The 55,174-nt window shown below is 71.0% G+C and carries 56 protein-coding genes (1 of these 56 running past the window's edge); 32 read left to right on the top strand and 24 right to left on the bottom strand.

Features of this window, described 5'->3' with window-relative positions; genetic code table 11:
* The first annotated feature begins 218 nt into the window (after window positions 1-218).
* Window positions 219-512 (top strand): hypothetical protein, encoded by a 294-nt coding sequence (locus MUB56_RS17960; RefSeq protein WP_244928378.1) that lies wholly within the window; start codon window positions 219-221, stop codon window positions 510-512.
* Here MUB56_RS17960 and MUB56_RS17955 read toward each other — a convergent pair.
* From MUB56_RS17955 to MUB56_RS17940, 4 genes are read right to left on the bottom strand one after another with little or no spacing between them, the layout of a single operon-like run.
* Window positions 509-1,576 (bottom strand): nitronate monooxygenase, encoded by a 1,068-nt coding sequence (locus MUB56_RS17955; protein WP_244928377.1) that lies wholly within the window; start codon window positions 1,574-1,576, stop codon window positions 509-511. The genes MUB56_RS17960 and MUB56_RS17955 overlap by 4 nt on opposite strands.
* Entirely contained in the window at window positions 1,573-2,352 is a 780-nt protein-coding gene (locus MUB56_RS17950) for a CoA-transferase (protein ID WP_244928376.1), read from the bottom strand. Before MUB56_RS17950 ends, MUB56_RS17955 begins: the two co-directional genes overlap by 4 nt.
* Window positions 2,349-3,236 carry a CoA-transferase gene (locus MUB56_RS17945; protein WP_244928375.1) on the bottom strand — a complete coding sequence of 296 codons (888 nt, stop codon included), beginning with the start codon at window positions 3,234-3,236 and terminating at the stop codon, window positions 2,349-2,351. The genes MUB56_RS17950 and MUB56_RS17945 overlap by 4 nt, the downstream gene beginning before the upstream one ends.
* The gene (locus MUB56_RS17940) at window positions 3,233-3,988 is read right to left on the bottom strand and encodes an enoyl-CoA hydratase family protein (RefSeq protein ID WP_244928374.1); all 756 of its coding nucleotides are present in this window, start codon (window positions 3,986-3,988) and stop codon (window positions 3,233-3,235) included. Before MUB56_RS17940 ends, MUB56_RS17945 begins: the two co-directional genes overlap by 4 nt.
* Window positions 3,989-4,165: 177 nt before the next feature.
* Here MUB56_RS17940 and MUB56_RS17935 point away from each other — a divergent pair, with 177 nt between their 5' ends.
* Entirely contained in the window at window positions 4,166-5,047 is an 882-nt protein-coding gene (locus MUB56_RS17935) for an SDR family oxidoreductase (RefSeq protein WP_244928373.1), read from the top strand.
* Window positions 5,048-5,150: 103 nt separating this feature from the next.
* Here the strand turns inward: MUB56_RS17935 and MUB56_RS17930 are convergent, their stop codons facing one another.
* Window positions 5,151-6,092 carry a type IV toxin-antitoxin system AbiEi family antitoxin domain-containing protein gene (locus tag MUB56_RS17930; RefSeq protein WP_244928372.1) on the bottom strand — a complete coding sequence of 314 codons (942 nt, stop codon included), beginning with the start codon at window positions 6,090-6,092 and terminating at the stop codon, window positions 5,151-5,153.
* A 189-nt stretch (window positions 6,093-6,281) separates the two neighbouring features.
* Window positions 6,282-7,445 (bottom strand): steroid 3-ketoacyl-CoA thiolase, encoded by a 1,164-nt coding sequence (locus MUB56_RS17925; RefSeq protein ID WP_244928371.1) that lies wholly within the window; start codon window positions 7,443-7,445, stop codon window positions 6,282-6,284.
* Window positions 7,446-7,557: 112 nt separating this feature from the next.
* On the opposite strand from MUB56_RS17925, the gene MUB56_RS17920 reads away from it, so the two are divergent.
* On the top strand, window positions 7,558-8,805 hold the full coding sequence (locus MUB56_RS17920; protein ID WP_280637305.1) for a cytochrome P450: 1,248 nt from the start codon (window positions 7,558-7,560) through the stop codon (window positions 8,803-8,805).
* A gap of 46 nt (window positions 8,806-8,851) precedes the next feature.
* Window positions 8,852-10,093: a cytochrome P450 gene (locus MUB56_RS17915; RefSeq protein WP_244928370.1), complete on the top strand. Its 1,242-nt coding sequence runs from the start codon at window positions 8,852-8,854 to the stop codon at window positions 10,091-10,093.
* 36 nt (window positions 10,094-10,129) lie between these two features.
* On the opposite strand, the gene map is transcribed toward MUB56_RS17915, so the two are convergent.
* Entirely contained in the window at window positions 10,130-10,897 is a 768-nt protein-coding gene (gene map / locus MUB56_RS17910) for a type I methionyl aminopeptidase (protein ID WP_244928369.1), read from the bottom strand.
* A gap of 91 nt (window positions 10,898-10,988) precedes the next feature.
* Here map and MUB56_RS17905 point away from each other — a divergent pair, with 91 nt between their 5' ends.
* Genes MUB56_RS17905 through MUB56_RS17895 form a run of 3 tightly spaced genes read left to right on the top strand, consistent with a single transcriptional unit; the run spans window position 10,989 to window position 12,993 of the window.
* Complete coding sequence (locus MUB56_RS17905; RefSeq protein ID WP_244928368.1) at window positions 10,989-11,591, top strand: ATP-dependent Clp protease proteolytic subunit; 603 nt, start codon at window positions 10,989-10,991, stop codon at window positions 11,589-11,591.
* Window positions 11,588-12,220, top strand: a complete 633-nt coding sequence (locus tag MUB56_RS17900) for an ATP-dependent Clp protease proteolytic subunit (protein ID WP_244928367.1) — start codon at window positions 11,588-11,590, stop codon at window positions 12,218-12,220. Before MUB56_RS17905 ends, MUB56_RS17900 begins: the two co-directional genes overlap by 4 nt.
* A complete protein-coding gene (locus MUB56_RS17895; RefSeq protein ID WP_244928366.1) occupies window positions 12,217-12,993 on the top strand; it encodes a maleylpyruvate isomerase family mycothiol-dependent enzyme in 777 nt (258 codons plus the stop codon). The genes MUB56_RS17900 and MUB56_RS17895 overlap by 4 nt, the downstream gene beginning before the upstream one ends.
* Window positions 12,994-13,066: 73 nt before the next feature.
* Here MUB56_RS17895 and MUB56_RS17890 read toward each other — a convergent pair whose 3' ends face one another.
* The 5 genes from MUB56_RS17890 to MUB56_RS17870 all read right to left on the bottom strand — a co-directional run bounded on the left by MUB56_RS17890 (window position 13,067) and on the right by MUB56_RS17870 (window position 16,999).
* On the bottom strand, window positions 13,067-13,402 hold the full coding sequence (locus MUB56_RS17890) for a helix-turn-helix transcriptional regulator (protein ID WP_244928365.1): 336 nt from the start codon (window positions 13,400-13,402) through the stop codon (window positions 13,067-13,069).
* Between the two features lie 36 nt (window positions 13,403-13,438).
* Complete coding sequence (locus MUB56_RS17885) at window positions 13,439-13,681, bottom strand: DUF2007 domain-containing protein (RefSeq protein WP_244928364.1); 243 nt, start codon at window positions 13,679-13,681, stop codon at window positions 13,439-13,441.
* Between the two features lie 116 nt (window positions 13,682-13,797).
* On the bottom strand, window positions 13,798-14,964 hold the full coding sequence (locus MUB56_RS17880) for a thiolase domain-containing protein (protein ID WP_244928363.1): 1,167 nt from the start codon (window positions 14,962-14,964) through the stop codon (window positions 13,798-13,800).
* Window position 14,965: 1 nt separating this feature from the next.
* Entirely contained in the window at window positions 14,966-16,027 is a 1,062-nt protein-coding gene (locus MUB56_RS17875) for a thiolase domain-containing protein (protein ID WP_244928362.1), read from the bottom strand.
* A 15-nt stretch (window positions 16,028-16,042) separates the two neighbouring features.
* Window positions 16,043-16,999 (bottom strand): OB-fold nucleic acid binding domain-containing protein, encoded by a 957-nt coding sequence (locus tag MUB56_RS17870; RefSeq protein ID WP_244928361.1) that lies wholly within the window; start codon window positions 16,997-16,999, stop codon window positions 16,043-16,045.
* Window positions 17,000-17,056: 57 nt separating this feature from the next.
* Here MUB56_RS17870 and MUB56_RS17865 point away from each other — a divergent pair, with 57 nt between their 5' ends.
* Window positions 17,057-18,100 (top strand): LLM class F420-dependent oxidoreductase, encoded by a 1,044-nt coding sequence (locus tag MUB56_RS17865; protein ID WP_244928360.1) that lies wholly within the window; start codon window positions 17,057-17,059, stop codon window positions 18,098-18,100.
* 76 nt (window positions 18,101-18,176) lie between these two features.
* On the opposite strand, the gene MUB56_RS17860 is transcribed toward MUB56_RS17865, so the two are convergent.
* Window positions 18,177-18,410, bottom strand: coding sequence for a hypothetical protein (locus tag MUB56_RS17860; RefSeq protein WP_244928359.1), 234 nt, complete (start codon window positions 18,408-18,410; stop codon window positions 18,177-18,179).
* 169 nt (window positions 18,411-18,579) lie between these two features.
* Here MUB56_RS17860 and MUB56_RS17855 point away from each other — a divergent pair, with 169 nt between their 5' ends.
* Window positions 18,580-19,233, top strand: a complete 654-nt coding sequence (locus MUB56_RS17855; protein WP_244928358.1) for a hypothetical protein — start codon at window positions 18,580-18,582, stop codon at window positions 19,231-19,233.
* 33 nt (window positions 19,234-19,266) lie between these two features.
* On the top strand, window positions 19,267-20,874 hold the full coding sequence (fadD8, locus tag MUB56_RS17850; RefSeq protein ID WP_244928357.1) for a fatty-acid--CoA ligase FadD8: 1,608 nt from the start codon (window positions 19,267-19,269) through the stop codon (window positions 20,872-20,874).
* 25 nt (window positions 20,875-20,899) lie between these two features.
* On the opposite strand, the gene MUB56_RS17845 is transcribed toward fadD8, so the two are convergent.
* Both MUB56_RS17845 and MUB56_RS17840 read right to left on the bottom strand, forming a co-directional pair.
* Window positions 20,900-21,784 (bottom strand): aldo/keto reductase, encoded by an 885-nt coding sequence (locus MUB56_RS17845; RefSeq protein WP_244928356.1) that lies wholly within the window; start codon window positions 21,782-21,784, stop codon window positions 20,900-20,902.
* Window positions 21,781-22,332 (bottom strand): GNAT family protein, encoded by a 552-nt coding sequence (locus MUB56_RS17840; protein WP_244928355.1) that lies wholly within the window; start codon window positions 22,330-22,332, stop codon window positions 21,781-21,783. Before MUB56_RS17840 ends, MUB56_RS17845 begins: the two co-directional genes overlap by 4 nt.
* A gap of 40 nt (window positions 22,333-22,372) precedes the next feature.
* On the opposite strand from MUB56_RS17840, the gene MUB56_RS17835 reads away from it, so the two are divergent.
* The 4 genes from MUB56_RS17835 to MUB56_RS17820 are packed head-to-tail and all read left to right on the top strand — an operon-like array spanning window position 22,373 to window position 25,311.
* Window positions 22,373-22,960, top strand: coding sequence for a TetR family transcriptional regulator C-terminal domain-containing protein (locus MUB56_RS17835; protein WP_244928354.1), 588 nt, complete (start codon window positions 22,373-22,375; stop codon window positions 22,958-22,960).
* On the top strand, window positions 22,957-23,508 hold the full coding sequence (locus MUB56_RS17830; protein ID WP_244928353.1) for a TetR family transcriptional regulator: 552 nt from the start codon (window positions 22,957-22,959) through the stop codon (window positions 23,506-23,508). The genes MUB56_RS17835 and MUB56_RS17830 overlap by 4 nt, the downstream gene beginning before the upstream one ends.
* A gap of 14 nt (window positions 23,509-23,522) precedes the next feature.
* Complete coding sequence (locus MUB56_RS17825; protein ID WP_244928352.1) at window positions 23,523-24,758, top strand: hypothetical protein; 1,236 nt, start codon at window positions 23,523-23,525, stop codon at window positions 24,756-24,758.
* Between the two features lie 16 nt (window positions 24,759-24,774).
* On the top strand, window positions 24,775-25,311 hold the full coding sequence (locus MUB56_RS17820) for a cytochrome b/b6 domain-containing protein (RefSeq protein WP_244928351.1): 537 nt from the start codon (window positions 24,775-24,777) through the stop codon (window positions 25,309-25,311).
* Here MUB56_RS17820 and MUB56_RS17815 read toward each other — a convergent pair.
* Window positions 25,308-26,387, bottom strand: coding sequence for a diacylglycerol kinase (locus MUB56_RS17815; protein ID WP_244928350.1), 1,080 nt, complete (start codon window positions 26,385-26,387; stop codon window positions 25,308-25,310). The two genes, MUB56_RS17820 and MUB56_RS17815, sit on opposite strands and share 4 nt — an antisense overlap.
* Window positions 26,388-26,445: 58 nt before the next feature.
* Between MUB56_RS17815 and MUB56_RS17810 the strand changes: the two genes are divergently transcribed.
* Both MUB56_RS17810 and MUB56_RS17805 read left to right on the top strand, forming a co-directional pair.
* Complete coding sequence (locus tag MUB56_RS17810) at window positions 26,446-27,198, top strand: SDR family oxidoreductase (protein WP_244928349.1); 753 nt, start codon at window positions 26,446-26,448, stop codon at window positions 27,196-27,198.
* Between the two features lie 17 nt (window positions 27,199-27,215).
* Entirely contained in the window at window positions 27,216-27,755 is a 540-nt protein-coding gene (locus MUB56_RS17805) for a hypothetical protein (RefSeq protein ID WP_244928348.1), read from the top strand.
* Here the strand turns inward: MUB56_RS17805 and MUB56_RS17800 are convergent.
* Complete coding sequence (locus MUB56_RS17800) at window positions 27,752-28,420, bottom strand: hypothetical protein (RefSeq protein ID WP_244928347.1); 669 nt, start codon at window positions 28,418-28,420, stop codon at window positions 27,752-27,754. The genes MUB56_RS17805 and MUB56_RS17800 overlap by 4 nt on opposite strands.
* Before the next feature lie 36 nt (window positions 28,421-28,456).
* On the opposite strand from MUB56_RS17800, the gene MUB56_RS17795 reads away from it, so the two are divergent.
* The gene (locus MUB56_RS17795; RefSeq protein ID WP_244928346.1) at window positions 28,457-28,891 is read left to right on the top strand and encodes a hypothetical protein; all 435 of its coding nucleotides are present in this window, start codon (window positions 28,457-28,459) and stop codon (window positions 28,889-28,891) included.
* A 25-nt stretch (window positions 28,892-28,916) separates the two neighbouring features.
* Here the strand turns inward: MUB56_RS17795 and MUB56_RS17790 are convergent, their stop codons facing one another.
* Window positions 28,917-29,705, bottom strand: a complete 789-nt coding sequence (locus tag MUB56_RS17790) for a crotonase/enoyl-CoA hydratase family protein (protein WP_244928345.1) — start codon at window positions 29,703-29,705, stop codon at window positions 28,917-28,919.
* 47 nt (window positions 29,706-29,752) lie between these two features.
* Here MUB56_RS17790 and MUB56_RS17785 point away from each other — a divergent pair, with 47 nt between their 5' ends.
* Both MUB56_RS17785 and MUB56_RS17780 read left to right on the top strand, forming a co-directional pair.
* The gene (locus MUB56_RS17785) at window positions 29,753-31,399 is read left to right on the top strand and encodes an acyl-CoA synthetase (protein WP_244928344.1); all 1,647 of its coding nucleotides are present in this window, start codon (window positions 29,753-29,755) and stop codon (window positions 31,397-31,399) included.
* A complete protein-coding gene (locus MUB56_RS17780; protein ID WP_244928343.1) occupies window positions 31,399-32,499 on the top strand; it encodes a nitronate monooxygenase family protein in 1,101 nt (366 codons plus the stop codon). The genes MUB56_RS17785 and MUB56_RS17780 overlap by 1 nt, the downstream gene beginning before the upstream one ends.
* Window positions 32,500-32,713: 214 nt before the next feature.
* Here MUB56_RS17780 and fadD1 read toward each other — a convergent pair whose 3' ends face one another.
* From fadD1 to MUB56_RS17765, 3 genes are all read right to left on the bottom strand, one after another.
* On the bottom strand, window positions 32,714-34,306 hold the full coding sequence (gene fadD1, locus MUB56_RS17775) for a fatty-acid--CoA ligase FadD1 (RefSeq protein ID WP_244928342.1): 1,593 nt from the start codon (window positions 34,304-34,306) through the stop codon (window positions 32,714-32,716).
* Between the two features lie 92 nt (window positions 34,307-34,398).
* Window positions 34,399-35,511 (bottom strand): acyl-CoA dehydrogenase family protein, encoded by a 1,113-nt coding sequence (locus MUB56_RS17770; protein ID WP_244928341.1) that lies wholly within the window; start codon window positions 35,509-35,511, stop codon window positions 34,399-34,401.
* Between the two features lie 72 nt (window positions 35,512-35,583).
* Entirely contained in the window at window positions 35,584-36,771 is a 1,188-nt protein-coding gene (locus MUB56_RS17765; RefSeq protein ID WP_244928340.1) for an acyl-CoA dehydrogenase family protein, read from the bottom strand.
* A gap of 146 nt (window positions 36,772-36,917) precedes the next feature.
* Between MUB56_RS17765 and MUB56_RS17760 the strand changes: the two genes are divergently transcribed.
* From MUB56_RS17760 to MUB56_RS17745, 4 genes are all read left to right on the top strand, one after another.
* Window positions 36,918-38,084 (top strand): Rieske 2Fe-2S domain-containing protein, encoded by a 1,167-nt coding sequence (locus MUB56_RS17760; protein WP_244928339.1) that lies wholly within the window; start codon window positions 36,918-36,920, stop codon window positions 38,082-38,084.
* A 1-nt stretch (window position 38,085) separates the two neighbouring features.
* Window positions 38,086-38,379, top strand: a complete 294-nt coding sequence (locus tag MUB56_RS17755; RefSeq protein WP_244928338.1) for a hypothetical protein — start codon at window positions 38,086-38,088, stop codon at window positions 38,377-38,379.
* Between the two features lie 5 nt (window positions 38,380-38,384).
* Window positions 38,385-39,473, top strand: coding sequence for a ferredoxin--NADP reductase (locus MUB56_RS17750; protein ID WP_244928337.1), 1,089 nt, complete (start codon window positions 38,385-38,387; stop codon window positions 39,471-39,473).
* A gap of 215 nt (window positions 39,474-39,688) precedes the next feature.
* The gene (locus MUB56_RS17745; protein WP_244928336.1) at window positions 39,689-40,318 is read left to right on the top strand and encodes a hypothetical protein; all 630 of its coding nucleotides are present in this window, start codon (window positions 39,689-39,691) and stop codon (window positions 40,316-40,318) included.
* An 88-nt stretch (window positions 40,319-40,406) separates the two neighbouring features.
* Here the strand turns inward: MUB56_RS17745 and MUB56_RS17740 are convergent, their stop codons facing one another.
* Both MUB56_RS17740 and MUB56_RS17735 read right to left on the bottom strand, forming a co-directional pair.
* Window positions 40,407-41,081: an MBL fold metallo-hydrolase gene (locus MUB56_RS17740; RefSeq protein ID WP_244928335.1), complete on the bottom strand. Its 675-nt coding sequence runs from the start codon at window positions 41,079-41,081 to the stop codon at window positions 40,407-40,409.
* Window positions 41,075-41,782 carry a maleylpyruvate isomerase family mycothiol-dependent enzyme gene (locus tag MUB56_RS17735; RefSeq protein ID WP_244928334.1) on the bottom strand — a complete coding sequence of 236 codons (708 nt, stop codon included), beginning with the start codon at window positions 41,780-41,782 and terminating at the stop codon, window positions 41,075-41,077. The genes MUB56_RS17740 and MUB56_RS17735 overlap by 7 nt, the downstream gene beginning before the upstream one ends.
* Before the next feature lie 146 nt (window positions 41,783-41,928).
* Here MUB56_RS17735 and uvrA point away from each other — a divergent pair, with 146 nt between their 5' ends.
* Together uvrA and MUB56_RS17725 are read left to right on the top strand one after the other, a co-directional pair.
* Window positions 41,929-44,898, top strand: a complete 2,970-nt coding sequence (gene uvrA / locus MUB56_RS17730) for an excinuclease ABC subunit UvrA (RefSeq protein ID WP_244928333.1) — start codon at window positions 41,929-41,931, stop codon at window positions 44,896-44,898.
* Between the two features lie 116 nt (window positions 44,899-45,014).
* Entirely contained in the window at window positions 45,015-45,545 is a 531-nt protein-coding gene (locus tag MUB56_RS17725) for a Rieske (2Fe-2S) protein (protein WP_244928332.1), read from the top strand.
* Here the strand turns inward: MUB56_RS17725 and MUB56_RS17720 are convergent.
* Window positions 45,489-46,811: a pyridine nucleotide-disulfide oxidoreductase gene (locus tag MUB56_RS17720; protein ID WP_244928331.1), complete on the bottom strand. Its 1,323-nt coding sequence runs from the start codon at window positions 46,809-46,811 to the stop codon at window positions 45,489-45,491. The genes MUB56_RS17725 and MUB56_RS17720 overlap by 57 nt on opposite strands.
* A gap of 106 nt (window positions 46,812-46,917) precedes the next feature.
* Here MUB56_RS17720 and uvrC point away from each other — a divergent pair, with 106 nt between their 5' ends.
* The 7 genes from uvrC to tpiA all read left to right on the top strand — a co-directional run.
* Complete coding sequence (gene uvrC, locus MUB56_RS17715) at window positions 46,918-48,915, top strand: excinuclease ABC subunit UvrC (RefSeq protein ID WP_244928330.1); 1,998 nt, start codon at window positions 46,918-46,920, stop codon at window positions 48,913-48,915.
* 3 nt (window positions 48,916-48,918) lie between these two features.
* Window positions 48,919-49,791, top strand: coding sequence for an RNase adapter RapZ (rapZ, locus tag MUB56_RS17710; protein ID WP_244928329.1), 873 nt, complete (start codon window positions 48,919-48,921; stop codon window positions 49,789-49,791).
* Window positions 49,788-50,759, top strand: coding sequence for a uridine diphosphate-N-acetylglucosamine-binding protein YvcK (gene yvcK / locus MUB56_RS17705; RefSeq protein ID WP_244928328.1), 972 nt, complete (start codon window positions 49,788-49,790; stop codon window positions 50,757-50,759). The genes rapZ and yvcK overlap by 4 nt, the downstream gene beginning before the upstream one ends.
* 72 nt (window positions 50,760-50,831) lie before the next feature.
* On the top strand, window positions 50,832-51,818 hold the full coding sequence (gene whiA / locus MUB56_RS17700) for a DNA-binding protein WhiA (protein WP_244928327.1): 987 nt from the start codon (window positions 50,832-50,834) through the stop codon (window positions 51,816-51,818).
* 281 nt (window positions 51,819-52,099) lie between these two features.
* The gene (gap, locus tag MUB56_RS17695) at window positions 52,100-53,095 is read left to right on the top strand and encodes a type I glyceraldehyde-3-phosphate dehydrogenase (protein WP_244928326.1); all 996 of its coding nucleotides are present in this window, start codon (window positions 52,100-52,102) and stop codon (window positions 53,093-53,095) included.
* 3 nt (window positions 53,096-53,098) lie between these two features.
* Window positions 53,099-54,313 (top strand): phosphoglycerate kinase, encoded by a 1,215-nt coding sequence (locus tag MUB56_RS17690; protein WP_244928325.1) that lies wholly within the window; start codon window positions 53,099-53,101, stop codon window positions 54,311-54,313.
* A gap of 78 nt (window positions 54,314-54,391) precedes the next feature.
* Window positions 54,392-55,174 carry the 5' portion of a triose-phosphate isomerase gene (tpiA, locus tag MUB56_RS17685; RefSeq protein ID WP_244928324.1) on the top strand. 9 nt of this gene lie beyond the right edge of the window, so the window shows 783 of its 792 coding nt (coding positions 1-783); the start codon lies at window positions 54,392-54,394; the stop codon falls past the right edge of the window.

Raw genomic sequence — 55,174 nt, 5'->3', positions numbered from 1 at the left:
GTACGACGACGCCCTCCCGCACGCCGCCGGCTACGAGCTGCTCAGGCTGGCCGGGGCCAGCCCGCCCGAGCTGCTCCCTGCGCTGGCGGTGCTGACGGCGGCGATCAACGACGCCCCGACCGACGACCTCGACATCGAGGACAGCGACTTCCCGCCCGAGCGGATCGGGGCGTACGCCGCCGCCCAGGCCGCGCGCGGCCACCGGCTGTACCGGGGTGGTGGCCCGGCACCGCGCCAGCGCCGAGCTCGCCGGTCAGTCCGTGGTCGCGGTCGACGGCGAGCGGCCGGCGCTGGCCGAACAGCACGACACCTCGGTGGTCGCCGCCCACCGAGGCCACCGGCTCGGGCTGCTGTTGAAGGCCGAGATGCTGCGCTGGCTGGCCGAGGCCGAGCCGCAGGTCGAGACCGTCGACACCTGGAACGCCGAGTCCAATGCCCGGATGATCGACGTCAACGAGCTGCTCGGCTACCGGGTGATGGGCCGGGAGCTCGTCTTCCAGGGCTCGATCTAGACCAGGTACGTCGCCCCGCGGCGCAGCTCCTCGACCGCCCGGGTGACGACCCTCTCGATGAGCTCCTCGCAGGACGGCAGGTCGTCGAGGACGCCGACGACCTGGCCGGAGGCGAGCACGCCCGCGTCGGTGTCGCCGTCGACCAGGCCCGACTTCAGCATCGTCGGGGTGTTGGCGGCCAGCGCCATCTGCGCCATCGAGCGGCCCTGGCTCTTCTTCATCTCCCGGCCGTCCTTGGCCAGCTCGAGCCAGGACAGACCGCTGCTCTGCTTGAACTCCAGGGTCCGGCGCAGGGTCGGGCCGAGCCGCTTGACCGCGCTGGTCTCCTCGATCTCCTCGACCAGCTTCGTGCGCAGCATCCGGTGCGGCATCCCGTCGACCTTGGCCGTGACCACGGTGCCGTCGAGGCCGTAGGAGAGGTAGAGCTCCTTGACGGCGTCGGGGACGGCGGAGTCGCGGGTCAGCAGGAAGCGGGTGCCCATGCCGATGCCGGCGGCGCCGTACGAGAGCGCGGCGGCGAGTCCACGGCCGTCGAAGAACCCGCCGGCCGCGATCACCGGGATGTCCACGGCATCGAGAACGGTCGGCAGCAGCAGGGTGGTCGGGACCGCGCCGGTGTGGCCGCCGCCCTCGCCGCCCTGGATCATCACCGCGTCCGCGCCCCAGGAGGCGACCTTGACCGCGTGCTTGGGCGCGCCGACCGACGGGATCACGACGATGTCGTGCTCCTTGAGCCGCGCGATGAGCTCGGGCTTCGGGGCCAGCGCGAACGACGCCACCTTCACGCCGTGCTCGATCAGGAGATCGCAGCGGGCGGGTGCGTCACCGGCGTCGGCACGCAGGTTGACCCCGAACGGCTGGTCGGTGCGGCCCTTGACCTCGACGATCGCCTTCTCGAGCTCGCCGATCGTCATCGTGGCGCTGGCCAGGATGCCGAGGCCGCCCGCGTTCGCCGTACCGCTCACTAGACGGGGGCCGGCGACCCAGCCCATGCCGGTCTGGACGACGGGGTGGCGGATCCCGACCAGCTCGGTCAGGGGGGTGCGGAGCAGCTGGTCGATCATGACGCGTTCTCTGGGGCCGGGACCTCCTTGAAGCGCAGACCCTTCGGGTCCAGCACCTCGCGGATGATGGTCAGCTCCTCGGTGGTCGGCTCACGCGTGATCGGCACGTCGGCCGGTACGTCGAACTCGAACCCGGTGGCCTCGCGGACCTCGTCGACCGTGACGCCGGGGTGCACGCTCAGCAGCCGCATCGTGTCGCCGGGACCGGTGACGTCGAAGACGGCGAGGTTGCTGACGATCCGGTGGATGTCGTTGAAGCGGGCCGCGCCGGGGCCGGCCTGCTTCGCCCGTGCGGGACCGACGCCGGAGACGATGTCGACCCGCTCGACGAAGACGCGCGGGGAGTGCTTCGGGACCCAGTACGACGTCCGGTTGTTCACCGTGTTGCCGGGGGCGCCGCGCGAGCCGAGCAGCTGCCGCTTGGGCCGGGCGAAGTCGCCGATGGCCGAGATGTTCTGGTTGCCGTGGCGGTCGACCTGGGTGGCGCCCATCATCACGTGCCGCTTGCCGTAGGCGACGACGTCGAAGACCTTGCGGAACGGGATCCAGCCCTCGACCACGTCGGACTTCGCGAACAGCGGCGGGACGCCGGCGAGGAACAGCGACTCGCCGTCGGAGATCACCAGGTCGGGGTTGCTGGTCAGCTTGGCCAGCCGCACCCCCAGCATCGGCAGCAGCCCCATCGGGCTGGCGAAGATCTCGCCGTCGTCGCGGAACGCGTCGGCGATGGCCGCCGCGCAGACGTCGGCCCGGGTCACGGCGGTCGAGGCACTCATGCCTGCTCCTTCTGGAAGTCGCGGACGGCGGCCTGGTAGGCCGCCTCGTCGCCGTCGAGGAAGCGGGCGCTGAACGCCGCCCAGTCCTCGTCGCTGCCGGACGCGGCCTTCGCGTAGGCCCGCTGGAACTTCTCGTCGCGCTCGTAGTCGGGCGTGCAGGTGGTGAAGTGCGCGCCGTTGGGGGTCTCGACGACCCCGTCGACCATCATCCGGCTCAGCAGCAGCCGCTGGACGGGGGTGTCGACGGTCAGCCCAGCGGTGTCGACGATCTGCTCGACACTGAGGTACGTCTTGTCGGCGGCCATCGCGAACAGGTCGTCGAAGTAGGGGTCGGGACCCAGGTACGTCGCGTTGCCGTGCCGGTCGGCCCGGTTCAGGTGCACCAGGGCGACGTCGAGCCGGAGCGCGGGGACCGCGACCAGCTCCTCGTGCCCGTGGCCCTCGTCGTACGGGCTGGTGACGGTCTTGATGTCGGGGTTGTTGACGAGTACGTCGGAGCCGAGACCGGCTCGCATCGGCAGGAACGGCAGCCGCTGGGCGGCCGCCTGGAGACCGGTCTGGAACATCCCCTCGTCGAGCTCGACGACCTCGGGGATGGTGCCCTCCTGGCGGGCCCTCTGGAAGTTCGGCTCCAGCGGCACCGTGTCGAGGGAGACGAAGGCGTAGACCAGCTTCTTCACCTTGCCCGCCCGGGTCAGCAGGCCGACGTCGGCGCCGCCCCAGCTCACCAGGGTCAGGTCGGTCAGGTCGCTGCGCAGGATGGCCCGGACCAGCGCCATCGGCTTGCGCCGCGGACCCCAGCCACCGATGCCGATGGTCATGCCGCTCTCGAGCGAGCCGACGATCTCGTCGATCGTCGTCTGCTTGTCGCGTGGTTCGGTCACTTCTTGCTCTTCTCCGTTCCTGCGAACTCGTCTCGCAGCTCGTCGCTCACGCCGGACAGGTTGAGCTCGAAGGTGAACCCCTGCTCGAAGCGGTAGCTCTTGTTCACGTCGATCGGGTCGATCCCGTTCAGCGCCTCCTTGGCGGCGCGGATCACCCGGGTGTCCTTGGCGGCGATCTCGCCGGCCACCTTCAGCGCGGCGTCGTCGAGCTCTCCGCGGGGGACGACCTCCAGGACGCTGCCGTGCTGCACCAGCTCGCTCGCCTTGATGGTGCGGGCGGTGAAGTAGAGGGTGCGCATCAGGTGCTGGGGGACCAGGCGGGCCATGTGGGTGGCCGCACCGAGCGCGCCCTGGTTGACCTCGGGTACGCCGAAGAATGCGTCGTCGCTGGCGATCACGCAGTCCGCGTTGCCGACCAGGCCGACCCCGCCGCCGAGGCAGAAGCCGTTGACGGCCGCGATCACGGGCACCGAGCACTCGTAGACCGCCTTGAAGGCCGCGAAGCAGCCCTTGTTGGCACCCATCAGGGCTTCGAAGCCGGTGGTCTGCTGCATCTCCTTGATGTCGACGCCGGCGTTGAAGCCGCGGCCCTCGGCCCGGAGCACGACCACCTTGGTGCTCATGTCCCGAGAGGCCTCGTCCATCGCCGCGGCGACGTCGAACCAGCCCTGGACGGTGAGTGCGTTGACCGGTGGGTGCTCCATGGTGACGACGCGGATGCCGTCGTCTCGCAGTTCGGAGGTGATCGCCATGAGCGCCAACCTAACATTTGCTTGGTACGATTGCAGCATGTCACGTGCCCCGAGTCCGACCGTTCGTGTCGCGCTCCTCACGCGGGCCGGCGGCCCTGCGTCGGGCGTGTCCGGCGCGGCCATCGCCTGTCCCGGCGGGCACGGACCCGTCATCCAGTTGGTTCAGAAGGGAATGTCATGAGCAAGCTTCTCGAGGGTCGCGTCGCGATCGTCACCGGCGCCGGTCGCGGGATCGGCCGGGCGCACGCGCTCGAGCTGGCCGCGCACGGGGCGGCCGTGGTCGTCAACGACTACGGCGTCTCGCTGGCCGGCGAGGACACGGGGGAGACCCCGGCCGAGTCCGTGGTCGGCGAGATCACCGCAGCGGGCGGCCGGGCCGTCGTGAACACCGCCGACGTCGCCGACTTCGAGCAGGCCGCCGCGATGGTGCAGCAGGCGATCGACACCTTCGGCGGGCTGGACATCCTGGTCAACAATGCCGGCTTCGTTCGCGACCGGATGCTCGTCAACACCTCCGAGGAGGAGTGGGACTCCGTCATCCGGGTGCACCTGAAGGGCCACTTCGCCCCGCTGCGGCACGCCGGCGCCTACTGGCGCTCCGAGTCGAAGGCCGGCCGCGAGCGCGCTGCGCGGGTCATCAACACCTCCTCCGGTGCGGGTCTGCAGGGCTCGGTCGGGCAGGCGACGTACTCCGCCGCCAAGGCCGGCATCGCCGGACTCACCCTGGTCGCCGCCCAGGAGCTGGGGCGGTACGGCGTCACCGTCAACGCGATCGCCCCCGTCGCCCGCACCCGGATGACCGAGGGCGCCTTCGACACCTCGGCCATGGCGCTCCCCGAGGACAACTCGCCCATCGTCGCCTGGCTCGCCTCCGTCGACGCCGGCGACGTCACTGGTCGGGTCATCGAGATCGAGGGCGGGAAGATCACCGTCGAGAACGGCTGGGCGCACGGCCCGGCCCGCGACCTCGGCTCCCGCTGGTCGGCCCCCGAGGTCGGGCCTGCGCTGCGTGAGCTGCTGGTGCAGGCGCCGGTGCCGGAGGCTGTTTACGGGGCGTGAGAGTTTCTCCGCCCAGGCGGAGAAACTCATGCTGATGTCACGAAGCTTCACGACATCAGCATGAGTTTCGTACCACCGTTGTTGCTCACGTGGCCGGAGTGATTCAGGCTGCACGGGCCAGGAGCCGGCGGATCCGAGCGGCTGTTCCGCGCGGATCCGCCAGGTCGGCCCAGGTCAGTCGGATGATTCGCCAGCCGGTGAGCTCGCAGATGAGCTCTTCGCGACGCTTCTCGCGAAGGATCGTTTCCTCGAGGGACTCGCCCTCGCGACGGTAGCGCGTGTACTTGATACGGCCGTCGAACTCCAGGAGAAGTCCGAACTCCGGCCAGGCGAAGTCGACGCGACCGGCGAGCTTCCCGTTCGGATGGAACACGTCGAACTGCGGTTCGGGTGCCGGAAGTCCCTGGCTCCAGAAGAGAAATCGGCATCGGCTCTCGCCGACCGACTCGAATCGCGCGTCGGCCAGGTGGTGTACGACGTTCATGCCGAGCGTGCGTGGCCACTTGTTCCGGGCCGGTTCGAGCGCGAGCAGCTCCTCGATGGTGGTGAGCCCACGGTGGAGGAAGTCGCTGGCGTTCACCAGAGTCGCCTCGGCGCCCGCCGTCATCGCGATGTCATGGACGGTGCGCGCTGGCGACGTGATCCAGTGGTCGTTCATGCGCGTGACGTCGCCAGCGCGGCACGACCCGTGGTGATGGATGACCCGTCCGCCGATGCGCCCGCCGCCTTCGAGATGGGTGACGTGGACGTTGCTGAGATCCAGCCCCCACCCGGGTGCGCCCTGCAGGAGGGCTGCCGAGGCGTGCGACAGGACGACGTGCGCGTCGTACTGCCGCATCACGGCGTCGACCACCATGAGGTGCTGGTCCTCGGGGCTTGCCTGCTTCCACACCGAAGCGATCGAGTACGCCCCTTGGCGGATCCGCACCAGCACCCCGGCGTGGACGTAGCGACTAAGAGCGTTGTCGTCGATCCCGGCGGCGACCGCGTCACGACGGAGCAGTACGGATGACTCGCTGGCGATGCTGAGGAGCAGGTCGATCATGTTCTGACCGTGCCCGAGAATCCTGGGGCGTGACACCGATCAGTTCGAGGCTGTGGAAAACGTCGCGATCGGGGAGGTGGTGGGCCGTCCCAGAAGTCACACCGACGGTGAGAAACTCGCTCTTTTGGCGTGAAGTTTCATGTCAGAGCGATGAGTTTCTCCGCCTGGGCGGAGAAACTCCCGCCACCCTCAGATCCGCTCGATGACCGTCCCGGTCGCCATCGCGCCACCGGCACACATGGAGATGAGGGCGGTGGAGGCGTCGCGGCGCTCGAGCTCGTGGAGGGCCGTGGTGATCAGCCGGGTGCCGGTGGAGCCGACGGGGTGGCCGAGGGCGATGGCGCCGCCGTTGACGTTGACGCGGTCCAGGTCGACGTGGTGCTGGCCGGCCCAGGAGAGGACGACGGAGGCGAAGGCCTCGTTGACCTCGAACAGGTCGAAGTCGGAGATGGCCATGCCGGTGCGCTCGAGCACGCGGGCGGTGGCGTCGATGGGGCCGTCGAGGTGGTAGTACGGGTCGGAGCCGACCAGGCAGTGGGTGACGATCCGGGCTCGCGGCTTGAGGCCGAGGGCGTCGGCCTTGTCGGAGTCCATGATGAGTACGGCGGAGGCGCCGTCGGAGATCTGGGACGACGTGCCGGCGGTGTGCAGGCCGTCGGGGAGCACCGTCCGGAGGCCGGCCAGGCCCTCGAGGGTCGTGTCGCGCAGGCCCTGGTCGCTGTCGACGATGCGGGTCGACCCGGTGGGCGCGCCCGACTCGTCGAGCACCGGCGCCTCGATCGGCGCGATCTCCCGCTTGAACCGGCCCTCGTCGACGGCGGTGCGCGCCTTCTGCTGCGAGGCGAGCCCGAAGGCCTCGAGGTCGGCGCGGGTCAGGCCGCGGTTCTTGGCGATCCGGTCGGCGGCCTCGAACTGGTTGGGCATGTCGATCGACCAGTCGTCGGGTCGCGGGTCGCCCATGCCGGCGGGCACGTTGGCGCCTAGGGGGATCCGCGACATCGACTCGACGCCGCACGCGATGCCGACGTCGATCGTCCCGGCCGCGACCATGTCGTGGATCAGGTGCGCCGAGACCTGTCCGGAGCCGCACTGGGCGTCGACGGCGGTCGCGCCGGTCCGCTGCGCCAGGCCGGCGTGCAGCCAGGCCCGGCGGACCATGTCGTTGGACTGCTCCCCGGCCTGGGTCACGCAGCCGCCGATCACCTGGTCGACCAGCTCGGAGTCCACCCCGGCCCGACGCAGCACCTCGGCCTGCGTGAACCCGAGGAGTACGGCGGGGTGTACGCCGGCGAGCCAGCCCTTGCGCTTGCCCAGGGGAGTGCGGACGGCGTCGACGATCACAGGAGTGCCCATGGTGAGAAAGTAGAACACGTTCTCGTTCGGCGACAAGGGTGCTTGGCATTACGTACCGAGAGTATGTAACCTGGGCCACTAGAACCTGTTCCAGAACAGAAGGGTTGTCCGGGTGTCCACGATTGCCTCCGCACCGAGCTCGGTGCCGATCGACTTCGATCCGACCGATCCCGACGTGATGCGCCAGCGCGTGCCCCACGAGGAGCTGCTCGCCCTGCGTCGTACCGCGCCGGTGTCCTGGATCGCCCAGGACGAGGTCGCGCGCGGGGGCTTCCCCGACCACGAGGGCTTCTGGGCGCTCAGCAAGCACAGCGAGGTCGCGGCGGTCTCCAAGGACCAGACGAACTTCTCCACCCAGGAGAACGGCGTCATCATCCGCTTCGCGCCGGAGATGACCAAGGAGGAGCGCGAGCAGACCGGCTTCCTGCTGATCAACCACGACGCTCCCGACCACACCAAGCTGCGCCAGATCGTCTCGCGCGCCTTCACGCCGCGGGCGATCAACGCCCTCCACGACGGTCTGGCGGAGCGGGCCCGGACGATCGTCGAGGAGGCGCTCGCCAAGGGCGAGGGCAACTTCGTCGAGGACGTCGCCGCCGAGCTGCCGCTGCAGGCGATCGCCGACCTGCTCGGGGTGCCGCAGGAGGACCGCGGGAAGCTCTTCGAGTGGTCGAACCAGATGATGTCGTACGACGACCCGGAGGTCGAGGGCGACCAGATGATCGCCTTCATGGAGATCCTGGCCTACTCCATGGCGCTCGCCGACGAGCGACGCAAGAACCCCGCTGACGACATCATCACCAAGCTGGTCACCGCCGACGTCGACGGTCGGGGGCTGACCGACGACGAGTTCGGGTTCTTCCTGATCCTGCTCGCGGTGGCCGGCAACGAGACCACCCGCAACGCGATCACCTGGGGGATGCACGCGTTCATGCACGACCCCGCGGCGTGGGACCTCTACTGCCGCGAGCGGCCCGACACGGCGGTCGACGAGATCATCCGCTGGGCCACGCCCGTGACGGTCTTCCAGCGCACCGCCCTCAACGACGTCGAGGTCGGCGGGGTCCAGGTGAAGAAGGGCGACCGGGTCGGGCTGCTCTACGCCAGCGCGAACTTCGACGAGGACGTCTTCGAGGACCCGCACACCTTCGACATCCTGCGCGACCCGAACCCCCACCAGGCCTTCGGCGGGCACGGCGCGCACTACTGCATCGGGGCGAACCTCGCGAAGCTCGAGGTCGACCTGATCTTCAAGGCGATCGCCGACCTTGCTCCCGACATCCGCCCGCTCGGCGACCCGGTGCGGCTGCGCAGCGGGTGGCTGAACGGCGTGAAGGAGCTCCGCGTCGCCTACCGGTGACGCGCGCACATCCGCTATCTCGGACAGGCAGCGAAAGGAAGCACACGTGACCACGACCGATGTCCTCCCCGAGGGGTTCGACTTCACCGACCCGGATGTGATCCAGAAGGCGATCCCGCACGAGGAGTTCCGGGCGGCGCGCCAGCAAGCGCCGATCATCTGGATCGAGCAGGACGAGATCTGGCGCAGCGGCTTCGCCAAGGAGTCCGGGACCGGCTACTACGCCGTGACCCGGCACGAGGACGTCGCCGCCATCTCCAAGGACAGCAAGAACTGGTCGACCGCCGAGAACGGCGCGATCATCCGCTTTCCCAATGAGATGTCCCGCGACCAGATCGAGCTCCAGCGCGTCATCCTGATCAACCAGGACCCGCCCGAGCACGCCACGACCCGGCAGATCGTCTCCCGCGGGTTCACCCCGCGCTCGATCAACGAGCTCGAGGAGACGATGGTGCAGCGGGCCAACTCCATCGTGAAGGAGGCCGTCGGGCGCGGTACCGGCAACTTCGTCGAGGAGATCGCGGCCGAGCTCCCGCTGCAGGCGATCGCCGACCTGATCGGCGTACCCCAGGAGGACCGGCACAAGCTCTTCGACTGGTCCAACCAGATGCTCGCCGGTGAGGACCCCGACTACGCCGGCAACCAGGACGTCGCCGCCGCCGAGATCCTCGGCTACGCGATGATGCTCGCCGCCGACCGGCAGGCCAACCCGCGCGACGACCTGATCACCAAGCTGATCAACGCGCACAAGGGCGAGCGCGGACTGACCGACGACGAGTTCGGCTACTTCGTGATCCTGCTGGCCGTCGCCGGCAACGAGACCACCCGCAACGCGATCACGCACGGGATGAACGCCTTCTTCGACAACCCCGACCAGTGGGAGCTCTGGAAGCGCGAGCGGCCCGCCACGATGATCGACGAGATCGTCCGATGGGCGACGCCCGTGACGGTCTTCCAGCGGACTGCGCTGAACGACGTCGAGCTCGGCGGCGTGCACTTCAAGAAGGGGCAGCGGGCCGCCCTGTTCTACGCCAGCGCCAACTTCGACGAGACGGTGTTCGAGGACCCGTTCAAGTTCGACATCCTGCGCGACCCCAACCCGCAGCTGGGCTTCGGCGGGAACGGCAACCACTACTGCCTGGGCGCGAACCTGGCCCGCCAGGAGATCCGGGTCCTCTTCGACGCCCTCGCCGACCACGCCCCGGACATCTCCCGGCTGGCGCCGGCCACGCGGCTGCGCCACTCCTGGGTCAACGGGATCAAGGAGCTGCAGGTCAAGTACGCGTGACCGGCGCGCCGGCGGACCGGGCGTAGTACCTCGCGCTCAACCCCGGGCGGTCAGCACCAGCGGGCCGTCCGGGGTGATCGCCACCGTGTGCTCCATGTGCGCGCCGCGCGAGCGGTCGGCGCTGCGCAGCGTCCAACCGTCGGCGTCGGTGTAGATCTCGTCGGTGGTGTGCAGGAACCACGGCTCGATCGCGATCACCAGGCCGGCCTTCAGCTTGTAGCCGCGGCCCGCGCGCCCGTCGTTCGGGATGTGCGGGTCGCCGTGCATGGTGCGGCCGACGCCGTGCCCGCCGAACTGGGTGTTGATCGCCAGGCCGGCTGCCCGGGCGACGCCCGCGATCGCGGCCGAGATGTCGCCGATCTTGTTGCCGACGGTCGAGGCGGCGATGCCGGCCTCGAGGGCGCGCCCGGTGGTCGCGATCAGGTCCAGGTCCTCCTGGCGGGGGGTGCCGACGACGACGCTGAGCGCGGAGTCGGCGACCCAGCCGTCGACGCTCGCCGCGAAGTCGACGCTGAGCAGGTCGCCGTCCTGCAGCACGTAGTCGTGCGGGAGGCCGTGCAGCACGGCGTCGTTGACCGACGTGCACAGCACCTTGCCGAAGGGGGACGCGCCGAAGGACGGGTGGTAGTCGATGTAGCAGGACTCCGCGCCGCGCTCGCGGATCATCTCGTGGGCGACGGCGTCCAGCTCGAGCAGGTTCATCCCGACGTCGGCCACCTCGGAGAGCCGGGTGATGACATCGGCCACGAAACGCCCGGCCGGACGCATCTGCTCGATCTGGGTGGGGGTGCGGAGCTCGATCACGGCCCGAGTTTAGGGGCCGGCTCCGCCCAGCGCAGAACTGCCGGGAGCAGAATCCCTGGGAACCCGTCGTACGCCGGACCAGGCTGGCCGGATGACCCAGACCAGCGCCGCCAGCACCCCCACCGCCGCCGACCGGCTGCTCGACCAGCGCATCATCGTGCTCGGCCAGGAGGTCGACGACCCGATCGCCAACCGACTCTGCGCCGAGCTGCTGCTCCTGTCCGCCGAGGACCCGCACCGCGACATCAGCCTCTACATCAACTCACCCGGCGGCTCGGTCTCGGCCGGGCTGGCCATCTACGACACGATGCGGCTGATCCCCAACGACGTCAGCACGCTGGCGATGGGCCTGGCGGCGAGCATGGGGCAGTTCCTGCTCTCGGCCGGTACGCCGGGCAAGCGCTACGCGCTCCCGCACAGCCGGGTGCTGCTGCACCAGGGCTCAGCCGGGATCGGGGGCAGCGCCGTCGACATCGAGATCCAGGCCCAGCATCTCGAGCACACCAAGAACGTGATGATGAGGCTGATCTCCGAGCACACCGGACAGCCGTTCGAGAAGGTCGAGCGCGACGCACTGCGCGACCGCTGGTTCACTGCGGAGCAGGCGCTCGAGTACGGCTTCGTCGACGCGATCCTCACCGATGTCTCCGACGTGACGCCCGCCCGGCCCGTCTCCCGGATGGGTCTGGCATGAGCTCCTACACGATCCCCAGCGTCATCGAGAAGACGGTCCGCGGCGAGCGCGCCGTCGATATCTACAGCCGACTGCTGAGCGACCGGATCGTCTACATCGGCACCGAGATCGACGACGGCGTCGCCAACGTGGTGATCGCCCAGCTGCTGCACCTGGAGTCCGAGAACCCCGATGCGCCGATCAACCTGTACCTCAACAGCCCGGGCGGCTCGGTGACCGCGATGCTCGCCGTCTACGACACGCTGCAGTTCGTCCGGCCGCCGATCGGCACCACCTGCATCGGCCAGGCGGGCTCGTCGGCCGCCGTACTGCTGGCGGCGGGGGAGGCGGGCCGGCGGCTGGTCCTCCCGCACTCCCGGGTGGTCCTGCACCAGCCGTCGGCGAGTGGCCAGGGCACGCTGCCGGATCTGGCGCTGCAGGCCAAGGAGATCGTCCGGCTGCGCGCGGAGCTGGAGCAGATCCTGGTCCGGCACACCGGGCAGGACCTGGACCGGCTCCGTGCGGACACCGATCGCGACCTGGTGCTGACCGCGCCGGAGGCCGTGGCGTACGGCGTCGCCGACGCTGTTCTGGACAGCCGCAAGCTGGCGGGAATCAATGGCGCCCGCGGTGTGCTGGGCAGCACATGACCCCTCCGCTGCTCGACCGCGCCATCACGTCGCTCCGTGCCCACCACGATGACCTGGCCACCCTGGTCCCGACGCTGACCGACGAGCAGCTCGTCGGCCCCAGCGGTGCGTCCGAGTGGACGCTCGCCCAGGTGCTGTCGCACCTCGGAAGCGGCGCGGAGATCAGCCGTAGGCCGATCGCCGTCGCCGCCGGGCTCGACGTGACGGCCGAGGACAACCAGGCGGTCTGGGCCCGCTGGGACGGCTCCACCCCGCAGGAGCAGGCGGCGGCGTACGTCGAGCACGACCGGGCGTACATCGAGACCGTCGAGTCCCTGACCGACGAGCAGAAGGCCGGCCTCAGCATCGACCTGGGCTTCCTGCCCGCCCCCGTCCCGCTCAGCGTCGCGATCGGTATGCGGCTCAACGAGGTCGCCAACCACGTCTGGGACGTGAAGGTCGCCGTCGACCCCGCCGCACGGATCGACGCCGAGGCGGCGGCGATCCTGGTGGAGCTGTTCGCGGGCGACCTCTCGTTCCTGCTCGGCTTCTCCGCCAAGGCCGACCAGCTCGACGGCTCGGTCACGGTCGCGTTCCCGGGCGGCGGCCTGGCGATCGCCGACTCGGTGACCGTCACGACCGGCCCGGTCGTTGCCGCAGCGACGTTCGACGGTCCGCAGGAGGCCGTGGTCCGGCTGCTCAGCGGCCGGCTGCGCCCGCCGTACGACGCCGGCGTCGGCGTGACCGGCGACGTGAGCCTGGACGACCTGCGGAAGGTCTTCCCGGGCTACTGAGTGATCGCCGAGTCAGCAGTAGTAGCGGTCAGCCCTGACCGCTACTACTGCTGACTCGGCGTGGGCGTCTCCGCTAGGCCGCGAGGCAGACGGGGCCGGACGGCCGGGCCAGGGTGCGGGTGACCCGGGCGGTCAGGTCGACCAGCCGCAGTCCGAGCGCGCCGGCGACCGCGCCGAGGATCTCCGAGCTGGGCTCCTTGCGGCCGCGCTCGACCTCGGAGAGGTACTGCATCGAGACGCCGGCCTGCTCGGCCACGTCGATGAGCGTGCGCCCCGTCCGGCGGCGCTCCTCGCGCAGCTCGTGGCCGACGGCCTCCCGCCACAGCGGCTCGGCGGTCGACGTTGTCGACCTGGCCCACGTTGTCGGGACGGACTCCTCGGGAGCCGGGAACGCGATCACCTCACCCATGGACCGACCTTAGGGGCGAACTCCGGGTGTGTCCCGTTAGTTCGCGCCGGGCGAACGCCCGCTGCGCAGCCACTGCCCCAGGTCGGCGTCGGTCAGCAGGTCGCGGGCCTCGGCCTCGCGCTCGTCGGGCACCAGGATGCGCATCTGGAGGAAGTTGAGCGTCCCCTCGAGGATGCTGGCGTGCCGGTCGGCGACGTGACAGGGGATCTCCGCCTCCTGCAGCAGCCCCTCGACCACCGAGATGAGGGCGACATCGTTGGTGCGCAGGAGCTCGCTCATGTCTCCTCCAACGTGCGATCCGGCTCGGTGGTGCCCCGACGGTGGACGATCCGCCCGGCGCGCCCTCCCAGTCGCGCCGGGCGGATCGTCCTGCCCTCGAAGTACCGAGGCTGTGCCTAGTTGGCCGGCTTGTCGGCGCCGACGACCCACATCGAGAAGAACTGGGAGCCGCCGCCGTAGGCGTGGCCCAGCGCCTTGCGGGCCCCGTCGACCTGGTGCTCCCCGGCTGCGCCCCGCACCTGCAGCGCCGCTTCGCCGAAGCGGAGCATCCCCGAGGCGCCGATCGGGTTGGAGGAGAGCACGCCGCCCGAGCAGTTGACCGGGATCCTGCCGTCCATGGCGGTCGCGCCCGACTCGGTGAGCCGCCAGCCGCCGCCGTTCGGGTCGGCGAAGCCGAGGCTCTCCAGCCACATCGGCTCGAACCACGAGAACGGCACGTAGATCTCGGCCGCGTCGATCTCGTCGATCGGGCTGGTGATGCCGGCCTGCTTCCACAGGGCCGCCGCAGCGTCGCGGGAGGCCTGCGGGTTGACCTGGTCGCGCTCGGCGGCCGAGGTGGCCTCCGAGCGCATCACCGTGCCGTGGATCCACGCCGGGTTGGGCGAGGCCTTCGCGGTGTCCTCGTCCACGATGACCAGCGCGCAGGCGCCGTCGGAGGACGGGCAGGTCTCGTCGTACCGGATCGGGTCCCAGAGCATCTGCGAGGCCAGCACCGACTCGACCGTGGTGCCCTCGTTGTGCAGGTGGGCGTAGGGGTTCTTCAGCGCGTTGGTGCGGTCCTTGGCGGCCACGATGGCGCCGATGTGGTTCGGCGCGCCCGAGCGGCGGATGTAGGAGCGCACGTGCGGGGCGAAGTAGCCGCCGGCGCCGGCGTGGACCGGCATGTTGAACGGGACGGGCACCGAGAGCGCCCACATGGCGTTGGACTCCGACTGCTTCTCGTACGACACGGTCAGCACCCGCCGGTGGACGCCCGCCTGGACCAACGACGCGGCGACGATCGCGGTCGAGCCGCCGACCGAGCCGGCGGTGTGCACACGGAGCAGCGGCTTGCCGGCCGCGCCCAGCGACTCGGCCAGGAACAGCTCGGGCATCATCACGCCCTCGAAGAGGTCGGGCGCCTTGCCGACGACGATCGCGTCGATGTCGTCCAGCGTCATCCCGGCATCGGTGAGAGCTCGGTCGATGGCCTCGCGGCACAGGCCCGCCATCGAGACGTCCTCGCGCTTCGCGCGGTGGTGGGTCTGGCCGATGCCGACGACGGCTGCGGGTTGCTTCGCCATGTCAGGCCCCCTTCTGGTCGGCGTCGAGGACGCACACGAGGTTCTGCTGCAACGCGGGGCCGCTGGTGGCGTGGCCGAGGGTTCTCGACGCCTCACCCGACCAGATCTTCTTCGCGGCCTCGCCGATCCGGATGCCGCCCGCGGAGAACATCGGGTTGCCGGCGAGGGCTCCGCCCGAGGGGTTGACCGCGACGTCGTCGCCGAGCCCCAGCTCGCGGCGCAGGATCAGCTCCTGGTGGCTGAACGGCGCGTGCAGCTCGGCCACCTCCACGCCGTCGGTGCCGGCGGCGGCCGCGGCGCGAGCGGCCGAGGGGGAGCGGGTCAGGTCACGGGTGCCCATGCTCATCGCGTCGATGTAGTGCGACAGGCCCGTGATCCAGGCCGGCTTGTCGCAGACGTCGCGAGCCCGGTCACCGGCGGCGAGCACGATCGCGGCCGCACCGTCGGTCACTGGTGCGCAGTCGTGCTTGCGCAGCGGGTCGGCGTACATCGGCCGGGCCAGCAGCTCCTCGACCGACGAGCCGCCCTTGCGGACGGCGTACTCGTTCTTCTCCGCGTCGGCCAGCGAGCGGTTGACCACCTCGGCCATCGCGCGCTCGTCCCACAGTCCGGCGTCCAGGCCGACCCGGGCCTGCAGGCCCGCGAGGCTGACGGTGTCGGGCCACAGCGGCGTCATCGTGTACGGCTCCAGCTGGAGCGCGAGGGTACGACGCAGCACGCCGGCCGAGCTCTTCCCGAACGCGTAGACCAGCGCGGTGTCGACCTCGCCGGTCTGGATCTTCAGCCAGCCCTCGTAGAGCGCCCAGGCCAGGTCCATCTCGACGTGGGACTCGTTCACGGGCGGGATGACGCCGATCGCGTCCACCGCCTGCACGAACGAGAACGACCGGCCAGCCAGGTAGTCCGAGGACCCCGAGCACCAGAACCCGACGTCCTTGCGGGTCCACCCGGTCTGCTCGTAGCACTCCTGGAAGAGCGGCACGAGCAGCTCCACGCAGGTCGGCGACCCGTCGAACTCCTCCATCTGTCGTTGGGCGAAGCCAACGACGGCAACGTCACGCATGTCTGTCTCGCCCCTTCAGAGGTGGTGCTTGTAGGTGTCGTAGTCCGCGTCCGGCTCACCGGTCGGACTGAAGTGACTGATGTTCTCGATCGTCGTGCCCCACTCCTCGCGCGGCTTCCAGACGGCCTTGACCCGCATCCCCATCCGGACCTCGTCGGCCGGGATGTCGAGGATCAGGTGCAGGAACGCGATGTCGGCGCCGTCGAGCAGGACGTACGCCGAGACGTACGGCGGCTTGATCTTCTGGCCCATGAACGGCACGTTCACGACGCAGAACGTCGTGACGGTGCCGACCTCGGACAGCTCGACCTCGTCCGTGGTGGCCACACCGTCGGCCGGGCAGGCGCTGCGCGGGGGCACGTAGACCTTGTGGCAGGCCGGGCAGCGCTGGCCGAGGATCCGGCCCTCGGCCAGTCCGCGGTAGAAGGCCGACTCCTCGGGCGAGGCGGCGTACTGGTAGTCGAGTGCGACCGGGGTGATCACGCGGGTGACGGGGTCGGGGTTTCGAGACGGTTGCTGCGCAACCTCCTCGACCACCGAAGCGGGCTCGAAACACTCGATGTCGGTGACCGCGCCGGTCCGCTCGCCGCGCCACCGCGCCTGCACCCGCATGCCGGTGCTGATCTCGGCGGGGGAGGCGACGTCCACCGCGTGCAGGAACGGCGTGTCCGCCCCGTCGAGGGTGACCAGCGCGAACGCGAACGGCCGGTCGAGCGGCTGCGCGGCGACCGGCTCGGGGACCCAGGTCCAGGAGGTGACGGTGCCGGTGGCACCGACCTCGACGAAGTCGGTGAGCGCCTCGTGGGTGACCGGGTCGAACTCCGGCGGCGGTACGACGACCCGCCCGTCCGACGTGCGTCCGGCGACGACCACCCCGTCCCGGAGGCCGGTGAGGAACCGGCCCACGACGGGGCCGGTCGAGCGTGTGTAATCGAAGGCGACCGTGACTGGTGCCGAGAGGGTGCGAACCATGATCGCAAACTAGAACACGTTCTACCAAACGCACAAGGTGTCTGACATGGTGTCGGCATGAAACTGGGACTGCAATTAGGCTACTGGGGCGCACAGCCGCCGACCGGGGTGGGCGAGCTCGTGGCCGCAGCAGAGGAAGCCGGGTTCGACGCGATCTTCACCGCTGAGGCGTGGGGGTCGGACGCGTTCACCCCGCTCGCGTGGTGGGGTCGAGAGACGTCGCGGCTGCGGCTCGGCACGTCGATCGTCCAGATGTCCGGACGGGCCCCGACCTCGATCGCGATGCACGCGCTCACCCTCGACCACCTCACCGGCGGCCGGGTCGTGCTCGGGATGGGCGTGAGTGGGCCGCAGGTCGTCGAGGGCTGGTACGGCCAGCCGTTCGCCAAGCCGCTGGCCCGCACCCGCGAGGTCGTCGACATCATTCGCCAGGTGCTGGCCCGGGAGGCGCCGGTCTCCAACGCCGGCCCGCACTACCCGCTGCCGTACGCCGGCGAGGGCGCGGTCGGGCTCGGCAAGCCGCTGAAGCCGATCGTGCACCCCCTGCGCTCCGACATCCCGATCTGGCTCGGGGCCGAGGGGCCGAAGAACGTCGCCCAGACCGCCGAGATCGCCGACGGCTGGATCCCGATCTTCTACACGCCGAGGTCGGCGGGCATGTACCAGCCGTGGCTCGACGAGGGCTTCGGGCGACCCGGCGCGCGTCGTACCCGTGCGGACTTCGAGATCGCCGCCACCTGTCACCTCCAGGTCGTCTCGGGACCCGAGGAGAAGCAGCTGGTCCTCGATGCGCTGAAGCCCACGGTCTCGCTCTACATGGGCGGGATGGGCGCGAAGGAGGCCAACTTCCACAAGCAGGTCTTCGAGCGGATGGGGTACGCCGACCTCGCCGACGAGGTGCAGCGGCTCTACCTCAGCGGCGAGAAGGACAGGGCCACCGCGCTGATCCCCGACGAGCTCGTCGACGACATGCACATCGTCGGCACCGAGGGTCAGGTGCGGGAGCGGGTCGCGCAGTGGGAGGAGACCGGCGTGACCACGCTGATGCTCAGCCTGCGCTCGCCCGCGGAGGTCCGCCAGATCGCGGCGCTGCTGCGCTGAGTGGGCCGACGGACTTCGCGGGCAATGCCTGACGTTCTGGGCCGGAACTTCGCCTGGGAACGTCCAGGTTCCCCGGTTAACTGGGCAATCTGCCGCCCGGCGAGGCTGCCGCTGGGATCGTCAGGTCGACCGTCCCGGCCCACGAGACGTCGGGCTCGCCGCCGGCGGCGTACGCCACGAACGCCGCGGCTGCGGAGGTGTTCCCGGCCGGGGTCGGGCCGGCTGAGTCCTGCGTCGACCGGACCGTCGGGCTGCCACACGCGGTCGCGAGCAGGGCGACGAGCGCGGTGGTGTGTCGGAGTCTGGTCATGACCGTGGGACGCGCCTGCGCCCGGTGTGGTTGTCGCCGGCCTGACTTCTGAGGCGCTGCCAGACCTTCTCTGCCGGAACTTTGCCTGGGAACGTCCAGCTTCCCCGATTCACCGGGGAAGTTCCCGCCCGGCTCGCTGCCCCCAGCACCAGGCTGACAGGCTGGACCCATGACCGCGGAGCACGACCCGGACGACGAGCAGACCCGCGAGCTCGGGGAGCGACTGGCGACCTGGCTGGAGGGGCTCGGCCTGGCGTCGTACCTGCCTGCGGCGGGGCTGCCGGTCCTGGACCGCGACCCGGACGGGCGGGCGGTGTGGACGGATCCCGGGACCCGGCGGCCGATGACCGGCGCGCAGCTCGCCGAGGTGGAGCGGCTGCTGCGCCAGGACGGCTCGGAGCCGGAGCACGCCGTACCCATCTCGCTCGTGCAGCTGGCCCGGCGGGCGAAGGTGCGCGAGCAGCTGCTGGCCAGTGCGTGGTTCGGCTACGAGACGCTGGCCGAGGTGCGCGGCGCGAGCGTCGAGGCGACCCGGTTCGCCGTCCACAAGGCGGCCTCGTCACACCGGCTGCTGGTCGTCGCCGCCAACGAGCGCACCCTGGTGCCGGGCTTCCAGCTCACGATGGCGGGGGAGGTGCGCCCGGAGCTGGTGCCGGTCCTCGAGCCGCTGCTCGCCTCCCGGATGGACCCCTGGCAGGTCTGGGGCTGGCTGACCCAGCCGGCCGCACTGCTGGGCGGGCTGGTGCCGGAGCGCGCGGTCCTCGACCCCGAGGAGGCAGCCGTCGTGCTGCACGCCGCCGTGAGACTGGCCGAGCGGAAGTAGCGTCGATTTGGAACGCGTTCTAGTCTCAGCGCCATGACGGACGCTGCGCTTGACCAGGACCTGCGGGTCGGGACCCACAACGGCCACCTGATGGTCGCCGCGCTGAAGCGGCACCACGACAAGCCGGTGATGTTCCTGGGCGACACGACGCTCACCGGTGGCGAGACGGCCGCCCGGATCAGCCAGTACATCCAGGCCTTCGAGGCGCTCGGCGCCGGACGGGGTACGGCGGGGGCACTGCTCGCCCTCAACCGCCCCGAGGTGCTGTTCATCATCGGCGCGGGCCAGACCCAGGGCTACCGGCGCACCTCGCTGCACCCGCTGGGTTCGCTGGACGACCACGCCTACGTCATCAACGACGCCGAGATCACCACCCTGACCATCGACCCGGTGCCGATGTTCGTGGAGCGCGCGCTCGGGCTGCTGGAGAAGTGCCCCAAGCTGGAGAAGGTGCTCACGATCGGCCCGGTGCCCGACGAGCTGAGCCACGTCGGGCACGACCTGAACGCCGCGGCCGCGTCGTACGACCCGGAGCCGCTGGCGGCCGTGACCCTCGAGCCCGATCACATCGTGTCGATCACCTACACCGGCGGCACCACCGGCAAGCCCAAGGGCGTGATCGGCACGTCGCGGCAGATGCACATGATGACCCAGATCCAGATGGCCGAGTGGGAGTGGCCCGAGTCGCCGCGCTTCTTGATGTGTACGCCGCTCTCGCACGCGGGCGCGGCGTTCTTCGTCCCGACCGTGCTCAAGGGCGGCTGCCTCTACGTGCTGGCGAAGTTCGACCCGGCGGAGGTGCTGCGCACCATCGAGGAGCAGAAGATCACCGCCACGATGCTGGTGCCCTCGATGCTCTACGCGCTGATGGACCACCCCGACTCGCACACCCGCGACCTGTCGTCGCTGGAGACCGTCTACTACGGCGCGTCGGCGATCAACCCGGTGCGGCTGAAGGAGGCGATCGAGCGGTTCGGGCCGATCTTCGCGCAGTACTACGGCCAGTCCGAGGCGCCGATGGCGATCAGCTACCTGGCCAAGGCCGACCACGTGTCCGGCGACGACGGGCGACTCGCCTCCTGCGGCCGGCCGTCGGCGTTCGTGCGGGCCGCGCTGCTCGGCGAGGACGGCACGCCCGTCCCCGTCGGCGAGCCCGGGGAGATCTGTGTCGCCGGGCCGCTGCTCGCCGGTGGCTACTGGAACCTGCCCGAGGCCACGGTCGAGACCTTCCGCGACGGCTGGATGCACACGGGTGACGTGGCGCGCGAGGACGAGGACGGCTTCTGGTACATCGTCGACCGCACCAAGGACATGATCGTCACCGGCGGCTTCAACGTGTTCCCGCGCGAGGTCGAGGACGTCGTCGCCGAGCACCCGGCCGTCGCCCAGGTGGGCGTGATCGGCACGCCGCACGAGAAGTTCGGCGAGGCGGTCACCGCCATCGTCGTACTCCGCGACGGGCACGAGCTCACCGACGACGTGATCGCGGAGATCCAGGAGCTGGTCAAGGAGCGCAAGGGCTCCGTGCAGGCGCCCAAGCAGGTCGTCGCGGTCGACGCGCTGCCGCTGACCGGACTGGGCAAGCCGGACAAGAAGGCGCTGCGGGCGCGGTACTGGACCGGGGATCGCGCGGTCGGCTGACCCGACGAGGCGGTCGAGCCGGTCGTCAGGACGCGTCGAGCCGCGCCAGCTCGTCGGGGGAGAGGTCCAGGTCGGCGGCGGCCGCTGAGTCACGGACCGACTGCGGCCTCTTGGCGCCCGGGATGGGGATCACCCGTGGTGACTGGGCGAGCTCCCAGGCCAGCGCCACCTGCTGCGGGCTGACGCCGCGGTCGGCGGCCAGGTCGGCGAACGCGGGGTGCTTGTCGGCGAGCGCCTTCGCGTCGCCGAGTCCGCCGAGCGGGCTCCACGGCAGGAACGCGAGGCCGAGCTCGTCGCAGACGTCGATCTCGGGGGCACTGGTGCGGAACGCGGGGGAGAACTGGTTCTGCACGCTGACCAGCGAGTCGCCGAGCACCGTGTGCGCGAGCCGGATCTGGGCGGCGTTGGCATTGGAGAGGCCGACCATCCGGACCTTGCCGGACTCGGCGACCTCCCGCAGGGACCCGACGACCTCCTCGTACGGCACCTCCGGGTCCGGCCGGTGGTGCTGCCACAGATCGATCCGCTCGACCCCGAGCCGCTCCAGGCTGGCGTCGACGGCCTGTCGGAGGTGGTCGGGCGAGGAGTCCAGCGCCCAGGCGCCACCGGCGGCACGCACGTGCCCGGCCTTGGTCGCCAGGAACACCTGGTCGCGCACCCCGAGCTCGTCGAGCAGCGACGCGATCAGCCGCTCGTTGGCGCCCTGCGCGCCGTCACCGAGCTCGTCGCCCGGACCGTAGGCGTCGGCGGTGTCGAAGAGGGTGACCCCGGCGTCGAGCGCGGCGCGGACCGTGTCGAGCAGCTGCTCGCGGGGCTGGGAGCCGGACTGGTCGAACGTCATCAGGCCGAGGCCGATCGCGCCCACCTCTACGGTGCCGACGGTGTCGTTGCCCAGGGTGCGTGTCCTCATGGGTGCATCGTTACCCATTCGTCGGCCAGCACCGCCCACGCCTCGGTGTCCCAGCGGCGACCGGCGTGCTCGAAGGCCTGGCGCCGGGTGCCCTCGTGCGTCATGCCCAAGCGTACGGCGACCGCGCGGCTGCGGGTGTTCTCGGGGACGCACTGCCACTCGATCCGGTGGATGCCGCGCTCGCGCACGGCCCAGTCGACCATGGCGGTCACGGCGCGGGTGACCAGGCCGCGCCCCTGGACCCCGGGGGCCAGCCACACCCCGACCTCGGCGAGCGAGGCGGCGCTGTCGAAGACCCGGAAGACGGTGCCGCCGACCAGGTCACCGTCGACCCGCAGCCCGTAGATCCGCCGGCCGTCTGCCGCCGTGTCGTCGGCGTACGGCTGCAGGAAGGTGCGGGCGCCGTCGGTGTCGGTGATCGACACGGCCCAGGGCAGCCAGGCGGCGAGATGGGCGCGATGGCGCTCGATGTACGCCGCGAACTCGGCCGCCTGCCAGGGCTCCAGGGGACGGAGCTCGGCGCCCTCGCCGAGGGAGTGGGACAGCACGGGACCTCCTGCGTAACGGTTGTTATGTACCTTAGGGGACATGCCTGCGCCGGTCGACCACGAAGCCCGCCGCGCGGACGTCGCCGAGGCGGTCTGGCGCGTGCTCGCCCGGACCGGCTTCGACGGGCTGAGCCTGCGGGCGGTGGCGACCGAGCTGGGGGCGACGACCGGGCTCGTCACGCACTACTTCCCGCACCGCGAGGTGCTGGTGCGACACGCGCTCGACCTGCTCCACGAGCGCAGCGACGCCCGGCTGGCACCGCTCGCGGCCGGACTGTCCGGGCTGGAGGCGCTTCGGGCCCGGCTGGTCGGACTGGTCTCGGACGACGACGAGACGATGGTGCTGAGTCGCATCTGGGTCAGCTTCTGGGGGCCGGCCCTGGCCGATCCCGACCTCCGGGACCGCGAGGCCGTGCGCTACGTCCGGTGGCGCTCGGTCCTGGGCCCCCTGGTCGTCGAGGCGCTCGACCGCGGCGAGCTCGCCCCGGCCGACCCGCAGGCGGTCGTCGACGTGCTCACCTCCTGCACCCACGGGCTGGTCGTCCAGGTGCTCGTCGATCCCGCGGCGTTCCCGCTCGCGCGCCGCGAGGCCGCACTGGACCTGGTCCTCGCTAGCCTCGCCCCGTGACCGAGCGGACGACGAAGGGCCTGATCGCGACGGAGGCGCGCCGGCAGTTCATGGCGGCCGGGTACGCCGCCACCTCCGTCCGCGGGGTGGCGGGCGCGGCCGGGATCGACCCCGCGCTGGTGATCCGGCACTTCGGGTCCAAGGAGCAGCTGTTCCTCGAGACCATCGACGTCGAGGGCCCGTTCGCGCCGGCGCTCGAGGGCCCGCTGAGCGGGATGGGCGAGCGACTGGTCGCGCTGGTCCTCGACGAGCGTCTCTCGAACGTCCTGCGCACGCCGTACCGCGCGATGATCCGGGCCACCGACAGCGCTGCAGTGCGCGAGCAGCTGGTCGCCGCGATGGAGGAGACTCTGGCGCGGCCGCTCGCGGCGCGCCTCGACGGCCCGGACGCCGCTCTGCGCGCGCACCTGGTCGCCGCCCAGGTCGGCGGCCTCCTCGAGGCGCTGGTGATCCTGGAGGACCCCGCCGTCGTCGGCGCCGACCCGGACGCCATCGCGCGCTACTACGGCGCCGCGGTGTCAACACTGTTGACACCGCCGTCCGACTGACCCACCATCGACCCATGCCGAGCCGCTACGCCGACCTGTCCCGCGAGGAGCTCGCCGTCCTCGTCCCCGAGCTGCTGCTGATCGGCCAGCTCATCGACCGCTCCGGGATGGCCTGGTGCATCTCGGCGTTCGGGCGCGAGGAGATGGCCCAGATCGCGATCGAGGAGTGGGCCGGGTCGAGCCCGATCTACACCCGACGGATGCAGCAGGCGCTGGGGTACGCCGGCCCTCCCGGCAACGGCGACATCATCACGATCTTCAAGGGCCTGCAGCTCGACATCGGCGCGCCCCCGCAGTTCATGGACTTCCGCTACGCCGTCCACGACCGCTGGCGCGGGGAGTTCCACCTCGACCACTGCGGCGCGCTGATGGACGTCGAGCCGATGGGGCCCGAGTACGTCCGCTCCATGTGCCACGACATCGAGGACCCGACCTTCGACGCGACCGCGGTCGCGACCAACCCCCGGGCCCAGGTGCGGCCGATCCACCGGCCGCCGCGGACGCCGGCAGGCCGGAACCCGCACTGCGCGTGGACGGTGATCATCGACGAGTCGTACCCGCCCGTCGAGCCACTGGCGCCGTACTACGTCATCGAGCGCACCCGCGCCGCCGCGGTCGAGCTGGACCCGATCGACCCCGCCGACGACGGTCAGGCGGACTACGCCGGGCCGCTGGTCGGTGACCTCGACTTCCACGCGTTCTCGAAGTCGGCGCTGGTCCGGATCGCTGACGAGGTGTGCCTGCAGATGCACCTGCTGAACCTCTCGTTCGTGGTCGCCGTCGAGCAGCGGGCCGTCGACCAGGAGCAGCTGCTGGAGATCTGCCGTAAGCAGCTGACCGGCATCGCCGGCATCGCGGCCGAGCGCATCCACCGAGCACTCGACCTGCCGGCCGGCGTCGCCGGCGCGCTGCGCGTGCTGGAGCTGCATCCCCTGCTGAACCCCGCGGCGTACGTCGACGCCTCGTCCATCGACGGCGTCCTGCGGGTCGCCGCATCCCCAGCCCACGAGGACGGTGCCTGGGTCGCGCTCTGCGGTCCCGACGCCACGGCCCCGCTGCAGGCGCTCGTCCGGGCGGTCGACCCGCGGCTCGACGTCGACGTCTCCGGGTCCCCCCGGGACTGGACGCTGCGGATCGTCGAGGGCGCCGAGCCCGCACCCGAGGCGGGCGAGGTCGCCGTGACCCGGTTCAGCACCGGAGCGTCGTTCGCGTTCGAGCCGCGGCTTTCGCTGCCGATCACCCCCGTCTGACGGGTACCGGCGGCTCGTGCCCCTGCGCAACGGACCGCACGGCTACGGCGCCGTCACCAAGACGCTGCACTGGCTGACCGTGCTCGCCCTGGTCGGCCAGGTCGTCGTCGGCTACACGATGGACGCGGACGACTCCGGGCGCGGCCGCGGACGGGGCCGGTCGGGGGAGAGCGGTCGTGGCCGCGGGCGCGGGGGTGACGACGACGGCCTGGGCGTCCTCGACGGCGGCTTCGACCTGGTCGACCTGCACGTGCTGCTCGGGATCGCCGTCATCGCGCTGGCCCTCGCCCGGATCCTCTGGCGGCGCTCGACCCCGCTGCCGCCGTGGGCCGAGCGCCTCAGTGGCGCTGAACGGCGACTGGTCACCGCCACCGAGCGCGTCCTGCTGGCCCTGCTCGTGGTGGTGCCCGCGACCGGCATCGCCCTGGTGCTCGGCGACGACGACCTGCTGCCTCTGCACATCGCCGGTCACGTCCTGCTCTACGCGGCCGTGGCGCTGCACCTCGCGGTCGTCGTACGCCGGCGACTGGTCGGGCGGATGCTGCCGAGCTAGACCGGACCCGTGTAGGTGCCCCGGCCGGTCGGCAGTGGCAGGTCGAGCGTCGTACGGATGCCGGGCGCGGCCGCGCGGACGTCCGGGATGGCGTTCACGATCCGCCCGCACGCGGCCACGATCGCGGCGTGGTTGTGGTCGCCGTGCTCGCTGCTCGGCACCACGTCGACGACGTAGCTCGGCTCGCCGACGATCTCCACCCGGTAGGAGCCGCCGCCCGCGGCCGGCCGGGCCCAGTCGGGGCGGAGGTCGTCGCGGGTGCGGGTGACGTGCTCGACGACGATCGCGGGGTGCCCGGCGACCAGGCCGCTGATCGAGAACTTCAGGGCGGCGATGGTGCCCTTCTCGATCCGGCCGGCCGCGATGTCGTACGACTCCGGCGCGGGCTCGGCCTCCCAGTGCTCGACGATCTCGTCCACCTCGATGCCGAGGCCGGTGGCCATCATCCGGATAGCGGTGCCCCAGGCCAGGGCCAGGACGCCGGGCAGGAAGAGCAGCGGGGTCTCGTCGACGGGCCGGCCGAAGCCCATCAGGTCGAACATCACCTCGGCGCCGTCGTACGTCGCGTAGTCGGCGAGCTCGTAGCACCGGATCTGCTCGATCCGCTGGCAGGTGCTGGCCAGCGCCAGCGGCAGCAGGTCGCTGGCGAAGCCGGGGTCCACGCCGGTGACGTAGATGCTCGAGCCGCCCGCCCGGGCCGACGCCTCGACCTTGTCGATCACCTTCTGCGGCATCGTGCCCCAGGGGAACTGCAGCGTGCCCGGTGCCGAGCCCACCACGTCGATGCCCGCCTCGAGGAGCTTGCGGACGTCGTTGGTGGCCTCGACCGGCCGGGTGTCGCCCATCGCGCAGTAGACGACGCACTCGGGACGGGTCGCGATCAGTGCGTCCAGGTCGCCGACCGCGGCGACCCCCGTGACGGTGTCCACGCCGGCGAGCTCGCCGGCGTCCCTGCCGACCTTGTCCGGGCTGGAGGTGGAGACCGCCACCAGCTCGAACCGGTCGTCGGCGATGAGCTGGCGCAGGGTGAGCCGGCCGGCGTTGCCGGTGCTGACCTGGGCGACGCGGAACGTCATGGAGCCTCCTGAACTGGAACCTGTTCTACCTGACGGAAAACGATGTTATCGTCCGAGCATGGGACGTGTGGAGGGAAAGGTCGCGCTGATCAGCGGGGGCGCTCGCAACATCGGCGGCGCCAGCGCGCGGATGCTGGTCGCCGAGGGTGCCCGGGTCGTCATCGGTGACCTGCTCGACGACGAGGGCGCGGCGCTGGCCGAGGAGCTGTGCCAGGAGTTCGGGCAGGGTGTGGCGCGCTACGTCCACCTCGACGTGACCCAGGACGAGGACTGGCGCCGGGCGGTCGAGCTCACGCTGGCCGAGTTCGGCCGGCTCGACGTGCTCTTCAACAACGCGGGCATCTTCAACGGCGGCAAGCTCCAGCGCTACCAGGCCGAGCAGTGGCAGCAGATGCTCGACGTCAACCTGACCGGGGCGTTCCTCGGCATCCGGGCCGCCGCCGACGCGATGATCGCCGCCGGGGGCGGCTCGATCATCAATACCTCCTCGATCGAGGGCCTGCGCGGCACTCCGTGGGCGCACGGGTACGTCGCCTCCAAGTGGGGCCTGCGCGGCCTGACCAAGTCCGTCGCCCTCGAGCTCGCGCCGCACGGCATCCGGGTCAACTCGCTGCACCCCGGGCGGATCAGCACCCCGGCCACCGACGCGATGCCCGTGGACCTGATCCCGATCCCGCTCGGCCGTCCGGGGCAGCCCGAGGAGGTCGCGTCGTTCGTGGTCTTCCTGGCCAGCGACGAGTCGTCGTTCGCGACCGGGTCGGAGTTCGTGATGGACGGCGGCACCGTCACCGCCATCCCGACCAAGGTCTGAGCCGGCCCGGACCGTCGATGTCCCGACCGTCCCTCACTGCCGAGCAGATCTACGACGAGGCCCTGGCCATCCTCGACGAGGAGGGCGTGCCGGGGCTCAACGCCCGCCGCCTCACCGCTCGGCTCTCCTGCTCGACCAAGACGCTCTACCAGCTCGTCGGCAACCGGGACGCGATGGTGCGCGGCATCGTCGCGCACGCGTTCGCCGGGATGGACCTGGAGTTCCGTCCCGCTCCGGACTGGCAGTCCAGCATCAAGAGCTGGTCGGGGACCCTGCACTCCGCGCTGCTGGCCCGGCCCTACCTCGGCACCCTGATGACCCTGGAGGACCGGGACGCCACCGTGGCCTACGTGATGCGGCTGGTGGCGGTCCTGGTCGGACACGGCTTCCGCACCCGGACCGCGATCGAGGTCGCGGGCAACGTCGGCCACTGGACGATCAGCTCCACCCTGCTCGACCTCCGCGCGCCGGGGGAGTGGGACCAACCGGAGCGCTTCGAGGAGACGCTGGACTGGCTGGTGCTCGGCATCGGGCAGAGCGTGGCGCCCGACTCCTAGACATCGCCGCGGACCTGGGCCCAGGCGGCGTCGGGGATAGCGAGGATCACCGCCTGGAGCGCCTGCAGGGTCGGCTCGATCTCCTCGGCGCCGTGATGGCCGGTGCGGATCGCGAGCAGGCTCTCGCCCTCGATCCGCCAGGTCAGGTCGGGGCGCCGGAGCAGCGCCGCCCGCACCTCCGGCGTCAGCACGGTCGCGGCGTACGACGGGTCGCCCGCGCCGACCCGGAACGCGTCGTCGAAGACGGGGTCGCCGGTCACCAGGTCGGCGCCGAAGAAGCCGCTGAAGATCCGACTGAGGAAACCCTCCGGGGCCACCGACAGCGAGGGGAAGGTCGCACCGAGCGGCACGGCCACCACGGAGTGCTCGTGGCGGCTGGTCGTGCGGTCGCTCCCGGACCCGGTCGAGGTCTCGTAGGTGTGGTCGAAGGCCAGCAGCTCGCGGCCGTCGTACCGGCCCCGGACGACGTTGGTCACCTCGGGGTCGTGCCCCTGGTCGAAGGGGGGACCCGGGTAGCGGTGGACCAGGGACGGGTCCTCGTCGAGGTAGGTCCACTCCCGGTCGGTCGCATGCGCGACGATCGCCGCTCGCCGCCGCTGCTCGGCGACGTAGCCCACGATGCCGACGGCGGCCACGACGAGGAAGAAGACAAGGGGCAGGGTCACGTCCGAACCCTAGGTGCTGCTGAGAGGGTGGGGCGCGTGACCGACGACTACCAGTGGGCGACGCACGCCGATCCCGACCTCCTCGTCGTGCAGCTGCCCGCGGTCTCGGTGGTGCGTGGACCAGGCGCCCACGACGCGATGAAGGCGCTCTTCGCCCGGCGCGGCTTCCGTCCGGTCGCGGAGACGGACCAGCTCGACCTCCGGGCGGCCAACGGGTGCTCGCTCACCCGCACCGGCCCCGGCAGTGCCGAGCTGCTGGTCGTGATCGGTGACCAGGTCGGCGCCAGCCTGATGCCGCTCGCGGGACTCGATCCGGCGTGGTTGGAGCGCGCGGTCGAGCTCGGCCACACCGCCGTCCTGGTCGCCGACGCCGCGATCGCCGACGACGGGACCACGTCGCGCGAGCTGCTGCGCCGCGATGCCGCCGCCGGCGGCGTCCTGGCCGCGCTCGTCCCGACCCGGGACGCCTGACGTCCCGGGCGCGCCCCCGGATGTCTCAGGTGCCGGTGAAGCTCGGCGCCCGCTTCTCGGAGAACGCCCGCGGGCCCTCCTTGGCGTCGTTCGACGCGAAGACCGCGGCGCCCACCTTGGCGTCGGCCTGCCAGGCCTCGTCCTCGTGGACGCCCTCGGAGTCGCGCATGGTCTTCAGGATGGCCTGGACGGCGAGCGGACCGTTCGCGGCGATGGCATCGGCGATCTCGTGTGCCTTCGCCAGGGCCTGACCGTCGGGTACGACGTGCCCGATCAGTCCGATCTCCTTGGCCTCCGGCGCCTTGATGTGGCGGCCGGTCAGCAGCAGCTCGGCGGCGATCGTGTACGGGATCTGGCGCACCAGCCGGACAGCCGAGCCGCCCATCGGGTAGAGCGACCACCGGGCCTCGGAGATGCCGAACTTCGCCGACTCGCCGGCGACCCGGATGTCGGTGCCCTGCAGGATCTCGGTGCCGCCGGCGATCGCGGGACCCTCGACCGCGGCGATCAGCGGCTTGGTCAGCCGGAAGCCCTTGAGCAGCGCCTTGATGATCGACGGGTCGTACTCGCCCGACTCGAAGCTCTCCGACGGAGGTCGCTTCGACATCGACTTCAGGTCGGCGCCGGCGCAGAAGTAGCCGCCCGCGCCGGTCAGGATGCAGACCCGGATCTCGTCGTCGGTGTTGACCCGGTCCCAGGCCTCCTCCATGATCGCGAGCATCTCCCCGGAGAGGGCGTTGCGGGACTCGGGACGGTTCATGGTGACGACGAGCTTGTGCCCGTCCTGCTCCACCAGGCAGTGCGCTTCGGTCATGTCGGAGGATGCTAGCCAAAAACAAGAACGTGTTCTAGTCTCGCGCCGTGGCTCTCAACATCGCTGACCTCTTCGAACACGCCGTCGATGCAGCCCCCGACAGGCCCGCTGTGCAGGTGGGAGAGCGGGTCGTCACGTTCGCCGACCTCGAGCGGGACTCGAACCGGCTGGCTCACTTCCTCCAGGGCCGGGGGGTGCAACCCGGGGACCACGTCGGCATCTACGCGAAGAACAGCGTCGAGCACGTCGTCGCCCTGCTCGCGGTGCTGAAGGTCCGCGCCGTCGGCATCAACGTCAACTACCGCTACGTCGAGGGCGAGCTCAACTACCTCTTCGACAATTCCGACATGGTCGCGCTGCTGCACGAGCGCCCGTACGCCTCGCTCGTCGCCTCCTGCTACCCCCAGCACGACAAGCTGCAGACGGTCGTCGTGATGCCCGACGCGATCGACACCGACGACGAATCCGACGTCTCGTCGTACGACGGCGTCCTGTGGGAGGACGCGCTGGCCGGCCAGAGCGAGGCCCGCGACTTCGGGGAGCGCAGTGCCGACGACGTGCACATCATCTACACCGGAGGCACGACCGGCTTCCCCAAGGGCGTGATGTGGCGCCACGAGGACTTCTGGCGCACCCTCGGCGGCGGCATCGACTTCTACACCGGCGACCTGCTCTCGGAGTACGACCAGTCCGAGCAGGCCAAGCTGGACGGCCGGATGGTCACCTTCCCGCTCAGCCCGCTCATGCACGGCGGCGCCCAGGCCGGGCTGCTGATGCACCTGTTCGCGGGCCACCTGACGATCATGGAGCCGAAGTTCGACGCCAAGCGGACCTGGGAGGTCATCGACCGGGAGAAGGTCCAGCTGATCTTCATGACCGGCGACGCGATGGCCCGACCGCTGATCGAGGAGTTCGAGCGTCAGGCCGCCACCGGCACGCCGTACGACGGCTCGAGCCTGTTCGCGATCTCCAGCAGTGCCGCGATCTTCAGTCCGCCGGTCAAGGAGCGCTGGATCAAGGCGTTCCCGAACGCCGTGTTCACCGACTCGGTCGGCGCCTCGGAGACCGGTTTCCAGGGCATGGGCATGCAGGACAAGGGGCAGATCAGCAGCGACGGACCCGTGGTCGGGCTCGGTCCCAGCAGCGTCGTCGTCGACGACGACAACCGGATCCTCGACCTGGCGACCAACGTCGGCAAGGTCGGCCGGCTGGGGCGTGGCGGCTCGGTGCCGGTCGGCTACTACAAGGACCCGGAGAAGTCCGCGAAGACCTTCCTGGTGATCGACGGGGAGCGCTACTCCGTGCCCGGCGACAACGCCCGGATCGAGGAGGGCAACCGGGTGACCCTGCTCGGCCGCGGCTCCAACTGCGTGAACACCGGCGGCGAGAAGGTCTACCCCGAAGAGGTGGAGATGGCGATCAAGCGCCACCCCGCCGTCTACGACGTGCTGGTGGTCGGCGTCCCCGACGCGACGTACGGCCAGGCCGTGGCCGCGGTCATCGAGCTGCGCGAGGGTGAGACGCTCGAGCTGGAGGACCTGCGCGACTTCCTGCGCGCCCACCTGTCCGGCTACAAGCTGCCCCGCGCGCTCACGCTCGTCGACGAGGTGCCGCGCAACGCGACCGGAAAGGCGCAGTATCCCCGCGCCAAGGAACTGGCCCTTGGGGCCCAGAACGCTGGAGTGACGTCCTGATGAGAACCCCTATCTGCGACGAGTTCGGGATCGAGTACCCGATCTTCGCCTTCACGCCGTCCGAGCACGTCGCCGCGGCGGTGTCGCGGGCCGGCGGGCTGGGCGTGCTCGGTTGCGTGCGGTTCAACGACACCGCCGAGCTCGAGAAGACGCTGAGCTGGCTCGACGAGAACACCGACGGCAAGCCGTACGGCGTCGACATCGTGATGCCGATGAAGGTCCCGACCGAGGGCACCTCGCTCGACCTGGGCGCGATGATCCCGGAGGAGCACAAGAGGTTCGTCGACCAGACGCTGCTCAAGCTCGGCGTACCGCCGCTGCCCGAGGGTGAGGGCCGCGAGGGCGTGCTCGGTTGGCTGCACTCGGTGGCCCGCAGCCACCTCGACGTGGCGCTCCAGCACCGGCCGGTGCTGATCGCCAACGCGCTCGGCTCGCCGCCGGTCGACGTCATCGAGAAGTGCCACGCGCACGGCGTCAAGGTCGCCGCTCTCGCGGGAGCCGCCAAGCACGCGCTCGCCCACGTCCGCAACGGCGTCGACATCATCGTCGCGCAGGGCTATGAGGCCGGCGGCCACACCGGCGAGGTCGCCTCGATGGTGCTGCAGCCCGACATCGTCGACGCGGTCGGCCCCGACGTACCCGTGCTCGGTGCCGGCGGCATCGGCTCCGGCCGCCAGGTCGCCGCGTCGCTGGCGCTCGGTGCACAGGGCGTGTGGACCGGCTCGATCTGGCTCGGCACCGAGGAGTACCGCAACCTCTCCGCCAACCACTCCGCCTGGGAGACCGCGTTCACGCGTGCCACCTCCTCCGACACCGTCCGCACCCGGATCTACACCGGCAAGCCGGCCCGGCTGCTGAAGACGAAGTGGGTCGAGGCCTGGGCCGAGGAGGGCGCACCCGAGCCCCTGCCGATGCCGCTGCAGAACCTGCTGGTCGCCGAGGCGCACAACCGGATCACCGCCGCCAACGACCCCGACGTCATCTCGATGCCGATCGGGCAGATCGTGGGCCGGATGAACGACGTCAAGCCGGTCGCCGAGGTGATGGCCGAGCTGGTCTCCGGGTTCGAGGACTCGGTCGCGCGTCTGAACAAGCTCTGAGGCTCGCGCGTCGGCACGTTTCGTCGGTTGGCCGATGAACCTCGCGTGGGGGAGTTTCATCGGTCAACCGATGAAGCCCATGCCTGGACGATGAAGCTTTGTCGTCCCAGCATGAGGTTCGTCGGCTAACCGATGAAACTCATCCCGGCCGAGCGCGCCCAGTTCGTACGACGCCCCGCCGGCCCCTGTCGTCCGCCGGCCCTCGTCGCGCCCGTCAGACGGTCGCCGGCTGCCCGCCGACCACGTACGACGTCCCGCGGGCCTCGCGGACCCAGAGGACGCCGTCGCCGGCGATCGGACCCTGGGCGGCCAGCTCCCGCTTGATCACCTTGTTGGTGGCGGTGCTGGGCAGGTCGTCGGCGATCCGGACGTAGCGCGGCCAGGCCTTGGGGGACAGGTCGGGCTGGGCGGCGAGGAACGCCTCGAGGTCGTCGGGCGAGAGGGTGACTCCGTCGCGGAGCACCAGCGCGGCCATCACCTGATCGCCGACGCGCTCGTCGGGGACGGCGTACACCGCGACCCGGCTGACCACGTCCAGGCGCATCAGGATCCGCTCGATCGGGGCGGCGGCGAGATTCTCGCCGTCGACCCGCATCCAGTCCGAGGTGCGGCCGGCGAGGTAGACCCAGCCGTCGGCGTCGCGGTAGGCGAGGTCGCCGGACCAGTACATGCCGTGCCGCATCCGCTCCGCGTTGGCGGATGCGTCGTTGTAGTAGCCCTGGAAGTAGCCGGCGCCCTGGGTGTTCACCAGCTCGCCGACGGCCTCGTCGGCGTTCAGCAGCGCCCCGTGCTCGTCGAAGACGGCCCGCGGGCACTCCTGCACCGTCTCGGAGTTGTAGACCGCGACCCCCTCGAACGGCTGGCCGATCGATCCGGGCGGCGTCCCCTCCTCGCGGGTGACGATGACGGCGCTCTCGGTCGAGCCGAAACCGTCCCAGACGGTGCAGCCGAAGCGCCGGCCGAACTCCTCGATGTCGCGGTCGCTCGCCTCGTTGCCGAACGCCACGCGCAACGGGTTGTCGGCGTCGTCGGGCTGCTCGGGCGTGGCGAGGACGTAGGCGAGCGGCTTGCCGACGTAGTTCATGTAGGTCGCGTCGTAGCGGCGGATGTCGTCGAGGAAGTGCGAGGCGGAGAACCTCGCCGGCGCCATCGCCGCGCCGCTGCACACCGACACGGTCCACCCCGCCAGCACGGCGTTGGAGTGGAACAGCGGCATCGACAGGTAGCACACGTCGTCGCGGGTGATGGAGTACTTGCCGACCAGGGTCAGCCCCGCGAACAGCACCATCAGGTGCGCCACCTGCACGGCCTTCGGCTCGCCGCTGGTGCCGGAGGTGAAGATCATCATGAAGGTGTCCATCGCCTCGACCTCGCGGTGCGGGACCAGGGGACCCGCGCCGGCCACGAGGGCGTCGTACGACGGCGTGTCGACCTCGACCACCTGCACGCCGGCCAGGTCGAGCCCGTCCAGCAGCGGCCGGTGCTCGGCGTCGACGAGCAGCACCTGGCACTCCGCCCGGTGGACGTCGGCCGCCAGTGCGGGTCCGCGGCGGGTGTCGTTGACGCCGACCAGGACGTAACCGCCCAGGGCGGCCGCAGCCATCGCGCGCAGCATCGCGGGGGTGTTACCGAGCAGCGCCCCGACGTGCACGGGTCGGTCCCGGTCCACGGTGGCGATCAGCGCGGAGGCCTCCGCGGAGGCCTCCGTCAGGTGCTCGCGCCACGACCAGGTCCGGTCGTCGTACCGCACCGCGGGGCCGTCGTCCTCGAGCCACTCCCGGAGCTGCTGCTGCACTGTCTCTGCCACGGTGTCCCTTTTCTCGCGCAAAACTTGACGCGCGTCAAAATATGACGGCGCTCACATCGGGTCAAGGGTGTCCCGGTGGGTGGCGTCGGCGCTCAGGCGGGCTCGGCCGCCAGGGTCCGACCGACCAGCAGCGCCTGCTCCGTGGCGCCGCCGTACAGGAACTCGAAGCGCTTGGCGCCGGTGAAGTAGCGGTGCACCGGACCGTCCAGGTCGATGCCGACGCCGCCATGGACGTGCACGGCGGTGTGCGCCAGCCGGTGGCCGGCGTCGGCGGCCCACAGCTTGGCCATCGCGACGTCGGTGTCGGCGGGGAGCTCCTGGTCCAGGCGCCAGGCCGCACGCCAGAGCATCAGCCGCTGGCCGAGGGTGTCGATGTAGCCGTCGGCCAGCCGCTGGCTGACCGCCTGGAAGGTCGCGATCGGCCGCCCGAACTGCTCGCGGGTCTTGGCGTACGCCGCCGTCAGCGACAGTGCGCCCTCGGTGAGCCCGAGCTGCTCGGCCGAGGCCGCCAGCACCAGCAGGTTGCGCAGTCGGTGGTCGACGCTGCCGTCGGCGGGCCCGAGCAGCCGCTCCGGTCCGAGCTCCGCGCCGTCGAGGTCGAGGCGGGCGACGGCCTCGCCGTCGGAGAACGTCTGCGGCACCACGGTGACGCCGGCGTCGCCGGGCGTGACCAGGAAGACCCCGACGCCGGTCGGGGTCTCGGCCGGGACCAGGAAGAGGTCGGCGTACCCCCCGGCGGGCACGATCGCCTTGCTCCCCGTCAGGCGGTACGACGCCCCGTCGGCCACCGCCGTCGTCGTCGGCCGGACCGGGGCGAAGGCCCGCTCCTCCGACACGGCCGCGGTCAGCACGACCGCCCCGGAGGCCGCGCCGGGCAGCCACCGGCCCCGCTGGGCGTCGCTGCCGTGCTCGGCGAGCACCCGGGCGGCCGGCCCGTGCGCCGCGAGCGGGACCGGAGCGACCGTGCGGCCGACCTCGACCAGCACCCGGCACAGCTCGATGATCCCGAGCCCGGCGCCGTCGTACTCCTCGGGGAGGGCGAGGCCCAGGAGGCCCGCGGAGCCCAGCTCGGCCCACAGGTCGCGGTCGAAGCGGCTGCCGGCCTGCTCGACCTCGCGCATCCGCACGTTGGTGGCCCGGTCGCCGAGGATCCGTGCCGCCAGCTCGGCGGCCTCGTCCTGCTCGGGGGTGAAGGAGAAGTCCATGTTCTGTCCTCGGGAGTCCGTAGGTCGATATCGGTGGTCGAGTGCCGCGACGAAGGAGCGGTGTATCGAGACCTACCTCTTCGCTGCCGGCAGGCCCAGGCCCACGTAGCCGATGATGTCGCGCTGGATCTCGTTGGTGCCGCCGCCGAACGTCATGACCAGCGAGGAGCGGTACATCCGCTCCAGACGCCCGTTCAGCAGCGCCCCCTCGGAGGCGCCGGTGAGGCCGGCGTTCGGGCCGACGACCTCCATCAGGGAGCGGTAGACCTCGGTGGCCAGCTCGGAGCCGTAGATCTTGGTGGCCGACGCCTCGGCGGGGGAGAGGTCGACGCCGTGGTCGGCGTCCGAGGCGAGCTTCCAGTTCAGCTGGGTCAGCATCTCGACCCGGGCGTGCGCGCGGCCGAGGGCGATCTGGACCCACTCGGAGTCGAACACCCGCTGGCCGTCGGGGTTCTTGGTCTCCTGGGCCCAGGCCCGGACCAGCTTCAGCGACTGGGTGAGCGGCGCCGACGAGGTCAGCGCGACCCGCTCGTGGTTGAGCTGGTTGGTCATCAGCGACCAGCCCCCGTTGAGGTCGCCGACCAGGTTGGTGACCGGCACCCGGACGTCCTCGTAGTACGTCGCACTGGTGCCGACCCCGGCCACCGTGTGGACCGGGGTGTAGGAGAAGCCGGGGGCGTCGGCCGGCACCAGGATCATCGACAGCCCCTTGTGGCGGGGCAGGTCCGGATCGGTGCGGCACGCCAGCCAGAGCCAGTCGGCGTACTGGATGAGCGAGGTCCACATCTTCTGCCCGTTGATGACGAACTCGTCGCCCTCGCGGACCGCCTTGGTCTTCAGCGAGGCCAGGTCGGTGCCCGAGCCGGGCTCGGAGTAGCCGATCGAGAAGTGTAGGTCGCCGGCGAGGATCTTCGGGAGGAAGTACTCCTTCTGCTCGTCCGTGCCGTAACGCATGATCGTCGGCCCGACCGTGTTGAGCGTCAGGTAGGGGATCGGCACGCCGTGGTCGGCGGCGACGTCGGTGAAGATCAGCTGCTCGACCATCGAGCGGTTCTGGCCGCCGTACTCCGTGGGCCAGCCGATGCCCAGCCAGCCGTCGGTGCCGAGCTGTCGAATCACCTGCTTGTAGACGCCCGCCTCGCCGAACTCGCCGGTCGCGGACGCCAGCCCGGCCCGGATCTCGGGGGTCACCAGGGCGGTGAAGTAGTCGTGGAGCTCCTCGCGCAGGGCGAGGTGCTCGGGGTCGAGAGCCAGATGCATGGGGTCTCCCTGTTAGGGGCGCCGCGAGAGGATGGCTGCGCGTGGATAGCGGGGTGCGCTGGCACCGCCGCCGCAAAAACTATAACCTGTTCTTGTTTTGGTCCACAGGCACCAGCGCCCGACCGGGCCGGCCACAGGAGGCACGCATGAGCGACACCAGGTTCCTCGACCGGGGCACCGCGCCCGCCCGCTTCGCGCGCGGCTGGCACTGCCTCGGTCTGGCCGAGACCTTCCGCGACGGCAAGCCGCACGGCATCGAGGCGTTCGGCGGCAAGCTGGTCGTCTGGGCCGACACCCAGGGGGAGATCCAGGTCCTCGACGGCTACTGCCGGCACATGGGCGGTGACCTGACCCAGGGCGAGGTCAAGGGCGACGAGGTCGCCTGCCCGTTCCACGACTGGCGCTGGGGCGGCGACGGCAAGTGCCAGCAGATCCCCTACGCCCGCCGTGTCCCGCTGCGCGCCCGCACCCAGAAGTACCCCGTGGCGATCCGCAACGACCAGGTGCTGATCTGGCACGACGTCGAGGGCTCGGCGGCCGACTTCGACCTGCTGCCGCCCGAGCTGCCGGGGCTCGCCGAGGGCGCGTACACCGACTGGGTCTGGGTCTCGGAGGAGATCGAGGGCTCGAACTGCCGCGAGCTGATCGACAACGTCGTGGACATGGCGCACTTCTACTACGTGCACTTCGCGTTCCCGACGAGCTTCCGCAACGTCTTCGAGGGCCACGTCGCGACCCAGTTCATGGAGTCCAAGGGCCGCCCAGACAAGCACGGCGGGTACGGCGACGCCGAGATGTTCCTGGAGTCCGAGGCGACCTACTACGGGCCGTCGTACATGATCAACTGGCTCGACACCGACTACAACGGCTTCTCGACCGAGGTCGTGCTGGTCAACTGCCACGTCCCCACCGGGCCGGACTCCTTCCGGCTGCAGTACGGCATCGTCGTCAAGAAGCCCGAGGGGCTCGACGAGAAGACCGTCGACTACATCGCCAAGAAATACGCCGACATGTTCGGCAGCGGCTTCCTCCAGGACGTGCACATCTGGAAGAACAAGGTGCCGGTCCAGAACCCCCTGCTGTGCGAGGAGGACGGGCCGGTCTACCAGCTGCGGCGCTGGTACGAGCAGTTCTACGTCGACGCCGCGGACATCGCCCCGGAGATGGTCGACCGCTTCGAGTTCGAGGTCGACACCACCAAGGCCAACGAGTTCTGGCAGGACGAGGTCGCCGAGAACCTCCGCAAGAAGGCCGAGTCGGACGCCGCGTCGAGCGAGAACGCCGAGAACCCGCAGATCATGACCGGGACGTGAGGTGGCCTCCTTCGTCCCCACCGACGCCGGCACCCTCGAGGACCAGCGGCTCTACACCCAGGCGCGGCTGACCGAGGTCGCCTGCCTGGACTGCCTGGCCCGGGTCCGGGTCAAGAAGAACAGCGAGCACCACACGTCGGTCCAGTGGAACGCCGAGGCGCGGGCGCACTGCCCCGACCTCACCCGGCGCGTCGGTGGCCGCGACGTACATCCCGCCTGCCCGCGGATGCTGGCCAGCATCGAGGCTGCCGCACGCGACGGGCAGATCCACATCGGAGCCGAGGACGGTTACTGACCCCCATGGACACCCAGTCCTTCGAGCTGAAGGTCATCGACGTCGTCGAGGAGACCCCCGACGCGCACTCGATCACCTTCGAGGTCCCGTCCGCCGACGCCGAGCACTTCGGCTACCGGCCCGGCCAGTTCCTGACCGTGGCGGTGCCGAGCGACCAGACCGGCGTGGCCGCGCGCTGCTACTCGCTGTCCAGCAGCCCGGTCGGCGGCGGCCCGCTCACGATCACGGTCAAGCGCACCGCCGAGGGCTACGCCTCGAACTGGATCTGCGACCACGTCCGCGAGGGCGACACGCTGCGGGTGCTGCCGCCCAGCGGCATCTTCAGCCCCGCCTCGCTCAGCGCCGACCTGCTGCTTTTCGCGGGCGGGTCCGGCATCACGCCGGTCATCTCGATCACCCGGACCGCCCTGCAGCAGGGCACCGGCCGGATCGTGTTGTTCTACGCCAACCGCGACGAGTCGTCGGTGATCTTCGCCGGTGAGCTGGCCCGGCTCGCGGCCGAGCACCCGGACCGGCTGCTGGTGGTGCACTGGCTGGAGTCGGTCCAGGGGCTGCCCAGCCAGGAGCAGGTCAAGGCGTTCGCGAGCGCCTACCCGTCGTACGACGCCTTCGTGTGCGGGCCGGCGCCGTTCATGAAGCTGACGGTCGCCGCGCTGAAGGAGCTGGAGTTCCCGCGCGAGCGACGGCACCAGGAGAAGTTCGTCTCCCTCGGCGGCAACCCCTTCGGCGACCTGCACGACCGGGAGGTCGCCGAGCACGAGATCGAGGACGCCGAGCGGGACGTCGAGGACACCTCCGGTGTCGACCAGCCTCAGGGGCCGGTGCGGCTCGAGGTCGAGCTCGACGGCCAGCAGTACGCCTACGACGACTGGGCGCCCGGCACCAAGCTGCTCGACCACCTGGAGTCCAAGGGGGTCAAGGCGCCGTACTCCTGTCGCGAGGGGGAGTGCTCGGCCTGCGCGATCCGGATCCTCGAGGGCGAGGTCAAGATGCTGCACAACGACGTCCTCGACGAGGACGACCTCGCCGACGGCATCCGGCTGGGATGCCAGGCCGTTGCCGTCACGGACGTCGTCAGGGTCACCTACAACTGACGCCGACGCCTACGATCTCGAAAATCCACAGGACGGTAACAACACGCCCACGGGACGTGGCGGTCTAGTCCACAAAAGAAAAACAGACCGTTTTACTGACTCCGGGGTTTCCCGTCCCGTTGAGTGGCGCATGAACCTGCCCATCGAGGCTCGGACGGCTCCCCCCACAGTGCGGCACCCGCCGACCTGGCCGCCGTGCTTTGGAAGGAGGGGTGATGTTCGTCCTGTGTCTGCTGGTCGCTGCTGCCGTCCTCGCAGTGCCGCTCCTGTCCGGTCTCGCCGGTGCGTCCGAGCCTCGCGGACGGGAGCGCGACCGTCGGCTGCGCTACGTCGCCCGACACCCCGAGCAGGTGAACGTCGGTGACATCAGCCGGCTGCTCTCCCGCGAGCTCGCCCGCCCCGACGTCGACCTGATCCTCGACCGGGCCGAGGCGCTCGGCGTCAAGCCGTGGACGATGCTCAGCTGGATCCAGCGCTACGACGTGGACACCCTGGCCCTGGTCATCGCCGCCGAGCTGAGCCACGAGGAGCTGCTGTTGCACCTCGGCAACGGCACCCTCCCCGACCTCGCCGAGCTCGAGGTGTTCGCCGCGATCAACGGGCTGCCCGCCGGTCGACCGACGAACCTCCGCGCCGCGAACGTCCGCGTCGCCGGGACGCCGGTGCGCACGTCCGAGCCCGCCGACACCGCCGAGGCCGGTCCGGGCACCTCGCGGATGCCCGAGATCTTCGAGCCCGGCTCCTGGCCGTACGACCAGTTCGGCACCGGCCTGACCGACCTGACCGACCTCTCCGGCTGGCCCGAGGACCCGCGGTCGGAGTCCGGCGGACCGCTCGCCGCCTGATCCCCCCACGACCTCCTCGGGCGACCACGGCCCCCGACAGCGCTGCTGTCGGGGGCCGTGATCGTTCGGGTCCGGTTGCGCGTCCCCGTCACCAGCCTCGGGTGCGCCACTCGCCGAGGGACGGCCGCTCGGTCCCGATCGTCGAGTCGTCGCCGTGGCCGGGGTAGAACCAGGTCTCGTCGGGCAGTCGCTGGAAGACCTTGGTCTCGACCTCGTCGATGAGCTGGACGAAGGCCGCCTCGTCGCCGAACGTGTTGCCGACGCCGCCGGGGAACAACGAGTCGCCGGTGAACAGGTGCGGGTGACCCTGCGGGTCGTCGTACAGCAGCGCGATCGAGCCGGGGGTGTGGCCGGCGATCGCGATCACCTCGAGGGTGGTGTCGCCGACGGCGACCGTGTCGCCCTGGTGGACGCGGCGGGTCACCGGCACGCCGGTCTGGGAGGTGATGGCGTCGGCATCGGGCTCGCCCGCGACCACCTCGGCGCCGGTGGCCTTCACCACGTCGGCCAGTGCCCGGTGGTGGTCCCAGTGCTGGTGGGTGGTCACGACTGTCGTCAGGACCCCCGCGCCGAGGAGGGGGAGCAGGATGTCCGGCTCCGCAGCGGCGTCGACCAGGAGCTGCTCGCCGGTGCTGCGGCAGCGCAGGAGGTAGCAGTTGTTCGACATCTGCTCGTCGACGGCCACCTTGGTGATCGTCAGGGCCGCCAGCTCGCGGGTGTCGGGTGCGCCGCCGGGCGTCACCTCTCCGGTGTAGGTCACCATGCTCCAATCCGGGGCAGACTGCCGCCCTCGCTCGTCAATCCTGCACCGTCGCCCCGGCCGGTGAGCCACCAGCCCAGGGCGGCGGCCGGGCCGGTCACCGCCGGCCCACCGTCCCCGATCGTCCAGGTCCGGTCAAGGTCGGAGGCGACCGCCACGAACCCGGTCGACAGGTCGCGGCCGGTCGCGAGGTAGTCGATCAGGAGGCTCGAGAAGTCGGGACCCCAGTCGGCCCAGGAGTACGACGCCGCGAGGTCGGCGTGGTGGATCTCGACCTCCCGCAAGCGCATCCCGGGCACGTCGGCGGCGAGGAAGGAGGGGCCGCCCGGCGTCCGCTCGACCCGGGTGTCCCACGCCTCGACCGGGACCGCACCGACCGTGTCGGCGAAGGCCGTCACCGCGCCGAGGAGTCGGTCGCGTCGTGCCTCGACGGGGGCGGCCGCGAGCTCGGCGATGTCGTCGTCCCGAGCGGCGGGTGAGCGGTACATCGGGACCTGCTCGCCCGCCGCGAGGCCGCGGAGGGCGCCCGCGAGTCCCTCGGCGTTCAGGGCGAGGTGGGCGACGACGTGGGCGCGGCTCCAGCCGGGGAGTTCGGTTGGCTCGGACCAGTCGTCGTCGGCGAGGGCGTCGACCGTACGGACCAGCCGATGTGAGGCCGGAGCCAGAAGCTGCAGGGCGCGAGGATTGGGTAGGGGTACCGGCACCCCGTCATCCTGACCCGTCCGGCCGCCGGTTGCCAGCACCCGGCCGGCTTGTCGGTGGCCCGTGAGATCGTGCACAGGTCGGTGTGGCGACTTGGCGCACCACGTAGGATGACGAACACCTGTTCGAACGAGTGAGGACCCGTTTCGTGGCCGACCAGCTGATCATCCGGGGCGCCCGGGAGCACAATCTCAAGGACGTCTCGCTCGACCTCCCGCGCGACTCGCTCATCGTGTTCACCGGTCTGTCCGGCTCGGGCAAGTCCTCGCTGGCCTTCGACACGATCTTCGCCGAGGGCCAGAGGCGCTACGTCGAGTCGCTGTCGGCGTACGCCCGGCAGTTCCTGGGCCAGATGGACAAGCCCGACGTCGACTTCATCGAGGGCCTCTCGCCCGCGGTCTCGATCGACCAGAAGTCGACCTCGAAGAACCCCCGATCGACGGTCGGCACCATCACCGAGGTCTACGACTACCTCCGGCTGCTCTACGCGCGGGCCGGCCGGCCGCACTGCCCGGTGTGCCACTCGCCGATCGAGCGGCAGACGCCTCAGCAGATCGTCGACCGGATCCTCGGACTCGAGGAGGGGCGCCGCTTCCAGGTGCTCGCTCCGGTCATCCGCGGCCGCAAGGGGGAGTACGTCGACCTGTTCCGCCAGCTCCAGACCCAGGGCTTCTCGCGCGCCCGGGTCAACGGCGAGACCCACGGGCTCGACGACCCACCCAAGCTCGACAAGCAGAAGAAGCACACGATCGAGGTCGTCGTCGACCGGCTGGCGGTCAAGGAGACCTCGAAGCGCCGGCTGACCGACTCGGTGGAGACCGCCCTCCGACTGGCCGGCGGACTGGTGCTCTTCGACTTCGTCGACCTGGACGAGTCCGACCCGGGCCGCGAGCTGAAGTTCAGCGAGAAGATGGCCTGTCCCAACGACCACCCGATCGACACCGACGACCTCGAGCCCCGCTCGTTCTCGTTCAACTCGCCGTTCGGGGCGTGCCCGGCCTGCCACGGTCTCGGCACCCGGATGGAGGTCGACCCCGAGCTGGTCGTCCCCGACACGGAGGCCACGCTGGGCGAGGGCGCGATCCAGCCGTGGAGCCACGCGACCGTCGCCGACTACTTCCTGCGGCTGATGGCCGCGCTGGGCGACGAGCTCGGCTTCGACCTCAACACCTCCTGGTCGGCGTTGTCGCCGAAGGCCCGCAAGGCGGTCATCGAGGGCCATCCGACGAAGGTGCACGTCGTCACTCGCAACCGCTACGGCCGCGAGCGGGCCTACTACGCCGAGTTCGAGGGCGTCCGGTCCTACATCGAGCGCCGGCACCGCGAGGCCGAGTCCGACACCAGCCGGGACCGCTTCGAGGGCTTCATGCGCGAGGTGCCGTGTCCCACCTGCGGCGGCAGCCGGCTCAAGCCGGTGTCGATGGCCGTCACCCTCGGCGGCAAGAGCATCGCCGAGGTGTGCGCGCTTTCCCTCGACCAGTCCTCGGCCTTCCTCGCCACCCTGGAGCTGTCACCCCGGGAGCGGCAGATCGCCGAGGTGGTGCTCCGCGAGATCCAGCAGCGCCTGCAGTTCCTGCTCGACGTCGGGCTCGACTACCTCTCGCTCGACCGGGCCTCCGGGTCGCTGTCCGGTGGTGAGGCGCAGCGGATCCGGCTCGCCACCCAGATCGGTGCCGGCCTGGTCGGTGTCCTCTACGTCCTCGACGAGCCGTCGATCGGCCTGCACCAGCGCGACAACCAGAAGCTCATCGAGACCCTCGTCCGGCTCAAGGAGCTCGGCAACACGCTGATCGTCGTCGAGCACGACGAGGAGACCATCAAGGTCGCCGACTGGGCCGTCGACGTCGGCCCGGGAGCGGGCGAGCACGGCGGCCAGATCGTGCACAGCGGCACGGTCGCCGAGCTGCTCGACCACCCCGACTCGATCACCGGCCAGTACCTCTCCGGACGCCGCGAGATCGCGGTCCCCGCCGTACGCCGCCCGCGCACGACGGGCCGGGAGCTGACGGTGGTCGGTGCCCGCGAGAACAACCTGCGCAACATCGACGTGACCTTCCCGCTCGGCCTGTTCGTCGCCGTCACCGGCGTCTCGGGCTCGGGAAAGTCGACGCTGGTCAACGACATCCTCTACACCTCCTTGGCCAAGCAGCTCTACAACGCGCGCACCATCCCGGGCCGGCACACCCGGATCACCGGGCTGGAGCACGTCGACAAGGTCATCCACGTCGACCAGTCCCCGATCGGGCGCACGCCGCGGTCCAACCCGGCCACCTACACCGGCGTCTTCGACCGGGTCCGCAAGCTGTTCGCGGACACCCCCGAGGCGAAGATGCGCGGCTACCTCCAGGGCCGGTTCTCCTTCAACGTGAAGGGTGGCCGCTGCGAGGCGTGCCAGGGCGACGGCACGATCAAGATCGAGATGAACTTCCTGCCCGACGTCTACGTGCCGTGCGAGGTCTGCCACGGGGCGCGCTACAACCGAGAGACGCTCGAGGTGCACTACAAGGGCAAGACCATCGCCGAGGTCCTCGACATGCCGATCGAGGAGGCGGTCGACTTCTTCGCCGCCGTCCCGGTCATCTCCCGCTACCTCACCACCCTGGTGGAGGTCGGCCTCGGCTACGTCCGGCTCGGCCAGCCGGCGACGACGCTCTCGGGCGGCGAGGCCCAGCGGGTCAAGCTCGCGACCGAGCTGCAGCGCCGCTCGACCGGACGCACGCTCTACGTCCTCGACGAGCCGACGACCGGGCTGCACTTCGAGGACATCCGCAAGCTGCTGGGCGTGCTCGGCCGGCTCGTCGACCAGGGCAACACGGTGCTGGTCATCGAGCACAACCTCGACGTCATCAAGACGGCCGACTGGCTGGTCGACATGGGCCCCGAGGGTGGCTCCGGCGGCGGCACCCTGGTCGCCCAGGGCACGCCCGAGGACGTCGCGGCCGTGCCGGAGAGCTACACCGGCCAGTTCCTCGGCCCGGTGCTCGCCGGCAAGGAGGCCAAGCAGCCGTCCCGCAAGCTGCCGGCGGCGTCCGCACCGGAGCCCCGAGGCAGGACGGCCGCCTCGGCCTCGAAGCGGGGCGAGCGGGTGGAGCGGTCGCGGGCCAAGAAGGGCGCGTGATCGCGGTGGGCCGGTGAGCAGATTCTCATCGAGTCCACAGGTTTCGCTCGTTCCACCTGCCGCCGCGCTCGGTAGTGTGAACTTCAACGACTTCCGCTGCCGAGAGGATCCCGATCGTGACCACGGAGAGCCGCACCACCAGTACGCCGGATGCCCCGAAGGCCGTCCGCGGCGGGCGCGCGTGCGCCTGCCTGAGCCGCCGGCACGCCCTGGCCGGTGCCGTCACCGTCGGGGTCGGGGTCCCGTTCCTGGCCGCCTGCGGCGGTGACGACGCAAGCAGCGGTGTCGACGCGCCGAGCAGCTCCTCCGGCGGGTCCTCGCCGGCCGCCCCGGCGACCTCCGAGGGTGCTGGCGCACCGGCCGAAGGGCTGACGACGACGGCCGACATCCCGGTCGGTGGCGGGAAGATCTTCGGCGACGAGGGCGTCGTGATCACCCAGCCGACCGAGGGCGAGTTCAAGGGGTTCACCAACATCTGCACCCACCAGGGGTGCCCGGTGACCGGTGTCGAGGACGGGACGATCAACTGCTCCTGCCACCACAGCTCGTTCTCGATCGAGGACGGCTCCGTCGAGGGTGGTCCGGCCTCCTCAGCGCTGAAGGAGATCGTCCTCACGGTCAACGGCGACGCGATCAGCATCGCGTAGCACCTGCGCGCGCCAGCGCTGGTCGCGGGCGGACGAGCGCCGGTCCAGTCGGGCGTCGAGCAGCAGGTGGGCCTCGTCGTACCGGTCGGCGCGCAGCAGCCCCGCGATCCGGGTCTCCTCGAGGATCTCGCGCTGCGCGTCCGAGCCTCCGAGGCGGCGACACGCGACAGTGAGCGCCGCGAGCCGGTCGGCCGCCTCGCCCGCCTGGCCGTCGGCGAGCCGGCGCAGCGCCCGGGCGAGCGGTGCGACGACCTCGCGCTGGGTCGGGTGGGCGTGTCCGTCGGCGTACGCCGCCAGCCGGTCCAGCCCGGCTCCGTCGCCGAGGGCGAGCAGCACCACCGCTGCGTGCATCGCCAGGAACGGCGTCGCGGGACGCTCCAGCACGCCTCGGCCGGTCAGCCGCGCCACCTCGTCGAGGCCCGGGACGTCCTCCGCGCCGGGGGTGAGAGCCCAGCGGAAGAGCAGCGAGCCGGTGTCGACCAGGGTGCGACAGCCCAGGCCCAGCTCCGGGCGCAGCTGCGTGTCGTGCCGACGTCGTACGGCGTCGAGGTCGCCCAGCGACAGCTCGTGCAGGGCGGCGTGCCAGGAGAAGTGGCTCAGGCTCTCGGTCCGCTGGCCCGAGCCGCTGACCCACGAGTCCATCCAGGCCAGGCCCGCGGCATGGTCGCCGGTCTCGTAGTGGGCGTGCGCGCGGGCGTGGGCGGAGTGCCCGGCGGCCGGCTCGACCGCCAGCGAGCGGCAGGAGAGCTCCATCGCCTCGTCGAAACGCCGCTGCTCCTGGCGGACGAACGCGAGCAGCCCGGTGAACCACCAGTCCTCGCCGTACGCCGGGATCGCCTGCTCGACCAGCTCCCAGGCGTCCTCGGGGACCTCGGTCGCCCCGGCGAAGGCGATCGTGGGCACGGCGGCGGAGAGCAGCAGCGCGTCGCGCGGGTGGGTGCGCAGGTGCTGGAGCAGCGGGCGGGAGTCGCCGCGGACGTGCGCCGCGACGGCGTGCACGTGGCTGCGCTCGCGCTCGGTGCCGCGGCCGGCGTGCAGCTCGGCGTCGCGGAGGCGGGCGTCGAGGTCGACGGCGAGGCACATCTCGTGGCCGAGCAGGGCCAGGGTCGCGTGGCCGATCGCGAACGTCGGGTCCAGCGCCACCGCCGTCGCGACTGCGGCCCCGCCGGACCGGAGCCGGAGCAGGTCGCCCAGGCCACGGTCGTACGCCGCAGCAGCCTCGGGGCTGGTGGTCAGGGCGTACCCGTAGGAGTCGCGACACGGCATGAAAGAAGAGTAAGCCAGTCGACAAGCAACGCGAAGTGGACGCGCCCGAGGATCCCTGACGACCCGCCCGGGCGGCACTGTCCCCGGTGGACCGTAGGGTTGTCCCGTGCCTCCCGCCCGTCCCCGTCGCACCTCCCGGGGGCCGTTGTCGTACCGCCCCGAGCCGGGCTCGATCCCGACCCAGCCGGGGGTCTACCGCTTCCGCGACCCGGGTGGCCGGGTCATCTACGTCGGCAAGGCGAAGAACCTCCGCGCCCGGCTGTCGTCGTACTTCCAGGACATCGGCAACCTCCACCAGCGCACCGCGACGATGGTCACGACGGCGGCGAGCGTGGAGTGGACGGTCGTCAACACCGAGGTCGAGGCCCTGCAGTTGGAGTACTCCTGGATCAAGGAGTTCGACCCGCGGTTCAACGTGAAGTACCGCGACGACAAGTCCTACCCGTGGCTGGCCGTGACGGTGGGCGAGGAGTTCCCGCGGGTGATGGTGGGGCGCGGCGCCAAGCGCAAGGGCACCCGCTACTTCGGCCCCTACAGCCACGCCTGGGCGATCCGCGAGACCGTCGACATCCTGCTGCGGGTCTTCCCGATGCGCTCGTGCAGCAACGGGGTGTTCAAGCGGTCGGCCCAGATCGGTCGGCCCTGCCTGCTGGGCTACATCGACAAGTGCTCCGCACCGTGTGTCGGCAACGTCAGCGCGGAGGAGCACCGCGAGATCGTCGACGACTTCTGCGAGTTCATGGCCGGCCGCACCCGGCCGTTCACCCGCCGCATCGAGCAGCAGATGTACGCCGCCTCGGACGCGCTCGACTTCGAGAAGGCGGCGCGGCTGCGCGACGACCTGGGTGCGATGGAGCGCGCGCTGGAGAAGCAGGCCGTGGTGCTCGGTGACGGCGCCGACGTCGACGTGATCGCGCTGGCCGAGGACCCGCTCGAGGTGGCGGTCCAGGTGTTCTACGTCCGGGGCGGGCGGATCCGCGGCCAGCGCGGCTGGGTCGCGGACCGGGTCGACGAGGGCGGGACGGACAAGCTGGTCGAGGACTTCCTCCTCCAGCTGTACGCCGGTGACCCCGAGTCGATCCCGCGCGAGATCCTGGTGCCCGCCATGCCGCCGGACCCCGAGACCTTCGAACAGCTCCTCGGCGACCTGCGCGGCGCCCGGGTCGAGATCCGGGTGCCGCAGCGCGGCGACAAGAAGACGCTGCAGGAGACCGTCGCCCGTAACGCCGGCCAGGCGCTGGTGCTGCACAAGACCAAGCGGGCCAGCGACCTGACCACCCGCAACCGGGCGCTGGAGGAGATCCAGGAGGCGCTGGAGCTCGACGAGGTCCCGCTGCGCATGGAGTGCTACGACATCTCCAACCTGCAGGGCACCGAGGTGGTCGCCTCGATGGTGGTCTTCGAGGACGGCCTGGCCCGCAAGAGCGAGTACCGCCGGTTCGTGATCAAGGGCGTCGACGGGCAGAACGACGTCGCCTCCATGCACGAGGTGATCACCCGGCGGTTCCGGCGGCTGCTCGACGAGCAGGCGCGCTCCGAGCTCAAGCCGGGCGACGACACCTCCGGGCCGATGCTGGTCGACCCCGAGACCGGCCGGCCGCGCAAGTTCGCCTACGCGCCGGGCCTGGTGGTGGTCGACGGCGGACCGCCGCAGGTCGCGGCGGCGCAGCGGGCCCTCGACGAGCTCGGCATCGACGACATCCCGGTCTGCGGACTGGCCAAGCGGCTCGAGGAGGTGTGGCTCCCGGGTCAGGAGGACCCGGTGATCCTGGCCCGCTCCTCCGAGGGTCTCTATTTGCTCCAGCGGCTGCGTGACGAGGCGCACCGGTTCGCGATCGGCCACCACCGCTCGCGCCGCTCCAAGACGATGGTCGAGAGCGTGCTCGACGACATCCCGGGGCTGGGGGAGGTGCGCCGCAAGACGCTGCTCAAGCACTTCGGCTCGCTGAAGAAGCTCCGCGCCGCGACGGTCGAGGAGATCGCGCAGGTCCCCGGCATCGGCACCCGCACCGCGACCGCCATCAAGGACTCCGTCACGGCTGCCGCCGAGACCCGCAAGACTGTCTCCGTGAACACCGCGACCGGCGAGATCGAAGAGGGCTGAGGCATGGAGCAAGTCGCCCCGACCGGCGAGCTGGTCGTCGTCACCGGCATGACCGGTGCCGGTCGCAGCACGGCGGCCAAGGAGCTGGAGGACCTCGGCTACTTCGTGGTCGACAACCTGCCGCCGAGCCTGCTCAGCGACGTGGTCCGCCTGGTCGACGGCAGCCGCGGTCCGGGTCAGCCGATCGCGGTGGTCGTCGACGTCCGGTCCGGCTCGTTCTTCGGCTCGCTGCAGGCCAACCTCGCCCACGGCGCCAGCGGCCGCAACGCCACCCTGGTCTTCCTCGACGCCACCGACGAGGTGCTCGTCCGGCGTCAGGAGGCCGCCCGGCGGCCGCACCCCCTGCAGGGCAGCGGTCGGCTGCTCGACGGCCTCGAGCGCGAGCGCCGGGTCCTGGCCGACCTGCGCAGCTCCGCCGACCTGGTCATCGACACCAGCGCGCTCAACGTCCACCAGCTCACCGACCGGATCTCCGAGGCGTTCGGCACCCCCGACACGACGCAGCTGCGGGTCACCGTTCTGAGCTTCGGCTTCAAGTACGGCATCCCCGTCGACGCCGACTTCATCGCCGACATGCGCTTCCTGCCCAACCCGCACTGGATCCCCGAGCTGCGACCGGGCACCGGGAAGGACCCCGAGGTCGCCGAGTACGTCCGCAGCCGGCCCGGGGCCGAGGAGTTCCTGGACGGCTACGTCCCGGTGCTCACCGGGGTCGCCGAGGGCTACCTCCGCGAGGGCAAGCGCTTCATGCGGGTGGCCATCGGCTGCACGGGCGGCAAGCACCGCAGCGTCGCGATGACCGAGGAGATCGCGCGCCGCCTCAGCGAGCAGGGGTACGTCGCCCGCGCCGTCCACCGCGACCTGGGGCGGGAATGACCGGGCCGCGTGCCCAGTCGGTCGTCGCCTTCGGAGGCGGGCACGGCCTGCACACCTCGCTGCGTGCCCTGCGCCGACTCGTCGACGACCTGACGGTCGACGAGCTCACCGCGATCGTGACGGTGGCCGACAACGGTGGCTCCTCCGGCCGGCTGCGGGGTCAGTTCAACGTGCTCCCGCCCGGCGACCTGCGGATGGCACTCGCCGCCCTGTGCGGCGACGACGAGTGGGGCACCACCTGGTCCAACGTCCTGCAGCACCGCTTCGCCGGCGCCGGCGACATGAAGGGCCATGTGGTCGGCAACCTGCTGATCGTCGGGCTCTGGGAGCTTCTCGGCGACCACGTCGACGCCCTCGACCGGGTGGGGCGGCTGCTCGGCGCCAAGGGCCGGGTGCTGCCGATGGCGCTGACCCCGATGGACATCACCGCGGACGTCCGCGGCCTGGTCGCCGACGACCCGGACGCGCTGACCCTGGTGCGGGGCCAGGTCGAGGTCGCCACCACCGACGGGGTGATCGTCGAGATCGCGCTCGACCCGCCCGACCCCGAGCCCTGCCCGGAGGCGGTGGCCGCGGTCGAGGAGGCCGACTGGGTCGTCATCGGCCCCGGCTCCTGGTTCACCTCGGTCATCCCGCACCTGATGGTGCCGGCCATGCGCGACGCGCTGGTGCGCACCGAGGCCCGGGTGATCGTCGTGCTCAACCTCGAGGAGCAGGCGGGGGAGACCCCGGGCTTCGGCCCGGCCGACCACCTCTCGGTGCTGGCCGAGCACGCCCCCGACCTGCAGGTGCACACGGTCCTCGCCGACCGCAGCAGCGTCGGCGAGGACCTCCACGAGCTCCAGCAGATGGTGGCCGCCACCGGTGCCGCGCTCGTGGTCGAGGAGGTCGCCGAGCACGTCGGCTCGGCGCGGCACGACCCGGCGCTGCTCGCCGCGGCGTACGCCCGGATCCTGGAGCAGGGCTGACCTGAGATTCCGCTCACGGAGCCGTCCCCCTGGACGCCGGGGGTGATTGACGCGCGTGGCAGGATCGGCCGTATGGCGATGACGGCACAGGTGAAGGCGGAACTCGCCAGCACCCAGACCACCAAGACGTGCTGCCGCAAGGCCGAGGTCGCCTCGCTGCTGCGGTTCGCAGGCGGGCTGCACATCGTGAGCGGCCGGATCGTGGTGGAGGCCGAGCTCGACACCGGCGCCGCCGCCCGCCGGCTGCGCACCGACGTCCTGGAGGTCTACGGCCACCAGGCCGACGTCGTGGTGGTGCAGGGCAACGGCATCCGCAGGGGCAGTCGCTACCTGGTCCGGATCGCGCGCGACGGCGAGGCGCTGGCCCGGCAGACCGGGCTGCTCGACCAGCGCGGTCGACCCGTCCGGGGGCTCCCGCCGGCCGTGGTGTCGGGCGGCGGCTGCGACGCCGTCGCCGCGTGGCGCGGCGCGTTCCTCGCCCACGGGTCCCTCACCGAGCCGGGACGCTCGTCGTCCCTCGAGGTCACCTGTCCGGGACCGGAGGCCGCGCTCGCGCTGGTCGGTGTCGCCCGGCGGCTCGGCATCCAGGCCAAGGCCCGCGAGGTCCGGGGCGTGGACCGGGTGGTGATCCGCGACGGCGACGCCATCGGGCAGCTGCTGACCCGGCTCGGCGCGCACGAGGCGCTGATGGCCTGGGAGGAGCGACGGATGCGCCGCGAGGTCCGGGCCACCGCCAACCGGCTCGCCAACTTCGACGACGCCAACCTGCGCCGCTCGGCCCGCGCCGCGGTCGCCGCCGGCGCCCGGGTCGAGCGGGCGATCGAGATCCTCGGCGAGGAGATGCCCGACCATCTCAAGATGGCCGGTGCGCTCCGCCTGGAGCACAAGCAGGCCTCGCTCGAGGAGCTCGGGCAGCTGCACGAGCCGGTGCTCACCAAGGACGCCATCGCCGGCCGCATCCGCCGGCTGCTGGCGATGGCCGACAAGCGCGCCGAGGAGCTGGGGATCCCCGACACCGAGGCCTCGCTGACCCCCGACATGCTCGCCGAGGATGCATGAGCGGGGACGCGCCAGCGGACCCGCTGATGGTGGTCGAGCGAGCCGTGCGGCTGAGGAACGAAGCCGCAACCGGCGTGTCGAGACCGAGTCGGTTTCGCCGATGATCCATCGGGTGCCCAGGACGAAGTCCCGCGCACCCCGGGACCAACGCCCGTTACCCGCACGTACCCCGGGATGCCACGCTGGACCGGTCGGCCCGGCGTATAGGGTCGATGCGTGGTGGGTGCCCGGCACCCGCCGCCACCAGACCTGAACCCCCAGCGTCCCGAGGAGCAAGCGCAGTGACCGTTCGTGTAGGTATCAACGGGTTCGGCCGGATCGGCCGCAACTTCTTCCGCGCCGTGCGTGCGTCCGGTCTCGACATCGAGATCGTCGGCGTGAACGACCTGACCGACAACAAGGTCCTGGCCCACCTGCTGAAGTACGACTCGATCCTGGGCCGCCTCGACGCGGACGTGTCCGCGACCGACGACGCGATCGTCGTCGGCGGCAAGGAGATCAAGGCGTTCGCCGAGCGCAACCCGGCCGACCTGCCCTGGGGAGCCCTCGGGGTCGACGTCGTGGTCGAGTCGACCGGCTTCTTCACCGACGCCACCAAGGCGAAGGCGCACATCGACGCCGGCGCCAAGAAGGTCATCATCTCGGCGCCCGCGAGCAACGAGGACATCACGATCGTGATGGGCGTCAACCACGAGCAGTACGACGCCGCCGCGCACCACGTGATCTCCAACGCGTCGTGCACCACCAACTGCCTCGGCCCGATGGCCAAGGCGCTCAACGACGACCTCGGCATCGTCAAGGGTCTGATGACCACGATCCACGCCTACACGGCCGATCAGAACCTCCAGGACAACATCCACAAGGACCTGCGTCGCGCCCGCGCCGCCGCGCTCAACATCATCCCGACCTCGACCGGTGCCGCCAAGGCGATCGGTCTGGTCCTGCCCGAGCTGAAGGGCAAGCTCGACGGCTTCGCGCTGCGCGTGCCGGTCCCGACCGGCTCGGCGACCGACCTGACCTTCGAGGCCGGCCGCGAGACCACGGTCGAGGAGGTCAACGCGATCATCGAGAAGGCCGCCGACGGCCGGTTCCTGCGGTACTCCACCGACCCGATCGTGTCCTCGGACATCGTCACCGACCCGGCGTCGTGCATCTTCGACGCGCCGCTGACCAAGGTCATCGGCAACCAGGTCAAGGTCGTCGGCTGGTACGACAACGAGTGGGGCTACTCCAACCGGCTCGCCGACCTGATCGACTACGTCGGCAAGTCCCTCTGAGGCATGACTGACAACGGCACGCTCGCCTCGTTGATCGAGCAGGGGGTCCGGGGCAAGCGCGTCCTGGTCCGCTCGGACCTCAACGTCCCGCTCGATGGCAGCACCATCACCGACGACGGCCGGATCCGCGCCAGCGTCCCGACCATCCGCACCCTGGCCGAGGCCGGTGCGCGGGTGGTCGTGACGGCGCACCTCGGTCGTCCGAAGGGCGCCCCCGAGGACCGCTACTCCCTGCGCCCGGTCGCTGCCCGCCTCGGCGAGCTGCTCGGGCAGGACGTCGCCTTCGCGACCGACACCGTCGGGGAGTCCGCGCAGTCCACGGTCGCCGGCCTGGCCGACGGCCAGGTCGCGGTGCTGGAGAACGTCCGGTTCAACGCCGGCGAGACCAGCAAGGACGAGGCCGAGCGTGCCGCGTTCGCCGACCAGCTCGCCGCGCTCGCCGACGCGTTCGTCTCCGACGGCTTCGGCGTGGTGCACCGCAAGCAGGCGTCCGTGTACGACGTCGCGCAGCGTCTCCCGCACGCGATGGGTGGCCTGGTCGCCACCGAGCTCGACGTGATGAAGCGGCTCACCGAGTCCCCGGAGCGGCCGTACGTCGTCGTCCTCGGCGGCTCGAAGGTCTCCGACAAGCTGGGTGTCATCGACAACCTGCTCGACAAGGCCGACAAGCTGCTGATCGGCGGCGGCATGGTCTTCACCTTCCTCAAGGCCCAGGGCCACGAGGTCGGCAAGAGCCTCCTCGAGGCCGACCAGCTCGACACGTGCCGGGCGTACCTGGCCCGCGCCGAGGAGTCCGGCGTCGAGATCGTGCTGCCGACCGACATCGTGGTCGACACCGCGTTCCCGGCCGGCGACCGCACCCCGGAACCGCAGGTCGTGCCCGCCACCGAGATCCCCGCCGACGCGCTCGGTCTCGACATCGGCCCGGAGTCCGGGGCCGCGTTCGCCGCGGCGCTGGCCGACGCGCGCACGGTGTTCTGGAACGGTCCGATGGGTGTCTTCGAGGTCGCCGCGTTCGCCGAGGGGACCCGCGCGGTCGCCGAGGCGCTCACCCGGGTCGACGGTCTCTCTGTCGTCGGCGGCGGAGACTCGGCGGCGGCGGTGCGCGCCCTCGGCTTCGACGAATCGGCGTTCGGACACATCTCCACCGGTGGTGGCGCCTCCCTCGAGTACCTCGAGGGCAAGGAGCTCCCCGGCATCAAGGTCCTGGAGCACTAACCGCACGGGGGCTCCGCCCCCGTGGACCCCCACTGGGGCTCCGCCCCAGACCCCGACCGCCCCGACCTCAGGAGCATCATGAGCAAGCGCATCCCGCTGATGGCGGGCAACTGGAAGATGAACCTCAACCACCAGGAAGCGGTGGTGCTGGTCCAGAAGCTCGCCTGGACGCTGTCCGACAAGCGGCACGACCACGGCAAGGTCGAGGTGGTCGTCGTACCGCCGTTCACCGACCTGCGCTCGGTGCAGACCCTCGTCGACGGCGACCGGCTGGCGGTCAAGTACGCCGCCCAGGACGTCTCCGTTCACGACTCGGGCGCCTACACCGGCGAGATCTCGGCCGGCATGCTGGCCAAGCTGGGCTGCTCCTACGTCGTGGTCGGCCACAGCGAGCGTCGGGAGTACCACGCCGAGAGCGACGAGATCGTCAACGCCAAGGCCACCAAGGCGCTCGCGGCCGGCATGACCCCGATCGTGTGCGTGGGCGAGGGCCTGGAGGTCCGTCAGGCGGGCGAGCAGGTCGCCTACTGCCTCGCCCAGGTCACCGGCTCGCTGGCGGGGTTCACCGCCGAGCAGGTCGGCGGCCTGGTCGTCGCCTACGAGCCCGTCTGGGCGATCGGCACCGGCGAGGTGGCGACCCCCGAGGACGCCCAGGAGGTCTGTGCGGCCATCCGGAGCAGCATCCGGGAGACGCACGGAGACGCCGCCGCCGACGCCGTACGGGTCCTGTACGGCGGTTCGGTCAAGGCCGCGAACGTCGCCGGCATCATGGCCAAGGAGGATGTCGACGGGTGTCTGGTCGGCGGAGCGAGCCTGCAGGTCGACGAGTTCAGCGGTATCTGCCGCTTCTACGACATGCCG

Source organism: Nocardioides sp. W7 (genome assembly GCF_022919075.1).
GTDB lineage: Bacteria > Actinomycetota > Actinomycetes > Propionibacteriales > Nocardioidaceae > Nocardioides.
The sequence above is the reverse complement of the archived record's forward strand: the minus strand, read 5'-3'. Positions and strand labels throughout refer to the sequence as shown.

Excerpts from the sequence above, each read along its gene's own strand:
- MUB56_RS17955 (WP_244928377.1), bottom strand. The coding sequence starts at position 1,576 with ATGATCGACCAGCTGCTCCGCACCCCCCTGACCGAGCTGGTCGGGATC.
- MUB56_RS17950 (WP_244928376.1), bottom strand. The coding sequence starts at position 2,352 with ATGAGTGCCTCGACCGCCGTGACCCGGGCCGACGTCTGCGCGGCGGCC.
- MUB56_RS17940 (WP_244928374.1), bottom strand. The coding sequence starts at position 3,988 with ATGGCGATCACCTCCGAACTGCGAGACGACGGCATCCGCGTCGTCACC.
- MUB56_RS17935 (WP_244928373.1), top strand. The coding sequence starts at position 4,166 with ATGAGCAAGCTTCTCGAGGGTCGCGTCGCGATCGTCACCGGCGCCGGT.
- MUB56_RS17930 (WP_244928372.1), bottom strand. The coding sequence starts at position 6,092 with ATGATCGACCTGCTCCTCAGCATCGCCAGCGAGTCATCCGTACTGCTC.
- MUB56_RS17925 (WP_244928371.1), bottom strand. The coding sequence starts at position 7,445 with ATGGGCACTCCTGTGATCGTCGACGCCGTCCGCACTCCCCTGGGCAAG.
- MUB56_RS17905 (WP_244928368.1), top strand. The coding sequence starts at position 10,989 with ATGACCCAGACCAGCGCCGCCAGCACCCCCACCGCCGCCGACCGGCTG.
- MUB56_RS17900 (WP_244928367.1), top strand. The coding sequence starts at position 11,588 with ATGAGCTCCTACACGATCCCCAGCGTCATCGAGAAGACGGTCCGCGGC.
- MUB56_RS17895 (WP_244928366.1), top strand. The coding sequence starts at position 12,217 with ATGACCCCTCCGCTGCTCGACCGCGCCATCACGTCGCTCCGTGCCCAC.
- MUB56_RS17890 (WP_244928365.1), bottom strand. The coding sequence starts at position 13,402 with ATGGGTGAGGTGATCGCGTTCCCGGCTCCCGAGGAGTCCGTCCCGACA.
- MUB56_RS17885 (WP_244928364.1), bottom strand. The coding sequence starts at position 13,681 with ATGAGCGAGCTCCTGCGCACCAACGATGTCGCCCTCATCTCGGTGGTC.
- MUB56_RS17880 (WP_244928363.1), bottom strand. The coding sequence starts at position 14,964 with ATGGCGAAGCAACCCGCAGCCGTCGTCGGCATCGGCCAGACCCACCAC.
- MUB56_RS17875 (WP_244928362.1), bottom strand. The coding sequence starts at position 16,027 with ATGCGTGACGTTGCCGTCGTTGGCTTCGCCCAACGACAGATGGAGGAG.
- MUB56_RS17870 (WP_244928361.1), bottom strand. The coding sequence starts at position 16,999 with ATGGTTCGCACCCTCTCGGCACCAGTCACGGTCGCCTTCGATTACACA.
- MUB56_RS17865 (WP_244928360.1), top strand. The coding sequence starts at position 17,057 with ATGAAACTGGGACTGCAATTAGGCTACTGGGGCGCACAGCCGCCGACC.
- MUB56_RS17860 (WP_244928359.1), bottom strand. The coding sequence starts at position 18,410 with ATGACCAGACTCCGACACACCACCGCGCTCGTCGCCCTGCTCGCGACC.
- MUB56_RS17855 (WP_244928358.1), top strand. The coding sequence starts at position 18,580 with ATGACCGCGGAGCACGACCCGGACGACGAGCAGACCCGCGAGCTCGGG.
- fadD8 (WP_244928357.1), top strand. The coding sequence starts at position 19,267 with ATGACGGACGCTGCGCTTGACCAGGACCTGCGGGTCGGGACCCACAAC.
- MUB56_RS17845 (WP_244928356.1), bottom strand. The coding sequence starts at position 21,784 with ATGAGGACACGCACCCTGGGCAACGACACCGTCGGCACCGTAGAGGTG.
- MUB56_RS17835 (WP_244928354.1), top strand. The coding sequence starts at position 22,373 with ATGCCTGCGCCGGTCGACCACGAAGCCCGCCGCGCGGACGTCGCCGAG.
- MUB56_RS17825 (WP_244928352.1), top strand. The coding sequence starts at position 23,523 with ATGCCGAGCCGCTACGCCGACCTGTCCCGCGAGGAGCTCGCCGTCCTC.
- MUB56_RS17815 (WP_244928350.1), bottom strand. The coding sequence starts at position 26,387 with ATGACGTTCCGCGTCGCCCAGGTCAGCACCGGCAACGCCGGCCGGCTC.
- MUB56_RS17810 (WP_244928349.1), top strand. The coding sequence starts at position 26,446 with ATGGGACGTGTGGAGGGAAAGGTCGCGCTGATCAGCGGGGGCGCTCGC.
- MUB56_RS17805 (WP_244928348.1), top strand. The coding sequence starts at position 27,216 with ATGTCCCGACCGTCCCTCACTGCCGAGCAGATCTACGACGAGGCCCTG.
- MUB56_RS17790 (WP_244928345.1), bottom strand. The coding sequence starts at position 29,705 with ATGACCGAAGCGCACTGCCTGGTGGAGCAGGACGGGCACAAGCTCGTC.
- MUB56_RS17780 (WP_244928343.1), top strand. The coding sequence starts at position 31,399 with ATGAGAACCCCTATCTGCGACGAGTTCGGGATCGAGTACCCGATCTTC.
- MUB56_RS17770 (WP_244928341.1), bottom strand. The coding sequence starts at position 35,511 with ATGGACTTCTCCTTCACCCCCGAGCAGGACGAGGCCGCCGAGCTGGCG.
- MUB56_RS17765 (WP_244928340.1), bottom strand. The coding sequence starts at position 36,771 with ATGCATCTGGCTCTCGACCCCGAGCACCTCGCCCTGCGCGAGGAGCTC.
- MUB56_RS17760 (WP_244928339.1), top strand. The coding sequence starts at position 36,918 with ATGAGCGACACCAGGTTCCTCGACCGGGGCACCGCGCCCGCCCGCTTC.
- MUB56_RS17750 (WP_244928337.1), top strand. The coding sequence starts at position 38,385 with ATGGACACCCAGTCCTTCGAGCTGAAGGTCATCGACGTCGTCGAGGAG.
- MUB56_RS17745 (WP_244928336.1), top strand. The coding sequence starts at position 39,689 with ATGTTCGTCCTGTGTCTGCTGGTCGCTGCTGCCGTCCTCGCAGTGCCG.
- MUB56_RS17740 (WP_244928335.1), bottom strand. The coding sequence starts at position 41,081 with ATGGTGACCTACACCGGAGAGGTGACGCCCGGCGGCGCACCCGACACC.
- MUB56_RS17720 (WP_244928331.1), bottom strand. The coding sequence starts at position 46,811 with ATGCCGTGTCGCGACTCCTACGGGTACGCCCTGACCACCAGCCCCGAG.
- rapZ (WP_244928329.1), top strand. The coding sequence starts at position 48,919 with ATGGAGCAAGTCGCCCCGACCGGCGAGCTGGTCGTCGTCACCGGCATG.
- yvcK (WP_244928328.1), top strand. The coding sequence starts at position 49,788 with ATGACCGGGCCGCGTGCCCAGTCGGTCGTCGCCTTCGGAGGCGGGCAC.
- whiA (WP_244928327.1), top strand. The coding sequence starts at position 50,832 with ATGGCGATGACGGCACAGGTGAAGGCGGAACTCGCCAGCACCCAGACC.
- MUB56_RS17690 (WP_244928325.1), top strand. The coding sequence starts at position 53,099 with ATGACTGACAACGGCACGCTCGCCTCGTTGATCGAGCAGGGGGTCCGG.